The 57021-nt window shown below is 33.6% G+C and carries 65 protein-coding genes and 1 other RNA gene (2 of these 66 running past the window's edge); 23 read left to right on the top strand and 43 right to left on the bottom strand.

What is annotated here, in order from left to right:
- The 5 genes in view from KWG70_RS13230 to KWG70_RS13210 are tightly spaced (at most 12 nt apart) and all read right to left on the bottom strand, a layout consistent with a single transcriptional unit that may run on beyond the window.
- On the bottom strand, positions 1-689 hold the 5' portion of the coding sequence (locus tag KWG70_RS13230; protein WP_230936520.1) for a TPM domain-containing protein. The gene continues 151 nt to the left of window position 1, outside the view; 689 of the gene's 840 nt are visible here — the first part of the coding sequence; its start codon is at positions 687-689; its stop codon lies beyond the left edge, outside the window.
- Complete coding sequence (locus KWG70_RS13225; RefSeq protein WP_230936519.1) at positions 690-1127, bottom strand: TPM domain-containing protein; 438 nt, start codon at positions 1125-1127, stop codon at positions 690-692. It abuts the gene before it with no gap.
- A gap of 5 nt (positions 1128-1132) precedes the next feature.
- Complete coding sequence (locus KWG70_RS13220) at positions 1133-1726, bottom strand: LemA family protein (RefSeq protein ID WP_230936518.1); 594 nt, start codon at positions 1724-1726, stop codon at positions 1133-1135.
- A 12-nt stretch (positions 1727-1738) separates the two neighbouring features.
- Entirely contained in the window at positions 1739-2068 is a 330-nt protein-coding gene (locus KWG70_RS13215) for a MerR family transcriptional regulator (RefSeq protein WP_230936517.1), read from the bottom strand.
- 4 nt (positions 2069-2072) lie between these two features.
- A complete protein-coding gene (locus KWG70_RS13210; RefSeq protein WP_230936516.1) occupies positions 2073-3044 on the bottom strand; it encodes a M23 family metallopeptidase in 972 nt (323 codons plus the stop codon).
- 107 nt (positions 3045-3151) lie between these two features.
- Here KWG70_RS13210 and alaS point away from each other — a divergent pair, with 107 nt between their 5' ends.
- The gene (gene alaS / locus KWG70_RS13205; protein ID WP_230936515.1) at positions 3152-5767 is read left to right on the top strand and encodes an alanine--tRNA ligase; all 2616 of its coding nucleotides are present in this window, start codon (positions 3152-3154) and stop codon (positions 5765-5767) included.
- A gap of 5 nt (positions 5768-5772) precedes the next feature.
- Positions 5773-6723, top strand: coding sequence for a GSCFA domain-containing protein (locus KWG70_RS13200; protein WP_230936514.1), 951 nt, complete (start codon positions 5773-5775; stop codon positions 6721-6723).
- Positions 6724-7005: 282 nt separating this feature from the next.
- Here the strand turns inward: KWG70_RS13200 and coaD are convergent, their stop codons facing one another.
- Genes coaD through KWG70_RS13185 form a run of 3 tightly spaced genes read right to left on the bottom strand, consistent with a single transcriptional unit; the run spans position 7006 to position 8714 of the window.
- Positions 7006-7461 carry a pantetheine-phosphate adenylyltransferase gene (gene coaD, locus KWG70_RS13195; RefSeq protein ID WP_230936513.1) on the bottom strand — a complete coding sequence of 152 codons (456 nt, stop codon included), beginning with the start codon at positions 7459-7461 and terminating at the stop codon, positions 7006-7008.
- 42 nt (positions 7462-7503) lie between these two features.
- Positions 7504-7725, bottom strand: coding sequence for a hypothetical protein (locus tag KWG70_RS13190; RefSeq protein ID WP_230936512.1), 222 nt, complete (start codon positions 7723-7725; stop codon positions 7504-7506).
- A 14-nt stretch (positions 7726-7739) separates the two neighbouring features.
- Positions 7740-8714, bottom strand: coding sequence for a D-alanine--D-alanine ligase (locus tag KWG70_RS13185; protein ID WP_230936511.1), 975 nt, complete (start codon positions 8712-8714; stop codon positions 7740-7742).
- Between the two features lie 160 nt (positions 8715-8874).
- On the opposite strand from KWG70_RS13185, the gene KWG70_RS13180 reads away from it, so the two are divergent.
- The 6 genes from KWG70_RS13180 to yaaA all read left to right on the top strand — a co-directional run bounded on the left by KWG70_RS13180 (position 8875) and on the right by yaaA (position 14383).
- Entirely contained in the window at positions 8875-9435 is a 561-nt protein-coding gene (locus tag KWG70_RS13180; RefSeq protein ID WP_230936510.1) for a PASTA domain-containing protein, read from the top strand.
- 3 nt (positions 9436-9438) lie between these two features.
- Positions 9439-10479 carry an RluA family pseudouridine synthase gene (locus tag KWG70_RS13175; protein WP_230936509.1) on the top strand — a complete coding sequence of 347 codons (1041 nt, stop codon included), beginning with the start codon at positions 9439-9441 and terminating at the stop codon, positions 10477-10479.
- Positions 10480-10539: 60 nt separating this feature from the next.
- On the top strand, positions 10540-10785 hold the full coding sequence (locus KWG70_RS13170; RefSeq protein WP_230936508.1) for a hypothetical protein: 246 nt from the start codon (positions 10540-10542) through the stop codon (positions 10783-10785).
- A gap of 156 nt (positions 10786-10941) precedes the next feature.
- Positions 10942-12120 (top strand): glycosyltransferase family 9 protein, encoded by a 1179-nt coding sequence (locus tag KWG70_RS13165; protein ID WP_230936507.1) that lies wholly within the window; start codon positions 10942-10944, stop codon positions 12118-12120.
- Positions 12113-13492 carry a DUF5672 family protein gene (locus tag KWG70_RS13160; RefSeq protein ID WP_230936506.1) on the top strand — a complete coding sequence of 460 codons (1380 nt, stop codon included), beginning with the start codon at positions 12113-12115 and terminating at the stop codon, positions 13490-13492. The genes KWG70_RS13165 and KWG70_RS13160 overlap by 8 nt, the downstream gene beginning before the upstream one ends.
- Before the next feature lie 132 nt (positions 13493-13624).
- The gene (yaaA, locus tag KWG70_RS13155) at positions 13625-14383 is read left to right on the top strand and encodes a peroxide stress protein YaaA (RefSeq protein WP_230936505.1); all 759 of its coding nucleotides are present in this window, start codon (positions 13625-13627) and stop codon (positions 14381-14383) included.
- Here yaaA and KWG70_RS13150 read toward each other — a convergent pair whose 3' ends face one another.
- Positions 14384-14509 carry a 30S ribosomal protein THX gene (locus tag KWG70_RS13150; protein WP_230936504.1) on the bottom strand — a complete coding sequence of 42 codons (126 nt, stop codon included), beginning with the start codon at positions 14507-14509 and terminating at the stop codon, positions 14384-14386.
- Between the two features lie 60 nt (positions 14510-14569).
- On the opposite strand from KWG70_RS13150, the gene KWG70_RS13145 reads away from it, so the two are divergent.
- Complete coding sequence (locus KWG70_RS13145; protein ID WP_230936503.1) at positions 14570-15223, top strand: uracil-DNA glycosylase family protein; 654 nt, start codon at positions 14570-14572, stop codon at positions 15221-15223.
- An 8-nt stretch (positions 15224-15231) separates the two neighbouring features.
- Here the strand turns inward: KWG70_RS13145 and KWG70_RS13140 are convergent, their stop codons facing one another.
- Complete coding sequence (locus tag KWG70_RS13140) at positions 15232-16209, bottom strand: class I SAM-dependent methyltransferase (protein ID WP_230936502.1); 978 nt, start codon at positions 16207-16209, stop codon at positions 15232-15234.
- Positions 16210-16410: 201 nt separating this feature from the next.
- Between KWG70_RS13140 and KWG70_RS13135 the strand changes: the two genes are divergently transcribed.
- Genes KWG70_RS13135 through KWG70_RS13125 form a run of 3 tightly spaced genes read left to right on the top strand, consistent with a single transcriptional unit; the run spans position 16411 to position 18135 of the window.
- Positions 16411-17691, top strand: coding sequence for a DEAD/DEAH box helicase (locus KWG70_RS13135; RefSeq protein ID WP_230936501.1), 1281 nt, complete (start codon positions 16411-16413; stop codon positions 17689-17691).
- A gap of 1 nt (position 17692) precedes the next feature.
- Positions 17693-17908, top strand: coding sequence for a DUF6500 family protein (locus tag KWG70_RS13130; RefSeq protein WP_230936500.1), 216 nt, complete (start codon positions 17693-17695; stop codon positions 17906-17908).
- Positions 17908-18135, top strand: coding sequence for a VF530 family protein (locus tag KWG70_RS13125; RefSeq protein WP_230936499.1), 228 nt, complete (start codon positions 17908-17910; stop codon positions 18133-18135). Before KWG70_RS13130 ends, KWG70_RS13125 begins: the two co-directional genes overlap by 1 nt.
- Here KWG70_RS13125 and KWG70_RS13120 read toward each other — a convergent pair whose 3' ends face one another.
- The 14 genes from KWG70_RS13120 to KWG70_RS13055 all read right to left on the bottom strand — a co-directional run bounded on the left by KWG70_RS13120 (position 18136) and on the right by KWG70_RS13055 (position 28705).
- Positions 18136-18552 (bottom strand): hypothetical protein, encoded by a 417-nt coding sequence (locus KWG70_RS13120; protein ID WP_230936498.1) that lies wholly within the window; start codon positions 18550-18552, stop codon positions 18136-18138.
- A gap of 43 nt (positions 18553-18595) precedes the next feature.
- Positions 18596-18772: a hypothetical protein gene (locus KWG70_RS13115; RefSeq protein WP_230936497.1), complete on the bottom strand. Its 177-nt coding sequence runs from the start codon at positions 18770-18772 to the stop codon at positions 18596-18598.
- An 84-nt stretch (positions 18773-18856) separates the two neighbouring features.
- Positions 18857-19216 (bottom strand): hypothetical protein, encoded by a 360-nt coding sequence (locus KWG70_RS13110; protein WP_230936496.1) that lies wholly within the window; start codon positions 19214-19216, stop codon positions 18857-18859.
- 57 nt (positions 19217-19273) lie between these two features.
- Positions 19274-20179 (bottom strand): YitT family protein, encoded by a 906-nt coding sequence (locus tag KWG70_RS13105; protein WP_230936495.1) that lies wholly within the window; start codon positions 20177-20179, stop codon positions 19274-19276.
- Positions 20180-20186: 7 nt separating this feature from the next.
- Positions 20187-20639 (bottom strand): tRNA (cytidine(34)-2'-O)-methyltransferase, encoded by a 453-nt coding sequence (locus tag KWG70_RS13100; protein WP_230936494.1) that lies wholly within the window; start codon positions 20637-20639, stop codon positions 20187-20189.
- Positions 20640-21031: 392 nt separating this feature from the next.
- Positions 21032-21796 carry a tryptophan synthase subunit alpha gene (gene trpA, locus KWG70_RS13095; protein ID WP_230936493.1) on the bottom strand — a complete coding sequence of 255 codons (765 nt, stop codon included), beginning with the start codon at positions 21794-21796 and terminating at the stop codon, positions 21032-21034.
- Positions 21797-21843: 47 nt separating this feature from the next.
- Positions 21844-23025, bottom strand: a complete 1182-nt coding sequence (trpB, locus tag KWG70_RS13090; RefSeq protein WP_230936492.1) for a tryptophan synthase subunit beta — start codon at positions 23023-23025, stop codon at positions 21844-21846.
- Positions 23015-23650, bottom strand: a complete 636-nt coding sequence (locus tag KWG70_RS13085; protein WP_230936491.1) for a phosphoribosylanthranilate isomerase — start codon at positions 23648-23650, stop codon at positions 23015-23017. The genes trpB and KWG70_RS13085 overlap by 11 nt, the downstream gene beginning before the upstream one ends.
- Positions 23647-24432 carry an indole-3-glycerol phosphate synthase TrpC gene (trpC, locus tag KWG70_RS13080; RefSeq protein ID WP_230936490.1) on the bottom strand — a complete coding sequence of 262 codons (786 nt, stop codon included), beginning with the start codon at positions 24430-24432 and terminating at the stop codon, positions 23647-23649. Before trpC ends, KWG70_RS13085 begins: the two co-directional genes overlap by 4 nt.
- Positions 24432-25424, bottom strand: a complete 993-nt coding sequence (gene trpD / locus KWG70_RS13075; protein WP_230936489.1) for an anthranilate phosphoribosyltransferase — start codon at positions 25422-25424, stop codon at positions 24432-24434. Before trpD ends, trpC begins: the two co-directional genes overlap by 1 nt.
- A gap of 1 nt (position 25425) precedes the next feature.
- Positions 25426-25989, bottom strand: coding sequence for an anthranilate synthase component II (locus tag KWG70_RS13070; protein WP_230936488.1), 564 nt, complete (start codon positions 25987-25989; stop codon positions 25426-25428).
- A complete protein-coding gene (locus tag KWG70_RS13065; protein WP_230936487.1) occupies positions 25986-27386 on the bottom strand; it encodes an anthranilate synthase component I family protein in 1401 nt (466 codons plus the stop codon). Before KWG70_RS13065 ends, KWG70_RS13070 begins: the two co-directional genes overlap by 4 nt.
- A gap of 259 nt (positions 27387-27645) precedes the next feature.
- Positions 27646-28218, bottom strand: a complete 573-nt coding sequence (locus KWG70_RS13060) for a YceI family protein (protein ID WP_230936486.1) — start codon at positions 28216-28218, stop codon at positions 27646-27648.
- A 31-nt stretch (positions 28219-28249) separates the two neighbouring features.
- Complete coding sequence (locus KWG70_RS13055) at positions 28250-28705, bottom strand: MarR family winged helix-turn-helix transcriptional regulator (protein WP_230936485.1); 456 nt, start codon at positions 28703-28705, stop codon at positions 28250-28252.
- Between the two features lie 108 nt (positions 28706-28813).
- Here KWG70_RS13055 and KWG70_RS13050 point away from each other — a divergent pair, with 108 nt between their 5' ends.
- From KWG70_RS13050 to KWG70_RS13030, 5 genes are all read left to right on the top strand, one after another.
- Positions 28814-29338 (top strand): TlpA family protein disulfide reductase, encoded by a 525-nt coding sequence (locus tag KWG70_RS13050; RefSeq protein ID WP_230936484.1) that lies wholly within the window; start codon positions 28814-28816, stop codon positions 29336-29338.
- Positions 29339-29345: 7 nt separating this feature from the next.
- Positions 29346-29954: a thioredoxin family protein gene (locus KWG70_RS13045; protein ID WP_230936483.1), complete on the top strand. Its 609-nt coding sequence runs from the start codon at positions 29346-29348 to the stop codon at positions 29952-29954.
- Between the two features lie 111 nt (positions 29955-30065).
- Positions 30066-30380, top strand: coding sequence for a rhodanese-like domain-containing protein (locus tag KWG70_RS13040; protein ID WP_230936482.1), 315 nt, complete (start codon positions 30066-30068; stop codon positions 30378-30380).
- A 12-nt stretch (positions 30381-30392) separates the two neighbouring features.
- Entirely contained in the window at positions 30393-30791 is a 399-nt protein-coding gene (locus KWG70_RS13035) for a rhodanese-like domain-containing protein (protein WP_230936481.1), read from the top strand.
- A 132-nt stretch (positions 30792-30923) separates the two neighbouring features.
- Positions 30924-33314, top strand: coding sequence for a protein-disulfide reductase DsbD family protein (locus KWG70_RS13030; protein ID WP_230936480.1), 2391 nt, complete (start codon positions 30924-30926; stop codon positions 33312-33314).
- Here KWG70_RS13030 and KWG70_RS13025 read toward each other — a convergent pair whose 3' ends face one another.
- The 6 genes from KWG70_RS13025 to KWG70_RS13000 all read right to left on the bottom strand — a co-directional run bounded on the left by KWG70_RS13025 (position 33315) and on the right by KWG70_RS13000 (position 36617).
- On the bottom strand, positions 33315-34046 hold the full coding sequence (locus KWG70_RS13025) for a nitroreductase family protein (RefSeq protein WP_230936479.1): 732 nt from the start codon (positions 34044-34046) through the stop codon (positions 33315-33317).
- A gap of 40 nt (positions 34047-34086) precedes the next feature.
- The gene (locus tag KWG70_RS13020) at positions 34087-34941 is read right to left on the bottom strand and encodes an alpha/beta fold hydrolase (RefSeq protein ID WP_230936478.1); all 855 of its coding nucleotides are present in this window, start codon (positions 34939-34941) and stop codon (positions 34087-34089) included.
- A 13-nt stretch (positions 34942-34954) separates the two neighbouring features.
- Positions 34955-35227 (bottom strand): glutaredoxin family protein, encoded by a 273-nt coding sequence (locus KWG70_RS13015; RefSeq protein WP_230936477.1) that lies wholly within the window; start codon positions 35225-35227, stop codon positions 34955-34957.
- 12 nt (positions 35228-35239) lie between these two features.
- On the bottom strand, positions 35240-35791 hold the full coding sequence (gene msrA, locus KWG70_RS13010; protein WP_230936476.1) for a peptide-methionine (S)-S-oxide reductase MsrA: 552 nt from the start codon (positions 35789-35791) through the stop codon (positions 35240-35242).
- Entirely contained in the window at positions 35791-36252 is a 462-nt protein-coding gene (gene msrB, locus KWG70_RS13005) for a peptide-methionine (R)-S-oxide reductase MsrB (protein ID WP_230936475.1), read from the bottom strand. Before msrB ends, msrA begins: the two co-directional genes overlap by 1 nt.
- Before the next feature lie 134 nt (positions 36253-36386).
- The gene (locus KWG70_RS13000) at positions 36387-36617 is read right to left on the bottom strand and encodes a hypothetical protein (protein WP_230936474.1); all 231 of its coding nucleotides are present in this window, start codon (positions 36615-36617) and stop codon (positions 36387-36389) included.
- Positions 36618-36746: 129 nt separating this feature from the next.
- Between KWG70_RS13000 and KWG70_RS12995 the strand changes: the two genes are divergently transcribed.
- The 4 genes from KWG70_RS12995 to KWG70_RS12980 all read left to right on the top strand — a co-directional run bounded on the left by KWG70_RS12995 (position 36747) and on the right by KWG70_RS12980 (position 45566).
- Complete coding sequence (locus KWG70_RS12995; protein ID WP_230936473.1) at positions 36747-39068, top strand: transglycosylase domain-containing protein; 2322 nt, start codon at positions 36747-36749, stop codon at positions 39066-39068.
- Positions 39069-39224: 156 nt separating this feature from the next.
- Positions 39225-41135 carry a helix-turn-helix transcriptional regulator gene (locus tag KWG70_RS12990; RefSeq protein WP_230936472.1) on the top strand — a complete coding sequence of 637 codons (1911 nt, stop codon included), beginning with the start codon at positions 39225-39227 and terminating at the stop codon, positions 41133-41135.
- 226 nt (positions 41136-41361) lie between these two features.
- Positions 41362-44646: a CSLREA domain-containing protein gene (locus KWG70_RS12985; protein WP_230936471.1), complete on the top strand. Its 3285-nt coding sequence runs from the start codon at positions 41362-41364 to the stop codon at positions 44644-44646.
- A gap of 83 nt (positions 44647-44729) precedes the next feature.
- Positions 44730-45566, top strand: coding sequence for a T9SS type A sorting domain-containing protein (locus KWG70_RS12980; RefSeq protein WP_230936470.1), 837 nt, complete (start codon positions 44730-44732; stop codon positions 45564-45566).
- Between the two features lie 445 nt (positions 45567-46011).
- Here KWG70_RS12980 and KWG70_RS12975 read toward each other — a convergent pair whose 3' ends face one another.
- Both KWG70_RS12975 and KWG70_RS12970 read right to left on the bottom strand, forming a co-directional pair.
- Positions 46012-46452, bottom strand: coding sequence for a nucleoside deaminase (locus KWG70_RS12975; protein ID WP_230936469.1), 441 nt, complete (start codon positions 46450-46452; stop codon positions 46012-46014).
- Between the two features lie 47 nt (positions 46453-46499).
- Positions 46500-46652 (bottom strand): hypothetical protein, encoded by a 153-nt coding sequence (locus KWG70_RS12970; RefSeq protein ID WP_230936468.1) that lies wholly within the window; start codon positions 46650-46652, stop codon positions 46500-46502.
- 36 nt (positions 46653-46688) lie between these two features.
- Between KWG70_RS12970 and KWG70_RS12965 the strand changes: the two genes are divergently transcribed.
- The gene (locus tag KWG70_RS12965) at positions 46689-46910 is read left to right on the top strand and encodes a hypothetical protein (protein WP_230936467.1); all 222 of its coding nucleotides are present in this window, start codon (positions 46689-46691) and stop codon (positions 46908-46910) included.
- Between the two features lie 479 nt (positions 46911-47389).
- Here the strand turns inward: KWG70_RS12965 and KWG70_RS12960 are convergent, their stop codons facing one another.
- From KWG70_RS12960 to ssrA, 3 genes are all read right to left on the bottom strand, one after another.
- Positions 47390-47776, bottom strand: a complete 387-nt coding sequence (locus tag KWG70_RS12960) for a hypothetical protein (protein ID WP_230936466.1) — start codon at positions 47774-47776, stop codon at positions 47390-47392.
- Between the two features lie 4 nt (positions 47777-47780).
- Positions 47781-49280 (bottom strand): hypothetical protein, encoded by a 1500-nt coding sequence (locus KWG70_RS12955; RefSeq protein WP_230936465.1) that lies wholly within the window; start codon positions 49278-49280, stop codon positions 47781-47783.
- Between the two features lie 440 nt (positions 49281-49720).
- Positions 49721-50114: a transfer-messenger RNA gene (ssrA, locus tag KWG70_RS12950) on the bottom strand.
- A 490-nt stretch (positions 50115-50604) separates the two neighbouring features.
- Between ssrA and KWG70_RS12945 the strand changes: the two genes are divergently transcribed.
- Positions 50605-51810, top strand: a complete 1206-nt coding sequence (locus tag KWG70_RS12945; protein WP_230936464.1) for an NAD(P)-dependent oxidoreductase — start codon at positions 50605-50607, stop codon at positions 51808-51810.
- A 7-nt stretch (positions 51811-51817) separates the two neighbouring features.
- Here the strand turns inward: KWG70_RS12945 and KWG70_RS12940 are convergent, their stop codons facing one another.
- The 8 genes from KWG70_RS12940 to KWG70_RS12905 all read right to left on the bottom strand — a co-directional run.
- Positions 51818-52534, bottom strand: coding sequence for a hypothetical protein (locus KWG70_RS12940; protein WP_230936463.1), 717 nt, complete (start codon positions 52532-52534; stop codon positions 51818-51820).
- A 6-nt stretch (positions 52535-52540) separates the two neighbouring features.
- Positions 52541-53197, bottom strand: a complete 657-nt coding sequence (locus KWG70_RS12935; protein ID WP_230936462.1) for a DUF1361 domain-containing protein — start codon at positions 53195-53197, stop codon at positions 52541-52543.
- Positions 53194-53568, bottom strand: coding sequence for a ribosomal maturation YjgA family protein (locus KWG70_RS12930; RefSeq protein WP_230936461.1), 375 nt, complete (start codon positions 53566-53568; stop codon positions 53194-53196). Before KWG70_RS12930 ends, KWG70_RS12935 begins: the two co-directional genes overlap by 4 nt.
- Positions 53565-54194: a SanA/YdcF family protein gene (locus KWG70_RS12925; RefSeq protein WP_230936460.1), complete on the bottom strand. Its 630-nt coding sequence runs from the start codon at positions 54192-54194 to the stop codon at positions 53565-53567. The genes KWG70_RS12930 and KWG70_RS12925 overlap by 4 nt, the downstream gene beginning before the upstream one ends.
- A 6-nt stretch (positions 54195-54200) precedes the next feature.
- Positions 54201-54488: a hypothetical protein gene (locus KWG70_RS12920; protein ID WP_230936459.1), complete on the bottom strand. Its 288-nt coding sequence runs from the start codon at positions 54486-54488 to the stop codon at positions 54201-54203.
- Positions 54481-54981, bottom strand: coding sequence for a ubiquinone biosynthesis protein COQ4 (locus KWG70_RS12915; protein ID WP_230936458.1), 501 nt, complete (start codon positions 54979-54981; stop codon positions 54481-54483). Before KWG70_RS12915 ends, KWG70_RS12920 begins: the two co-directional genes overlap by 8 nt.
- 372 nt (positions 54982-55353) lie before the next feature.
- Positions 55354-56754, bottom strand: a complete 1401-nt coding sequence (locus KWG70_RS12910) for a DUF4153 domain-containing protein (protein ID WP_230936457.1) — start codon at positions 56752-56754, stop codon at positions 55354-55356.
- Between the two features lie 59 nt (positions 56755-56813).
- Positions 56814-57021, bottom strand: partial view of an oxygenase MpaB family protein gene (locus KWG70_RS12905; RefSeq protein ID WP_230936456.1) — the end only. Its footprint extends 557 nt past the window's final position; 208 of the gene's 765 nt are visible here — the last part of the coding sequence; its start codon lies beyond the right edge, outside the window; it ends in the stop codon at positions 56814-56816.

Below are 57021 nucleotides of genomic sequence, written 5' to 3'. Positions count from 1 at the left end.
ATGTTGCTCAATATAATGGCATCTAAAATGCTTGTGCCATTGGTACGTTGACCACCTCCATTATTACCACCATTGCGTCTATTCTTTGAAATGGCAATGACGAAAATGATAAAGATGAAAACCATAAATAAGAAAACTAATATTGGAAATACATCTCCAGAATTGTCTGATCGTCTTGTCGCTTGAAACTTACCTTCTAAAGCTTTAAAAATTGCATCGACTCCTTTATCTAACCCTTGATAATAATCATCGCGCTTAAATTCTGGAATAATAACATTTCTAATAATTTCCCCTGTGATTCCTGCTGTAAGCCTGTCTTCTACACCATAACCAGGAGAGATCCATATTTTTCTGTCATCTCGTGCAAGTAAAATAAAAACACCATTATCTTCTTTCGCTTGTCCAATTCCCCATTCATGAGCCCATTTTGGAGTTAGAAGTCCAATATTTTCACCTTTTGTTGTAGCAATAATGGCTACTACTATTTGTGTGGAAGTAGTATCAGAATAACGAATAAGTTTTTGTTCAAGGCTACTTTTTTCTGAATCTGATAATAGTTTATAATCGTCATAAACACTGGTTTGTTCTTCTGGAATAGGCGGAACATCATATTGTGCAAAAGCAGAATAGGATAAACTACTTATACAACTAAGAAGAACGATAATTACAGTATGTTTTAGTTTTAGCATTTATCCTTTTGAAATCTCGTTTGGTAATTCGTTTGTATCTCCATGAATCCAAGGAAAATGCTTTTCCAATTGTTCTCCAGCTTTAAGAACGCCTTCAATGAGGCCTTGCTTAAACCGATATGCTTTAAAATACGTTTGCATAATATCTTTTGTGCTATCCCAAAAGTTTACTGGGACTACATCATTAATACCTTTATCACCATAGATGACAAAGGTTTTGGCATCTACAGCAACATAGATCAATACACCATTTTGAAGTTTGGTATTGTCCATTTTAAGATAGTGAAAGACTTCCATGGCACGTTCAAACGCATCAAGCTCAGAGTTGCGTTCTATATGAATACGAATTTCGCCAGAAGTGTTTTTTTCGGCTTCTCGTATAGCTTCTATAATCTCCTGCTCTTCAATTGCAGTAAGAAAGTCTTCGATTTTTGACATAGTGTTTACTTTGAGAAATCTACTTCAACAGGTTTTTCAGCACCTGCATCTGCATCAAAGTATGGCTTTTCAGAGTATCCTATAATACCCGAGATTAAAGATTGCGGTGCCTTATTCACGTATTGATTATAGGGCTTAATCGCTTCATTGTATCTTGTCCTAGCGGTTTGAATAGTATTTTCGGTACTCGTGAGTTCATCTTGAAGCTTCAGAAAATTTTGATTAGTTTTTAAATCAGGATACTTTTCAACAACTAACAATAGTCTAGATAATGCGCTACTTAATCCGCTTTGAGCCTTATTGAGCTGTTCAAGTTTTTCAGGACTTAAATCGTCTGCATTATTTATATTGATTTCTGGTTTAGTCGCTTCAGCACGTGCTTTTACAACAGCTTCCAGAGTGCTTTTTTCAAAATCTGCTGCACCTTTTACCGTATTGACTAGATTTCCAATCAGGTCATTACGCCTTTGATAAGAGTTTTGAACATTTCCCCATGCTTCTTTTACATCTTCATTCAAATCTACTACTGAGTTATTAACTCTAAATCCCCAAATTGCAATGAGTACTAATATTAATATTGGAACAATCCACTTTTTCATAATGATATCGTTTTAAAGTTGTGATTTTATTTTAATGAGCTGTGCTTTTACACCTTCTAGTTTTTCTATAATTTCATAGGTGTTTAGCGATTGCTTTTTGCCTTCTTTGAGATGAATTTTTGCACCTTCAAGTGTGAAGCCGCGTTCTTTTACCAAATGATAAATAAACTTTAGGTTCTTAATGTCATCAGGCGTAAACTTTCGATTTCCTTTGGCATTTTTTTTGGGTTTTAAAACATCAAATTCCTTCTCCCAAAACCGTATTAATGACGTGTTAACATTGAAAGCTTTAGCGACTTCGCCAATGCCATAGTAACGTTTTTCAGGAAGTTCAATATGCATAGTCTTAGTCTAATGATTGATTTTCTAATGATGCTTTTTCCAGCAGTCGTGCGTATTCTTCAGCAGTCAAATTTCCATAGTAAAAATTTATAGGATTAATCCGTTCACCATCCTTAAAAACTTCATAGTGTAAATGTGGTGCTTCAGATCGCCCTGTACTTCCTACATAACCTATTAAATCGCCACGCTTTACTTTTTGATTGGCCTTAACATTGTATTTGTACAAATGTGCATATAATGATATATAACCGTAGCCGTGATCAATTCTAATGTGCTTCCCGTATCCAGAAGAATTACTATCGGCACGTTTTACAACGCCATCGCCCGAAGCGTAAACAGGAGTACCTCGAGGAGCCGTAAAATCCATACCAAAATGAAATTTACGAACCTTTGTAAACGGATCTGTTCTATAACCATAACCTGAGGCCATATGTTTTAAATCTTCATTTTTAACTGGCTGTATGGCTGGAATTGATGCCAAAAACTTCTCTTTGTCTTCAGCGAGAATTGCAATTTCATCTAAAGATCGAGACTGCACTACAATGGCTTTTTGAAGTTGATCAATTCGTTTATTACTTGTTATAATTAATTTAGAGTTATCAAACCCTTCATATTTATTATAGCGATTAACACCACCAAACCCAGCTCGTCGTTGTTCTTCAGGAATTGGATTAGCTTCAAAATATAAGCGATAAATATTATTATCACGTTCCTCTACACTTTCTAGGGCTGCAAAGGCATTATCGACTTGCTTATTTAATAAATCGTACTGTAATTGTAAATTGGTAAGTTCGTGTTTTAAAGCACGTTCTCTTGGAGATTCAATGAACTGACTCGCTACAAAAACAATAAGAAATCCAAAAAGTCCTGCAGCTAGTAAAAATATAAACCCATACTTAATAGTATTCCCTTTCTTACGCTCTATTTTGCGATAAGAGAGTGTTTCAGAATCGTAATAATATTTTACTTTAGACATATCTTAAAAAATTCTATTTTTGCAAGAATAATAGAACGTAACACAAATATATAAATTGTTTCTTATTTAAAGGAATTAAATAAGAACAAGGTACTTAACAACTGATTATGAAGTCTCAAGACATTCGACATACTTTTTTAAATTTCTTTGAAGAAAAAAAACACAGCATAGTGCCTTCAGCGCCAATGGTTTTAAAAGATGATCCAACCTTAATGTTTGTCAATTCTGGAATGGCACCTTTTAAAGAGTTTTTCCTCGGAAATGCACAACCTAAGAATAACCGTCTTACAGATTCACAAAAATGTCTTCGTGTGTCAGGGAAACATAATGATCTCGAAGAAGTTGGATATGATACCTATCACCATACACTTTTTGAAATGCTTGGAAACTGGAGTTTTGGAGATTATTTTAAAAAGGAAGCTATTGCTTGGGCATGGGAGTTATTAACTGAAAAGTACGGCATAGACAAAGACATGCTTTACGTCACTGTTTTTGAAGGGAGTAATGATGACGATAAGTTGCCAATGGATCAAGAGGCTTATGATATCTGGAAAGAATTTATTCCAGAAGATCGTATCCTGATGGGAAATAAGAAAGATAACTTCTGGGAAATGGGAGAGCAAGGGCCTTGTGGACCTTGCAGTGAGATTCATGTTGATATTCGTTCTGAAGAGGATAAAGCAAAAGTTGACGGGAAGTCACTAGTCAATATGGACCATCCGCAGGTGGTAGAAATTTGGAATTTGGTATTCATGCAATACAATCGCAAAGCAAATAAATCACTTGAAAATTTACCCGAAAAACATATTGATACAGGAATGGGGTTTGAACGCTTGTGTATGGTATTACAAGGTGTACAATCTAACTATGACACAGATGTATTTACACCAATTATTCGTGAAATTGAAACCATTACCGATAAAGATTATGGTAAAAATGATAAGATAGATGTTGCTGTTCGTGTTATTTCAGATCATGTACGTGCTGTAGCATTCTCTATAGCAGATGGTCAATTACCAAGTAATACTGGAGCAGGTTATGTGATTCGTAGAATTTTACGTCGTGCTGTACGTTACGGATTCACGTTTTTAGATAAAAAAGAACCTTTTATTTATAGACTGGTTGACGTCCTTGTTAAGAAAATGAGCAAGGCTTTTCCAGAATTAAAGGAACAGCGACAACTTATAGAAAATGTAATTAAAGAAGAAGAAACGTCTTTTTTAAGAACACTTGAGCAAGGTTTGATTCTTTTAGATCGTATCGTAGAAAATGCAAAGACTAAAGAAATTTCTGGGGCAAAGGTATTTGAACTTAAAGATACCTATGGATTTCCAGAGGATTTAACAGATCTTATCCTTCGTGAAAAAGGATTTACATACAATGCTGAGGATTTTGAGAAGAAGCTTAAAGAACAACAAGAACGGGGTAAACAGGCATCAGAGCTAAAATCTGATGATTGGACAGTCCTTATTGAAGATGAAGAGCAGGAGTTTATAGGTTACGATGCTTTAGAAGCAAAAGTAAAGATTACCAAATACCGAAAGGTGACCTCCAAGAAAGATGGAGAATTGTACCAGCTGGTATTTAATATGACACCGTTTTATGCAGAAGGTGGCGGACAAGTAGGTGATAAAGGCTATTTAGAAGATGCTCATGGTGATGTGGTCTACATTATCGATACCAAACGAGAAAATAATGTGGCGATTCATTTTGCTAAAAGTTTGCCTAACCATATCAATGAAACATTCAAAGCTTCGGTAGATGCTAAACAGCGCTATAGAACCGAATGTAATCACACGGCAACACATTTATTGCATCAAGCACTTCGTGAGGTTTTAGGAACGCATGTAGAGCAAAAAGGATCTGCTGTACATTCAAAATATTTGCGTTTTGATTTTTCTCATTTTTCTAAATTAACTGTTGAAGAACTTAGAGATGTAGAAAATTTTGTAAACAGACGTATTGAAGGGAAATTGCCATTACAAGAACAAAGAAACATTCCAATGCAACAAGCTATCGACGAAGGCGCCATGGCTTTATTTGGTGAGAAGTATGGTGATACTGTTCGTGCAGTACGTTTTGGACAATCGATTGAGCTGTGTGGTGGAACCCATGTGAAAAACACAGGTGATATCTGGCATTTTAAAATTGTATCAGAAGGTGCAGTTGCTGCTGGAATTCGTCGTATTGAAGCTATTACAAGTGATGCTGTAAAAGACTTCTACCATGAAAATAATAGAGCATATTTTGAAATGAGAGATATGCTTAACAATGCAAAAGAGCCTGTAAAAGCTTTACAAAGTCTTCAAGATGAAAATACAAGTTTAAAAAAGCAGATTGATACCTTGTTAAAAGAAAAAGCTAAGTCTATAAAAGGCGATTTAAAGAGTGAATTAACAGAGGTAAACGGCGTACAATTTTTAGCCAAGAGATTAGATTTAGACGCGGCAGGAATTAAAGATGTATGCTTCGAACTTGGAAGTCAGTTTAACGATTTATTCTTATTATTTGGTGCAGAACATAATGGTAAAGCTATTTTGTCCTGTTATATATCTAAAGAGTTAGTAGCTAGCAAAGACTTGAACGCAGGAACCATCGTTAGAGAACTTGGGAAACATATCCAAGGCGGAGGAGGTGGTCAGCCATTTTTTGCAACAGCAGGTGGTAAAAACCCACAAGGCATTGATGAAGCTCTAAAAGCAGCCAAGGATTATTTAAACTAAATGAATTGAATCTTCAAACCAAAATACCAATACAGCCACAATCGTTTAATCAAATCGATTACAACTCCAAAGTGTTGCTGTTAGGGTCGTGTTTTTCTGAGAATATAGGAGACAAGTTTGCGTATTTCAAATTTCAGAAACTACAAAATCCGTTTGGAATTTTGTTTCACCCTTTAGCTATAGAGACGTTGGTTGCCAATGTGATTAATGAAAAAAAATATACTAAAGACGATATCTTTTTCCATAATGAGCAATGGTGTTCTTTTGATGCACATTCTCGTTTGAGTCATAGTTCCGAAGCACACCTTCTTCAAGGTTTAAATGCTCATATTGAACAAACACATCAATTTTTAAAAGAAGCTACTCATGTGATCATTACGTTAGGAACCGCTTGGGCGTATCGTTATATAGAAACAGATACATATGTGGCGAATTGCCATAAAGTTCCGCAGAAAAAATTCTTAAAGGAACTGTTGTCAGTCGAACAAATATCAGCTTCATTAGATGCTATTATTTCCTTAATTAGGAATATCAACCCTAAAATTTCAATACTATTTACAGTGTCTCCTGTGCGACATACAAAAGATGGTTTTATTGAAAACACGCAAAGCAAGTCGCATTTGATTGCTGCAATTCATCAGGCAGTAGAACCTAGACATCACAACTACTACTTTCCGTCATATGAAATAATGATGGATGAACTTCGCGATTATAGATTCTATGGCGAAGATATGGTGCATCCAAGTTCATTAGCTGTAGATTATATATGGGAACGTTTTGAGACCACTTGGATTTCTGAGGACGCTCAAACCACAATGAATGCTGTAGAAGTTGTTCAAAAAGGAGTAACACATCGACCGTTTCATTCAGAATCTGATGCGCATCAAGCATTTATTGAACAGCTTGAGAAAAAAAAAGACTTACTAAAATCTAGGTTTCCTCATATCCGATTTTAGAATTGACTATTTGTAATTTCAACTCTACTTATACGAGGACAAAGGCAATCTTGAAAAAGGAATATTGTTATTAAAATTATAATTAGGCGTAATTTTTGTAAGATTACGCTTAATCTTTTTTAATTGCCTCTTGTCGAAAAAATCATACAGAACCTCGAAGTAAGTCATATATTCGTCTTGCTATTAATCAATTTTTATAAAAGAGCGTCAGTTAATTTTGTTGTCCCTAAAGGCCCATCAAATCTGATGCTTTTTTTATACCTAAAAGTGAACGGAAATTACTTATTTAATCCTAACACTTTTAGGAACCAACTTTGTATAATCGCCATCATTCCTTATTACATCTCTTACAATTGAAGAAGAAATATACGATGTGCTTGCAGCTGTTAATAAGAATACAGTTTCAATAGGCGCTAAATCCCTATTGGTATGTGCAATGGCTTTCTCAAACTCAAAATCGGCTGGATTTCGTAAGCCTCTTAAGATAAATTCAACATTGTTTTTTTTGCAAAAGTCTACAGTAAGTCCTTTATATGTTACAACCTTTACACTTGGTTCATCTTTAAAAGCGTCTTCAATGAACTGTTGTCGTTCTTCAAGAGAGAACATGTATTTTTTTTCGGCATTGATACCAATGGCAACAATAACTTCATCAAAAAGTTTTACACTACGTTTAATAATATCGTAGTGGCCAAGTGTAATAGGATCAAACGATCCAGGAAAGATTGCTCGTTTCATAGGATAAAGATACAATTCTGTTTTAATTTGTCGTATTTAGAGTTAATGTCGATCAACTTCGTAGATAAAGTTTTCAAGATATAAGTCTTTAATATCTTGTTTTGAAAATTGATCTTTTAAAATTTCCATATAGTTTTCGGCTTTATCAATACTATAAATTCTTGCTCGCCTAGGTGTGCTTTTTATATTATAAATCACAAAGATACTATCTTGAGTGACTTCAGTGATTTTTATGGTTGTGTAGCTCTTTTTGTTTTTTTCCAAAAAGAATCATGATGTTATTTTAGAGAAGATTCAATAGCGTTTTCAAACAACTCATTCAAGCTTATACCAGCTTCGGCTGCTTGTTGAGGCAAAATACTTGCAGCAGTTAAACCAGGAACCGTATTCACTTCTAATAGATGAGGTTCGCCATCTTTGAAAATATATTCGCTTCGGCTAAAACCTTCTAATTTTAAAACCTCGTAGACTTTTTTGGCAACAACTCTTACTTTTTCAGCTTTATCATTATCAATTCGTGCTGGTGTGATTTCTTGCGATTCGCCCAGATATTTGGCTTTGTAATCAAAAAAATCATTATCGGAGACAATTTCGGTAATAGGTAAAACTTTCGTTTCGCCTTTATAGTTTATAACACCTACAGAAACTTCTGTGCCATCCAGAAATGCTTCTATGATGACTTCATCATCCTCTTTAAAGGCTACATCAAGAGCATGTTGTAGTTCGTCTTTCTTATACACTTTAGTGATGCCAAAACTACTACCTGCTCTATTGGCTTTAACAAAACAAGGTAGCCCAACTTTAGCAACGATGGCGTCTTCATTAATTGTATCTCCTAAATTGACAAAAAAGGATTCGGCAGTTTTAATGCCGTAGGGTTTTAATGCGCTTAAACAATCTCTTTTATTAAAGGTTAAAGCTGCTTGATACATGCCACAACTAGTATGTGGAATTTGAAGTAATTCAAAATAACCTTGCATAAATCCGTCTTCTCCTGGAGACCCGTGAATGGCATTGAAGACACAATCAAAAGTAATTCGTGTTTCATTGACAAGTATTGAAAAGTCATTTTTATCTATTTGAAACTCTTCATTAAGATCATTAACAAAAACCCATTTTTCTTTAAAAATATGAATACGGTAAGCATTGTATTTTAACTTGTCTAAGGTATCATAAACGACTTGTCCGCTTTTAAGAGAAATTTCATATTCGCTGGAAAATCCTCCCATAATGATGGCAATATTTTTTTTCATAAGTCTAGTGCGCTGATGTGGAAATCTTTTTGTTTATATTCTAACGTATATCATATTTAACAATAATATGTCGTAAATCGAGTTAAGCTAAAATAGCATATTAAACCCACAAAAAAAACGCTTTCGTTTTTATATATTTGTCGCATAGCAATTTTTTCGCATGAGTTTTATACAGTTTCTTAAGAGTAAAACATTTTTCAAACAATTGGGATTAGCCTTTGTGGCCATTATTGTCATATTATTCTTGACAATGCAGTGGTTAAAAAGTACTACCAATCATGGAGAGTTTATTAAAGTTCCTGATTTAAAAGGTAAAACGCTTGAAACTGTTGAGATCGAACTCAATGATAACGATTTGGTAATGGAAATTCAGGATTCTGCTAATTATAATCCGAAGTATCCTAAATATTCTGTTATTGAACAGTACCCTAAAGCAGGAGCACAGGTGAAAGAGGATAGAAAGATATATCTAACCCTAAATCCCTCAGGGTATCGCAAAGTTGCGGTTCCTAATGTAGTGCGTCGAACCTTCCGTCAGGCCAAACCAACACTTGAAACACTAGGTTTTAAAGTTGGAAAAGTAACTTACGTTAACGACATAGGAAAAGACGAGGTCATTTCTATTAAATTTAAAGGAGAGACAATCGAAGCTGGGAAATTGCTTCCACTTACTTCAGAAATTGACGTTGTTTTAGGAAACGGAAAACGCGGATCTAATTAACTAATGACCACAGAAGATACATCAATAGAACAGAATGACGACGAGTTATTCGAACATCATGCTTTTACAGTAGATAAAGGTCAGGCACCACTTCGTATTGATAAATATTTGATGAATCGTATTGAGAATGCGACACGAAATAAAATTCAGACAGCCGCGAAAGGTGGAAGTATATATGTGAATGATACACCAGTAAAGCAAAATTACAAGGTGAAACCATTTGACCAGATTCGTGTGCTTTTCGAACATCCACCATATGAGTATTTATTGACACCAGAGAATATTCCGTTGGATATTGTCTATGAAGATGATGAGTTATTAGTGCTCAATAAACCTGCAGGAATGGTTGTTCATCCTGGTCATGGCAACTACTCTGGAACGTTGATCAATGCACTAGTCTATCATTTTGAAAATCTTCCAAATAACTCAAGCGAGCGACCAGGTCTAGTACATCGTATTGACAAAGATACAAGTGGTCTCTTAGTTGTTGCAAAAACAGAAGAGTCAATGACTCATTTATCTAAGCAATTTTTTGATAAAACTAGCGAGCGAGAATACATTGCCATAGTTTGGGGCAACGTTACTGAAGATGAAGGAACGATTGAAGGACATATTGGACGACATCCTAAAAATAGATTGCAAAACACTGTTTTTGAAGGTGATGATATAGATAAAGGTAAGGCAGCTATTACACATTATAAAGTCATTGAACGTCTAGGTTATGTTACTCTCGTATCTTGTAAGTTAGAAACAGGTCGTACACATCAAATACGCGTGCATATGAAACATATTGGTCATACACTTTTTAATGATGAACGTTATGGTGGTGACCGAATTTTAAAAGGGACTACTTTTTCTAAGTATAAGCAGTTTGTTGAAAACTGTTTTAGGGTGTTACCTAGACAAGCTCTCCATGCTAAAACTTTAGGATTTAAACATCCAAAGACTGGAAAGCAACTTAGTTTTGATTCACCAGTTCCAGATGATATGCAACAATGTATAGAGAAATGGAGGCATTATGCTAAGCACCAAGATGCGAAATAAAATTTAATTTTGTAATTAAAAAAAAATGCTATTTTTGTGTAAGAAATTTAGTTCAAACAAATGAAGAGAAGAGACTTTATAAAGAAATCAGGACAAACCTTAATGATAACCTCAGTAGCTAGTATAGTTGGATTGTCTGCAGTATCTTGTTCTACAGATTCAGACGACGATGACAATGGAATGTTTGATGATGGTTACTATGATGATGGATACTATGACGACGGTTACTATGATGATGGCTATTATGACGACGGTTATTACGACGATGGCTATTATGATGACGGTTACTACGACGGTGGTTACTAATACTCTTCAAAAGAATTTGATAAGATAATAGAATTTTAATTCTAGATATTTAGTGTTTTTTAAGTTATACAACGATGTGTAATTTAAAAAACACTTTTAGTTAATAAACATATTTGTTAATCTTCCCTTACTTTTAACAAATCAAAAATTTTAAAAATGAGCTCTCTTAAAAGCGCTACTAATACATCTATTCTAGTTTATAAAAGTTATGGAGGAATAGGCGATATTTTTTTTACTATTCCGTCACTTTATATGCTAAAACAGCAGTTTAGAGAGGTGACTTACGCCACGCAACCACGACTGGTTAATCTTTTTAAAACTCATTTGAAAGGTATCACTGTTATCGATGAGACTACAACAAATGAATCTGAATATGATACTGTTATTGAACTTGGTAATTATCCGAAATTTAATAATGATCTAGAGAAGCAACCGCAAATTGTTTATCATACACATAAAAAAGTAAAGCAACACTCTATCGAACATTATAAAGATGGGATTATTTCTGAGTTTCCAGATATCACTAAAACAAAAGACGCTTATCCTTATTTCGAAAGACGTAAAACTTCAGAGTTGTTTTATACTGTTCATCCTGGAGCTGGGTTTATTTTAAAAGCTTGGCCAATAGATTACTATGCACATCTGATCGAATTAATTCATAGCCATTATCCACAATTAAAAGCTAAAATTATTATTGGTCCTAATGATCCTAATCCAGAACCTTATTTTAAAAATACAGCACTGGATTATGAGCTCATTACCGGAGACATAGATGAGGTGGCACACGAGGTTTCTGGGGCTCAATTTCATATAGGAAATGATGCTGGAATTACACATTTAGCAGGTGCATTCAATATTCCAATACTTACTATTTATGGCCCAACTGGTCCTGGATCGTGGGGCGCCTTTTCTGAAAATGTTGAATTAATCTGGGGCAAGAGAGGGAACTGTAATTTGAAATGTAACTACGACGTTATTATAAATTGCAGTGACAAAGTGTGCTTAAATAAAGTACTTCCAAAAAAGATGTTCTTTCAGCTACTAAAATTACTTAATAAGATATTTAAGTCACCTACCCAGTTATACATATTAAATCCAGATTTTAAAGTTATAATAGAAGGGGAGAGTTATATATTTAAAAATAAAGACAACGAATATCTACTAGAAATTAAAGACTTTGAAAGCCGTAAATTCTTAGCCAATAACTTGACCGATAAGGATATTAACATTCGTACTATGCCAACGCAATTTAATGAGACCTTCAGGGCTCTAGAGCAATTGGATGTATTTTATCCGTATCCTAATATTAATCATAATATGAATGCCAATGCTTAATTTAGAAAAGGTTACATTATTAGGTGTTGATTGTATTGATATTAATAGGTTAATACTAGCCGCAGATATTTCACAAAAATTTGTCAATTTTAAATCAGTTAAACTATTAACGCATTTAGAATCTAATGATCCCAGGATCGTTCAAATTCCTCAAATTGATTCTATTGAAGCTTATAGTCAATTTATGATTAAGGATCTTAATAAGTATGTAGATACCGAATTCGTACTAGTGTTTCAATATGATGGGTTTATACTTAATCCCAATCGTTGGTCTGAAGACTTTTTAAATTACGATTATATTGGAGCGCCTGTTTTTTGGGGAATGGGAAATGGCGGCTTTAGTCTAAGGTCTAAGAAACTATTACAGGTTTTGAGTGCTGATAATCATATCAAAGCGTATCATCCCGAGGATTTAAAAATATGTAAAACATATCGGGCGCATTTAGAATCTGAAGGCATTCAATTTGCTCCTGTAGATATTGCTCAAAAGTTTAGCGTAGAAAATGACAGTTGGAATGGGCAATTTGGATATCACAATGCAGATATTTCACTTTGGGACAGCGCAAAGTTTTTAGATACCGAAGCACATAAAACATTTGTTGACAATATTCAAAATCAAGGGCATGATGCTAATGAAATTAAGCTAAGCTATGTTGTTCAGTTTTATTTAGAAGATAATGAATCTAACCCGTTACAAGAACTTATTAGTGTGTATAGTAGTTATAGTCGAGATATTTTAAATAAGATTCATTTTGTTTTTGTAGATGATCATTCAAAAACCCCAATTGAAATTCCAGAAGATATCGTATTAAATTATACGCTGTTAAGAGTGACATCAGATATTACCTGGAATCAGGGTGGTGCGCGAAATCTAGGTGTAAAATATGCTAAATCTGAACATATTATAGTAACAGATTTAGACATCTTATTTCCCGAAAACCTTTTAGGTAGACTTACAGATTACAAATTACCAAGTAATTCAGTATTTAAGTTTAATACCATTTCTAATTTACAAAAAGTTAGACCTCATGTTAATGTGTTTTTTATGACTAAGTCTATTTACATGAAAACTAATGGAGTTGACGAAGAGTTTTGTGGACATTATGGTTATGAAGATATATTTTTCTATCATCAACAAAAGGCTTTAGGAACTAAGTTCTATCTGTATACGTACTCAAATATTGTACATAAAGAACACAAAAACTCTAAAACGACCCAACACAATAGTTTAATAAGAGATGTAGAAACTAACGAAAAACTTATAGCAGATAAGTTAGAAATTATCAAAACCTCAAAAAACCCTTTAGATGCGAGAAGTGATTTATACCTTAATTTTGAGTGGGAGGTCGTTTCAGAAGAAATTCAAAAATAAGGGCTATAAATTTTAATTATTATTGTATTAGATTTAGCATTAATACGTCTAATCTTATATGAGTTTATCGTTGTATCTTTAATCTGAAAAATTAAAGAATTATTGTAATTTAGTTAACGAAAAATATAGTATATGAAACTCGTACTCTCTCCAGCAAAATCATTAGACTACGATAGTAAGTTGCCAACAACTAAAGCAACCGAAGCTTGCTTTTTAAATGAAGCTTTACGTTTAAATAAGTTGTTGAAGAAGAAATCTGCTAAGAGCTTATCTAAATTAATGAAGATCTCTGATAATTTAGGGCAGTTAAATTATGAACGTAATCAAGAATGGCACTTGCCTTTTACTCAAGACAATGCCAGACAAGCAATTTACGCCTTTAGTGGTGATGTTTATAGAGGTCTAGATGCTTACAATATAGATGCGAAAAAATTAGATAAGCTTCAAGATACGGTAAGAATCATTTCGGGATTATATGGCGTACTAAAACCTTTAGATTTAATTCAGCCATATCGTTTGGAAATGGGAACCAAGTTTCCTGTCGGAAAAAATAAAAACTTGTACGAATTCTGGAAAAAGAAAGTCACTCAAGCTTTAAATGAAGAACTTGAAGATGATGAAGTATTCCTTAACCTTGCTAGTAACGAGTATTTTAAAGCCATAGATACCAAAGCTCTAAAAGCACCTGTTATTACAGCAAATTTTAAGGATTTTAAAAATGGAGAATATAAAACAATTATGACCTTTGCTAAATTAGCACGTGGTTATATGACACGATATATTATTGATACAAATGCTAAAACCATTGATGATGTCAAAGGTTTTAATTATGAAAATTATCGTTTTTCAGAAGACCTGTCGAGTGAAACAGAACTCGTGTTTACAAGATAATTAGGCCTTTTTTCCTGGCTTAATTTTATCTTCGGTCTTTGGACGTTTTTTTATCCGTGGTCGTCTCACGCCAAAAGTGCCTCTGTGTATTTTTCCACGTTTGGTTTTTTTGTCACCTTTTCCCATGGTTTTAAGTTATTTGGTTTACTATAAAATACGAAAAATAAAATTTAATATCAAGTAAACGTGTTTCTACATAAACATCCTTATAAACCTTTTATCCAGGACAATACAACTAAACTTATTGTAGGTACGTTGCCTCCTCCACGTTTTAGCACAGGAGAATTACTTGAAAAGGATGTTGATTTTTGCTACGGAAGTTATTACAATTCATTGTGGTTATTTATTGATGAAATCCATCAGCTAGGTCTTAAATATGACAATTCTCAAGAAGCTATTGATGAGCGCAAAGCGTTTTTAATTGCCAATAAAATTGGTGTTTGTGATATTGTTGAAAGTGCTAAACGCGAGAAAATAGATGCTTCAGATTTAGGCATGAAAGATATTATACTGAGAGATGTTGTTAGATATTTAAAACAGTTCCCAAATATTAATACGCTTTTATTTACTGGTGGAAATAGTAAAAACGGACCAGAATACTTCTTCCGAAGACACCTTAAAACGTATGATAAAAAGTTAAATCTAGTCTCGAATGAAATTCCTAGAGTACATGAGTTTGATCTTGATGATAGACGTATAAAAACAGTATCGTTAACGTCTGGATCTGGTGCTGCAAATATTTCTATAAGTAGGCTGCCACTATACAAACAACTCAAGGCAAAGAATCCTAAATTTAATACGTTCGATTTTAGAGTGCTACAGTATCGGGAGTTTTTTTAAAACTTAAACTAATGATTTGGTTTTTTGTAAATGCCAAACATAAAATCGGAAGGATTGTTTTTTAAATAGCTGTCTTCAAATTCAAAAAGAACGTCTAAGGCATTTTTCTTTTCATCATTTAAATCAATAAAATGGTGAGAGATGTCTTTAAGAACATTCATTAAAATATTTCCACCATAGGGCTTCTCAATAACACTATCAAAATGCTTGTGAATTGAAGGGATTATACTTGCCGAATCTACACATTCTGAAGGATCAGCAATAACCATTCTTAAAAGCCCCGAACCAGAAAAACTATTTTTATAGGATGATGATTTGTAGCGTTTCCTGAACGTCTTTGGAATTAATCTAAGCCCTTCATTAATCTTTTGTATTTGCAGTCTTGAAAATTGCAGTCTATTAGGACCAACATATTCATTAATAACCAACAGTCCAGATGTATTTAAACAAGGTCTGATTTTTTTAGATAATAAAGCATCTACATTTTTAAAATGATGAAGTGATGCATTAAATAAAACAACATCATAATGATTGTCTTTAAAATTGAAATCATCAATATTAGAGCAAATAAATTCTATGTTGTCTAGCTGTTTCTGCTTTGCGGTTTTTTTAGCTTCAGCGATTCTATATTCCGATAGGTCGAGGCACGTTATTTTTTCAAAATTATCATATTGAGCCAATTCTATTTCATGATTACAAGTGCCACTTCCTAACGAGAGTAGTTTTAAGTTAGAAGCATCTTTGAGAACCTCTGCAACAAGATATTGTTTATAGTTTTGATGCTCGTCATTGGTTATCAATGTATTCCATCTTTTTTTTACATACGGAATTTCCCACCAATTGGCACTAATGCTAGCCGAACTATTGAATGCGCTTTTTGTACGTTCACTATTACGCACGTTGAATTTTGAAAGAATAAAATCCCAACCTCTTTGCTTTCCTTTAAAAAAAGTATCTCTAAAATCGTCTAGTGTAACTAATCTCATTAAGCCTAAAAATAACAGTAATGCTTTGCACAAAGTTAACCATTCAACATCTAGGCAAAACCATAAACAGATTATTTTTTTAACTAAATCAAATATATAGAGTTAACCATTAAATTAACAGTACCTTTGCTCAAAATAACAGAGGTGATATTTTAATTAAATGGTCATCTCAAATGCCTTTTACTGGCCCAAATAATTTTTATGTCATTTCAATCTTTAGGCTTATCTGATGCCTTGTTAAAAGCAATTAGCAAAAAAGGATATACATCACCTAGTCCAATACAAGAAAAAGCGATTCCGCCTGTTTTAGAAGGAAGAGATGTTTTAGCTTCGGCACAAACAGGAACAGGTAAAACTGCTGGTTTTACGTTACCATTATTACATTGTTTATCTGAAAACCCTAAGGCTAAGTTTAGACCTATACGTGCTTTGATTTTAACACCAACAAGAGAGCTAGCTGCTCAGGTTTATGAAAGTGTTAAAGACTATAGTGAATTTTTAAATATTAAAAGCGCTGTCATCTTTGGAGGTGTAAATCAAAAACCACAAGTTGCTACGCTACGACGAGGTGTTGATGTTTTGGTAGCCACACCTGGTCGATTATTAGACCTGCAAAATCAAAATTTACTGTCTATAAAACGTGTTGAGATATTTGTGCTCGACGAAGCCGATCGTATGTTAGATATGGGGTTTTTAAGAGACATTGAACGTGTGATGAAACTGATGCCAGATAAACGTCAGAATTTGATGTTTTCAGCGACGTTTTCAAAAGATATTAGAAAACTTGCTAATGGGATTTTGAATCATCCTGTTAAAGTTGAAGCTACTCCAGAGAATTCTACAGTAGATGCCATTTCGCAAAAAGTGTATCGCGTGGCTAAAAACAAAAAAACCGGACTTATTATTAAGCTTATTTCCGAAGGAAATTGGAAACAAGTATTAGTGTTTACAAGAACCAAGCATGGCGCCAATCGTTTAACAAAAAAAATGATCTCTGCTGGAATTAGTGCAGCAGCTATTCATGGGAATAAAAGTCAAGGTGCGAGAACTAAAGCTTTAGCAGGCTTTAAAAATGGGAGTGTTCGTGTATTGGTAGCGACAGATATTGCTGCACGCGGATTAGATATTCCGTTGTTACCACATGTGGTGAATTTCGAATTGCCTAATATTTCTGAAGATTACGTACATAGAATAGGTAGAACAGGAAGAGCAGGAGCAAACGGACAAGCTATTTCTTTGGTGAGTGCAGACGAAACCTCGTATTTAAAAAACATAGAGAAACTTATTGGAGAACGAATTGAAGTAGATATTGTTGAAGGCTTTGAACCAGATCCGAATGCTTCAACAGAGCCAATTAAACCAGGTCAAAATAGGCAACGTCGTAATTCTAGAAATTCCAATTCAAAGAACTCAGGGCAACATAGAAACCGTAGAAATAAAAGCAATAACAATTCGAGAAATCGCAAGGATAGGCGCAATTAGTATGACTGAGGTTTTAAAGCAGAAAATAATAGAAGTTTGCAATAAAAAGATGGCACAAAAAGGCGATAACGTGGGCGTTTCTTTTTATGCTTTTTTCAAGAATAAAAATGACAATCCAAAGTTGTTAATGGAAGCTGCAACCTGGTGGATTGAAACACATCAATTGGATCATTTTGAAAAAGCAGTTAAAATCAAAAATCTAGTAGAGAAATTGTAATGACTGCACAAAAAAACAATCCATTGCATGGTGTAAAGCTCGAACAAATTGTTACCGAGTTACAAGCCCATTATGGTTGGGAGTATATGGGTTTTCAGATCAATATTCGCTGTTTTACTCATGATCCATCACTAAAATCTAGTTTGAAGTTTTTAAGACGAACACCTTGGGCAAGAACCAAGGTTGAACAGATGTATTTAACAATGCTCAAAAATAAGCAGCGATAGCTACTCTTCTCTAAAGAAGTAAATGGAGTTCTTGTCATCAAACTCAGTTGGTCTTGCAGAACCACCAAACCCTACTGCCAAATGCATTTTGTTCTCATTTTCAAATTCTACAATGCCAAATATTTTATTAGATTCATTAGTGTCTAGAATGGTGATAATAAAATCGAGTTCCATAGGTTTGGTGCTGGTATTTAATTCATAAGTCATTTTAGCTTTTTGACCTTGCATGATGAATTCTTTTCCTCCTATTTTTTGGTCTCCTGTTTCAAATAGAGCATAGCCTTCTTTGTCAAAATGTACAAAGCCAATATCACCTTTGTCTTCACCTTTCCATTTTCCTATAATACTTACTTCAGTATCTACAGAATGAAACGCAAGAAAGGGAATTGTAAATAATAGTAGTATTAATTTTTTCATGTTAAGTTGTGTTTGTGAGTTATTAAATGTAGTCATAATTATTTTAAAATAATTCTTTAGATATATCGTCGTCGTCCTCTTCTTCTCTTTTTTCGACCTGTTCTATAAGGTCTTTGGGTAAATTATCTTTTTGGTTGAATTGCATCGGAAATGGAACAATACAAGCTAAAACGATTATAAAAATCAAGGCTATCAACCTTAATGTTTTTTTAATTTTCATAGTATAAGTGAATAAGGCATCTACAGAAATGTGATGCAGTTAAAAATAAGTGTGTCATCAACCAAAGCTTGATGATTACTGAAATTACACTATGAAATTATTATAGACTATTTTGTTGTTGTTGGGAGTGTACGACTCGGTATGAAGTTTTTCCAATCTTATAAAAAAAGCATTGTTCGTATAGCATTTATATAAGGTTTGGACGTTTAAATTCTGTGTGTATTTATAATTGGAAAATGAAAATTTGTAATAAATATCAAAGCTAAAACTCAGAATTTTTTTTGCCTTTTGAAATTGAATTGAAAAGCGTGTTTCTGGTTGATAGTCTTCAACAATTAAAGCGGTTCTTACCGATTCGTTTGGCGTATTATGAGCAACACTAGAGAACGTGACTAAACTCAGGACAAGTGTTAGTCCAAAAAACAATACGTTGATGTTTTTCAAGCGTCTCATATTCAAATGTAACAAATAACTTAGAATATTTTAAAGAAGTTATGTTAATTAGAGTTGTTGTTCAGATAGGAACGATGGGAGTTTTTTGTCTTTCTTTTTATTGAGATAACGTCGCAAAACACCACCTCGCACATTGTTGACGTCAAACTCTACTATGAATGCATCTTTGTCTATTTTAGACACTATTCGGTATATTTTTTTAATATCGATACGATTAATGATGGTATGAATAATATCAAAGTCTTGTATTTCACCAGTACTACCAAAGCCCTTTTTTCCTTTATATAAGGTCATACCAGCACCAAGCTCTTTAATGATGGCCACTTTAATTTGTTCGAATTCTTTTGAGACGATAGTGATACCTATAAAATCTTCAAAACCTTCAATGACCAAGTCGGTCACCTTGGCTGTAACAATATAAGTAAGAATCGAATACATGGCTACTTCTGTAGATATGATAAAAGCAGTTATAGAGAATAAAATCACATTAAAAAGGAGAATTACTTTTCCAATACTAACTCCAAAACGATCATTTATAAATACACCTAAAATTTCAGATCCATCTAAAACAGAACCATTTCTAATAGCAATTCCAATTCCAGATCCAAGAAATAAACCTCCAAAAATTGAGATAAGGAACTTATCGTCAGTTATGGTGTCAAAGTTTTCAAAATGGATGAAAAGTGCTAATCCCAAGATGCTAATAATAGATTTAACGACAATTCGTTTTGAAACAGTGTAATAACCCAGAATTAAAAATGGGATACTTAAAGCGATTAACAAATAAGACAAACTGATATCAACTTGAGTGCGAATTAAAAGTGCAACTCCTGTAACGCCACCATCCAAAAACCCGTTTGGAAGCAAAAAAGCCTTTAGACCAATACTGGCCAGAACTATACCTAATGCGATTTGAAAGTATTCGGAAAAAACCCTAAAATATTTGGATAACATGTGTTTGCTATTGTAGCTGTCTTAACCCTTCATAAATCACAATACTCACTGCATTTGCAAGGTTTAAACTCCTAATGTGCTTACTATATAAAGGTATTTTATAAAGCTGAGCCTTGTATTGTTCAATTATTGATTTTGGTAAACCAACCGATTCTTTTCCGAAGATAAGAAACAAATTGTTTTCAAACGGGATTTCCCAATGCGATGTCTCGCCATGGCTTGAAAAAAAAGCAAAGTTCCCATTGGCATTTACTTTAAAAAAGTCGTCAACAGATTCATAGATAGTCACATCTAGATGCTGCCAGTAATCTAAGCCAGCACGTTTAAGTCTGCTATCACTCAATTCGAAACCAAAAGGTTTTACTAAGTGTAATTTTGACCCAGATGCTAATGCTAATCGACCAATATTACCTGTATTGTTTGGGATTTCAGGTTCAAATAAAACAATATTAAGTGGCATGATGTCTTCTGTTTTGTGTTTTGACGAGTTCTGTTGTAATCAACGCAATTATATGTGAGGCGATACACATTGTAATATGTACAAAATGACTCTCTTCAAATATTGGAAAAATATTTTTTGGATCACCGTCTAAGTTTTTCCAGAGAATTAAAAAAACGGAGAATAGTATAATTGATAGGACGACATAAACATAAATTGAAATTGATTTTTTTTTGATGCGTTCAAAGACTAATAAAATTAAAACGCCAAACAGTGAAGGAGCACTTAAAACCATAAGAATTAGCATAAAAAAGACAAAGCCTCTCAAGTCATGATAGCTTAGCGCATAAATTAAAGGAAATACTAAAACGTAAACCAAGGTAAATAGTGCGATATGCCAATCCTTTTTCAAACTAATTCAAAATATTAGTTACAAATTCATCAATTTTCTCCAAGTTATTATTAGTTAAAAACTTAATAAACGCACTTCCAATAATAGCGCCTTTAGCATATTGAGTTGCCTGCGTGAACGTCTCATTATTTGAAATTCCAAAACCTACTATTTGAGGGTTTTTAAGTTTCATGTTAGCAATGCGTTTAAAATAAGCTGTTTGCTCATCTCCAAAGCCAGAGCTGCTACCTGTAACACTTGCCGAACTTACCATATATATAAATCCATTGGAAATTGAATCTATAAAATTAATACGTTCTACAGAGGTTTGCGGTGTGATGAGAAATACATTTATTAATCCGTAGGTTTCAAAAATAGCTTTGTATTGGTCATTGTATACATCAATAGGAAGGTCGGGAATAATCAATCCGTCAATTCCAATGTCCTGACATTTTTTGCAAAATGCTTCCACACCATATTGTAAGATAGGATTAAAATACCCCATAACAATCAACGGAATAGAAACCGTTTTGCGAATGTCCTTTAATTGATCAAAAAGCACATTGGTTGACATCCCATTTTTTAGAGCCTCAGTCGAACTAGCTTGTATCGTCGGTCCATCTGCTAAGGGATCACTAAAAGGCAACCCAATTTCAATCATATCAACACCGCTTTTTTCAAGATTTTCGATGATAGGTACAGTATCGTTTAAGCTAGGATATCCTGCGGAAAAGTATATTGATAATAACTTTTTATCTTCTTGTAGTTTTTGGTTTATTTTGTTCATGTTTTCTATCGTCACCCTGAATTTATTTCAGGGTCTCATTATTCATTTTATAATTTAAAATAATCAATATAGTTCTGTAAATCTTTATCACCACGACCAGACAAATTGATGACTACAACATCATCTGTTTTAAATGTCTTTTGATCTAGAACTGCAAATGCATGAGAGCTTTCAATAGCAGGTATGATACCTTCTAGTTTACTTAATTCTAAACCTGCGACCATAGCTTCATCATCTGTAATTGAGATAAATTCGGCGCGACCAGAGGCATACAAATGTGCATGCATTGGTCCAACACCTGGATAGTCTAATCCAGCTGAAATAGAATAAGGCTCGGTAATTTGTCCATCATTTGTTTGCATTAACAAGGTTTTGCTGCCATGAATAATACCTTCTCGACCTAGAGCAGAAGTTGCGGCACTTTCACCAGAATGCACGCCTTTTCCAGCAGCTTCAACAGCGATAAGCTTAACATCAGTATCATCTAAATAATGATAAAACGCTCCAGCTGCATTACTACCTCCTCCAACACAAGCCACTACATAATCGGGTTTTGATGTTCCTTCTTTTTCTTTTAGTTGCCATTGAATTTCTTCGGAAACAATAGCTTGAAAGCGAGCTACCATATCTGGATAGGGATGAGGTCCGACGACACTTCCAATGATATAATGCGTGTCTACTGGATTATTAATCCAGTCGCGAATGGCTTCATTGGTAGCATCTTTAAGTGTTCTACTTCCCGATAATGCTGGTCTCACTTGGGCGCCGAGCATTTTCATTCTTGCTACATTGGGCGCTTGTCGAGCAATATCAATTTCACCCATATACACGATGCATTCCATACCCATTAGCGCACAAACAGTAGCTGTGGCTACGCCATGTTGTCCTGCGCCAGTTTCAGCAATAATTCTAGATTTTCCTAAACGCTGTGCCATTAAAATCTGCCCAATCGTATTGTTGACTTTATGCGCACCTGTGTGATTAAGGTCTTCGCGTTTGAGATAGATTCTCGTATTGTATTTGTCACTTAATCGTTTAGCAAAATAGAGTGGTGACGGACGGCCTACATAATCTTTGAGTAATTGGTCGAATTCTTCTTTGAATGAAGGTTTGGCCATAATCTTAAGATAATTTTGTCGAAGCTCTTCAACATTGGGATAGAGCATTTCTGGAATGTATGCACCTCCAAATTCTCCGTAATAGCCTTTGTCGTTAATATTATAACTCATGTTTAAATGTTTCTAACTCATTTGTATTTTTTAATCCAGGATCGATTTCAAATTTACTGTTCACATCAATTGCATAGCAGTATTTTGAAACTTTAGTGTGCTTAAAAGCGTTTAGTTTTTCAATTTCATGTATACCAATACCACCACTTAAAAAGAAAGGTTTGGTTGATGGATATGATTTTAAAATATCCCAATTGAAGGTATATCCATTTCCGCCAGGCAGCTTGCCTTTGGTATCAAATAAAAAATAATCACAGATGTTTTCATAAGTAGTCAAGACCGAAAAGTCAAAATCATTTTTAATACTAAAAACTTTAATGATTTCCATGACATTACGACCTGAGTCTATTAGTGCCTTTCTAAGATTTTTAATATACTCAGATGACTCTTGACCATGTAATTGAATCGCTTGTAAATTATGGGTATTTATGTTTTCTATCACGAATTTCAAAGGAGCATTAACAAACACTCCAACTTTTTTGACGGTTTTTGGTAATTCTGGAATCGTACCATTAAAAAACCGACTTGATTTCTCATAAAATATAAAGCCCAAATAATCGGGTTGCAATTGAGCAACCGCTTTAATATTGTCTTTATATTTCATTCCGCAAACTTTCAGTTTCATTGCTTCAAGTCGTTTATAAATTGCGCTGCACTTTCTCCTGCATTATCAGTTTTCATAAAATTTTCACCAATTAGAAAACCTTTATAGCCATAGGGTTGTAATATTTTAATGGCATCAATACTACTAATACCGCTTTCGGAAACTTTTACAAAATCGTTAGGAATCGACTCACTTAATCGTTTACTGGTTTCTAAGCTTACCTCAAAGGTTTTAAGGTTTCTATTATTTACGCCTAACATATCCAGACTAGGCATAATTGATTTATCAAGTTCCTCTTGGTTATGCACCTCGAGCAATACATCTAAGTTGAGCTGTTTTGCCAATTCTGAAAATTGTTTGATTTCAGCTTTAGATAGAATAGCAGCAATTAATAATATTACATCGGCACCATGAGCCTTAGCTTCTACAATTTGGTATTCATCGATAATAAATTCTTTGCGAAGTAGGGGTAGGTTACAGCTGGAACGTGCTGTTAATAGATCATCTAAGCTTCCGCCAAAATATTTCCCGTCGGTTAGAACAGACATACCACAAACGCCAGCTTTCTCATAACCTTTAGCAACATCAAATACATTTAAATTATGATTAATGACTTGCTTAGAAGGCGAACGTCGTTTGTGTTCAGCAATGATTCCTGTATGACTTTCTTTAAGTCGTTTTGCTAATGAAATGGTCTCATGGTCAAACAAGATAGATTCTTCTAGTTGTTTGATTGGAATTAATTGTTTCCGCAAATCAACCTCGACACGTTTGTCCTTTACTATTTTGGTTAGAATATCCATTAATTGCTTAATTCTATTAATTTTTCAAGGCTTGCTTTTGCTTTTCCATGATCTAAGCTTGCTTTGGCAAGTTTAAATCCTTCTTTATATGAAGTTTGATTGACAGTTGCTATAGCCACACCAGCATTAGCACAAACCACATTATTTTGCGCTGTAGTTCCTTTTCCATTAATAATGTTCTTAAAGATTTTTGCTGCTTCTCTTACTGTAGCGCCACCAAATATATCAGATTGCTCAATTTGTTCAAGTCCTAAATCTGAAGGACTGAGCATGGTTTCAGTATTGTTAGAAATGATTTTTGTATTTCCTGTAAGAGAAATTTCATCGTAACCATCTAAGGCATGAACAATACTATATTTTTTATCTGTGTTCTGGTATAGATATCCATAGATGCGTTGCAATTCTAAATTAAACACACCTACCATTTGATTTTTTGGAAATGCAGGATTCACCATTGGACCTAACATGTTAAAAAAGGTCTTTACACCAAGTTCTCGTCTAATTGGTGCTACATTTTTCATTGCTGGATGAAATAATGGTGCATGCATAACACAGATTCCAGCTTGATCAATAGTGCGTTTTAATGTGTCGACATTATTAGTAAATTTAACACCTAATGCTTCTAGGACATTAGAGGATCCTGAAGCCGATAACACGCCATAATTTCCATGCTTAGCTACTTTTACTCCTGCGCCTGCTGTTATGAAAGATGCTAATGTCGAGATATTAAACGTATCTTTACCATCACCACCAGTTCCGCAAAGATCAATCGCATTAAAATCTGATAAATCTACAGGAATACAAAGTTCTAATAGCGCATCTCGGAAACCCTGAAGTTCTTCAAGAGTAATGCTTCGCATCATGTATATGGTTAGAAAAGAAGCGATTTGACTTTGGTTGTATTGCCCTTCGGAAATATTAACCAAGACGCGTTTTGCTTCGTCGCTAGAGATGCTTTCTTGATTGATTAATCTGTTCAGTATGTGTTTCATGTTAGCTCTTTATCCAGTTTTCCAAAATTTGCTTTCCGTTAGGTGTTAATACCGATTCTGGATGATATTGAACACCTTTTACATCATAGACTCTATGTCGCAAAGACATGACTTGCCCATTACTATCGAAAGATGTGGCTTCTAATACTTCAGGTAAATTAGCATCAACAACCCAAGAATGATAACGCCCCACTTCTATGGTTTTATTCATATTGTTAAAAAGGGATTCATCATCAACACAAATGTCTACTTGAGTAGCAACGCCATGGTACACATCTTCTAAGTTAATAAGGGAACCACCAAAAACTTCACCAATAGCTTGTTGTCCTAAACATACACCCAAAATACTTTTAGTAGGTGCATAGGTTTTTATAATATCTTTTAATAATCCGGCTTCGTTTGGAATACCTGGTCCAGGCGAAAGGACTATTTTTTGAAATGAATCAACCTCTTCAAGAGAAAGTTTGTCGTTTCTTTTTACGGTGACTTCACAATTTAAATCTTCCAAATAGTGGACGAGATTGTAGGTAAAACTGTCGTAGTTATCTATTACTAATACTTTCATATGGTTTCTGCTAATTCGATAGCTTTTGTTAAAGCACCTAATTTGTTATATACTTCTTGTAACTCATGTTCTGGGTTTGATTTAGAAACCAATCCCGCTCCAGCTTGCCAATGGAGTTTATGGTTTTTACTCATAAAGGTTCTGATCATAATAGCGTGATTGTAATTTCCATTAAAATCCATAAAACCAATAGCGCCTCCATAGAATGCTCTGCTTGTTTTTTCGTATTGCTCAATAAGTTGCATCGCACGATGTTTTGGTGCTCCACTTAATGTGCCTGCAGGAAATGTATCTGCTACAACTTGCATGGTTGCTGTCTTCTTATGAATTCTGCCTGTGACTTTACTCACTAAGTGAATTACATGAGAGAAAAATTGTGCCTCTCTATAGGTTTCTACTTTTACATCACTTCCGTGACGACTTAAGTCGTTACGTGCTAAATCAACTAACATTACATGCTCAGCATTTTCTTTATCATCAGCAGCGAGCTGTTTTGCTAATTTCTGATCTTCTTCGTCATTTCCTGTTCTTCTAAATGTCCCAGCAATAGGATGAATTTCGGCTCTTTCGTTTTTTACAACTAATTGGGCTTCAGGTGAACTTCCAAAAATTTTAAAATTTCCGTAGTCAAAATAAAAAAGATAAGGTGATGGGTTGATACTTCGCAACGCGCGATATACATTAAATTCGTCACCCTTAAAAGCTTGTGAGAATTTTTTGGATAATACTAATTGAAATACATCGCCTCGAGCACAGTGTTTTTTAGCCAATTCTACATGACTTTTATACTCTTCATCAGTAAGATTTGATGTGATATCAGAATCTTTTTTAAAGTTATAAGATGCAAAATTTTTAGAACTAATGAGCTGTAAAACTTCATCAATATTATTTTCGGCTTCAAAACAATGTGCAAAAATATAGGCCTCATTTTTAAAGTGATTGATGGCAATTATATTTTGATAGACGGCATAATAAATGTCTGGTATATCTAAAGAGTTAGGTTTTTTTCTAATGTCAATATCTTCAAAATACTTTACAGCATCATAAGCCGTATAACCAAAAATTCCGTTGTTAATAAACTTGAACTCTTCATCAGAATTTACTTTAAAACGTTTTGTGAACTTATGGATCTCTTCGGTTACAGAGATGTTTTTTGCCTTATTGATTTTTGTACTTCCATCTGGATAGTGTTGTTCAATACGATAATTTTTAACTTTTATAGAGGCAATCGGATTAAAACAGATATAAGAAAAGCTATTATCGTTAGCGTGATAATCACTACTCTCCAATAAAATGCTATTTGGAAACTTGTCTCTAATCTTTAAATAAATACTTACAGGTGTGATGGTGTCTGCTAATATTTTTTTGTAATGCGTGTATAGACTAAATGTTTTCATTTTTTATTATTAAAAAAGGCTTGTCGTGAATGACAAGCCTTTTTGATATGTTAGTTTAAATATACCTATAGGGTTAGTTCACGAAGTTTCGTTTCGAGACATCCACCACCAAGTATGATTTAAATTTGTGTTCATTGTTGTAATAAAGTTCAAATATAGAAATCAAATTTTAGTTTTCAAATTTAATTCTATAAAAAAGGAAAGATTCCCATAAACATGGGAATCTTAATCACTAAATGTTGCTATTAATCAAAATTATTTAAAACTTCAATGTGACATTTAGATCAAACTCGTCAGAAATAGCTTTGTCTTTTAGTCCGTCAAAAAAACTTGAAGAACCATACTTAATGCCATATTTAGTTCTATCAATTTTTAGATTAGCAGTAGCAGCGTCTTTTGTCACATTCATATTGAATGTCGACTTATGTGTTTTTCCTTTGATAGTCAAATCTCCAGTTACTTTGTAATTGCCGTCGTTACCGCTAACATTTGTGATTTTAAATGTGGCTTTAGGGTAGCTGCGTGTGCCAAAAAAATCATCAGAGTTAAGGTGTCCTTCTAACTTTTCTTTTCCTTTTCCAGCTTTTAAATCTGTTACAGTAATACTTGTCATATCAATGGTAAAGTTCCCACCTGTAAGCTTTTTATTTTCAAATGTAAGTGTGCCATCACTTAATGTTATAGTACCTTCGTGCGAACCTGTTATTTTATGGCCTTTCCATGTAATTGTTGACTCTTTAACTTTTATTTCTTTTTTCAAAATAGTGGTAAAGGATACAAATGATAAAGCTAATACGACTAAAGTTGCTGATTTTAAAATGGTGTTTTTCATTGTTTTATAATTTAAATTTGTATTTGGGTTATTATGGTGTTCTTAATTTATCTAGAAGTTTGTTTAGTTGAGATAATTCAGAGCTATTTAAACTTTTGGTAATTTCTATGTTGATTGTTTTTACTTTTTGATCTAATTCTGTTAATAGATTGAGTCCCTTTTTGGTAATGAAAATTTCTATTTTTCTTCTATTTGATGCGCACATTTGACGAGTTACAAATTCCTTTTTAAGAAGCTTGTCAATTAAGCGTGTTGTATTACTCATCTTATTAAGCATGCGATCTTGAATGGTGCTTAAATTAGCCGGATGTCCTTTTTGGCCTCTTAAAATTCTTAGAACATTATATTGTTCTTGAGATAAATCATACGCTTTAAAAAACACATGCATTTTTTCTTTTAACCAATTATTGGTGTAAATTAAATTGATAACAGTTTTGTCTTTTTCATCAAGTTTAACTGTGCTTTTTATTTCTTTTTCTATTGACATTTGTATATACAATTGTTGTGTGTACAAATGTAATATAAAAAATGATTCAATTTTCTAATGTTTTGTTAAATTTATTCATGTCCGTAATTTGATTCCTAAATTTATAACATGAAACATATGGCTCTTATAATTACTATTGTTTTAATGTCCTTTGGAAATGGGGCATCACAGATAAATTCTTTTGAAGAAACACATCTTGATCGTCCCGATAATAGTTTGAAAGTTTTCAATTTTGAAGAGCTTCAATCGTATTTAAGCGCAAAAGATGCCAAAAAAACCTATGTGATAAATTTTTGGGCAACATGGTGTGCGCCATGTGTAAAGGAACTTCCATACTTTGAGCAGTTGAATACTAAGTATTCTAATCATAATGTTGAAGTTATTTTAGTAAGTTTAGACTTTCCGAAGCAAATTGAAACAAAGCTCAAACCTTTTCTAAAGAAGAACGCACTTAAAAGTGAAGTCGTTGTTTTGGATGATGTCGACTCCAATACGTGGATACCAAAAGTAAATAAAAACTGGTCTGGAGCTATTCCAGCAACCTTGATTTATAATAAAGATAAAAAAGCGTTTTATGAACGCTCTTTCAATTACAAAGAATTAGAAACCGAAGTAAAACAATTCATTAAATAGAATCATCATGAAGAACACATTTAAAACACTATTAGCCATAGTTGCATTTATTGCAACTACAGCGTTTACACCTGTAGGAACAGGTTATGATATTGGAGATATTGCCACCGATTTCGAATTAGAAAATATTGACGGAACAATGGTCTCAATGGCAGACTTTAAAGACGCTAAAGGATTTATTGTAGTATTCACTTGTAATACTTGTCCTTATGCAGTAGCCTATGAAGATCGCGTTGAAGCCTTAAATAAAAAATATGCTGATAAAGGGTATCCTGTTATTGCGATTATGCCAAATAATACCGATGTAAAACCTGGAGATAATATGGCTGCTATGAAAGCAAGAGCAAAAGCAAAAGGATTTACATTTCCATATTTAATGGATAAAGGCCAAAAGATTTATCCTCAATATGGTGCTACCAAAACACCTCATGTTTATGTATTAGAAAAAACAAAAAAAGGACCTCAAGTAAAGTACATTGGAGCCATTGACGATAATTATAAAGACGCAAGCGCTGTAACTAAAACTTATGTTGAAGATGCTGTAGATGCATTGTTAGTTGGGAAGGAAGTTCCAGAAGCCAAAACAAGAGCAATAGGCTGCTCAATTAAAGTATAATAACAATTTAATTTTTAAATTTTAAGAATCCGAAGTGTAACACTTCGGATTTTTTTTCGTCTTTATCATAAGGAAACGTTAAATTTGCATGATTATTGATGTATAAAAAATATGGCTGATTTAACTCAACAAGAATGGACCTCTAAATTAAACGCAGATGAAAATGCGGTAATATTAGATGTTAGAACACCAGAAGAAGTAGCACTTGGGATTATACCAAATGCTATTGCTATTGATATTTATAAGGGTCAAGGATTTATCTACGAGCTTGAAGAACTCGATAAATCTAAAAACTATTATGTGTATTGTAAAGCAGGTGGGCGAAGTGCTCAGGCTTGTAGTGTAATGAATCAGTTAGGATTTAAAAACACATATAATCTCATTGGAGGCTTCAACGAATGGAAAGGTGAAGTGGCTTCAATCTAAAAATCAATCAAAATGAAAAACAAGGTACTTATCTACTGTTTTGCACTTTTTGCTCTCGCATTTAGTTGCAAGGAAGAACCACAAAGCGAAATTAAAATGATTTCTGCTGAAGAGATGCAATCACGTTTGGAGCTGGAAGATATTCAGTTAGTTGATGTAAGAACTCCCGAAGAATACAAAGAAGGCTTTATAGAACAGTCTCAAAATATAGATTTTAGATCGCCAACCTTTGATGAGGACATTGCCAAGCTTGATAAAACCAAACCTGTCATTGTATATTGTAAGTCAGGTGGAAGGAGTTCCAGATGCTCAAAAGAACTTAAAGAGAAAGGTTTTGTGAAAATTTATGATTTAGAAGGTGGCTTCGAAAAATGGAAATTTGGTGGGAACCCCATCGAAACCTATCAATAAATAGTATCAACCGAACATTAAGTTCGGTTTTTTTTATGCTTTTAATTCTCGTTTTATAATCAAATCTTAAAGCTAGCGATTAATCTTTTAGTTTTTCATAAATTAGCGTCTTTCAAAACCTAATTATTTCTAATGAAGAATTTAATTATTACCCTACTTAGTGTATTGGTTTTTACAATAGCTTCAAAAGCCCAAGTATTAGAACCTGTAGAATGGGAAACGTCTGTTGAGAAAATTTCAGATACCGAATATGATCTAATTTCAACGGCAACTATAGATAGTGGCTGGCACTTGTATTCTCAAAATGTGCCTGATGGTGGTCCAATACCAACAACATTTGTTTACAAGGCTAATGATGCTTATGAATTAAGCGGAAAGACGAGTGAAGAAGAAGGGCATACTGTTGACGATCCTGTGTTTGACATGGTTATCAAATTCTTTGAAGATAAAGCCGAATTCAGACAACGTATCAAGGTGTTAAATCAAGAATTATCACTAGTTGAAGGTGAGGTGGAGTTTATGGTGTGTGATGATGAAAAGTGTTTACCACCAACCTATATTGATCTTCAATTTAATTTAAAAAAAAATGATGAGTCACAAGGCGGTTTAAGTTTATCACCTTTTGATTCGCCAGATGATACTTCACAAATTCTAGAGCCTGTAAAATGGGAGTCATCGGTTGAGAAAACTTCAGATAACGACTATATTTTAGTCTCAAAAGCTAGTATTGATAAGAACTGGCATTTGTATTCTCAAATACCTCCAAAAGATGCAGGTCCTATACCAACTACTTTTGAATATGATCTTGGAGAAAATGTTGAACTTGTTGGTAAAACTTCTGAAGGCAAAGGAAAAACTGTAGAAGATAAAGTCTTTGGGATTGAGGTGAAATACTTTGAAGATATTGCAGAGTTCAGACAAAAAATAAAAGTTTCCAATGCAGAGGATGTCAAAACCGTGAAGGCTGAAATAGGATTCATGGCTTGTGACGACAAGCAATGTTTAACACCTACTTTTATAGATTTAGATTATGATTTAACTAAAGCGGTTAAAGTTGAAGATAAAGGAACAGAAGAGGAAGAAGGCGAAACTAGAGGGTTATGGTCTATTTTTTTAGTAGCTTTTCTTTCTGGTTTTGTTGCATTACTTACACCATGTGTATTCCCAATGATTCCAATGACTGTAAGTTTCTTTATCAAACAAAGTCAATCGAAAGCTAAAGGGATTAGAAATGCCATTATTTATGGGTTGTCGATTATCGTAATCTATGTATTACTAGGTACGATTATAACAGCTATTTTTGGTGCAGATGCATTAAATGCATTAGCTACTAATGTGTGGTTTAATCTCATATTCTTTGCATTACTGGTTGTATTCGCTATCTCCTTTTTAGGTGCTTTTGAAATTGTATTACCTAACTCATGGGCAAACAAAGCAGATCGACAAGCTGATAGAGGAGGGCTTATTGGAATTTTCTTTATGGCATTAGCATTAGCTATTGTTTCTTTTTCATGTACAGGCCCAATAGTAGGAACCATTTTAGTTGAAGCAGCATCAAAAGGAGGGATTGCTCCTGTTATAGGAATGCTAGGTTTTTCTTCTGCTATTGCATTACCTTTTGCTTTATTTGCTGCATTTCCAGGTTGGTTAAATTCATTGCCTAAATCTGGAGGATGGCTTAACACTGTAAAAGTGGTTTTAGGGTTTTTAGAACTCGCATTAGCGTTTAAATTTTTATCACAAGCCGACTTGGTGTTACAATTACATTTATTAGAAAGAGAAGTGTTTATCGCGATATGGATTGCCATTTTTGGAGCACTGTCTTTATATCTACTCGGAAAAATAAAATTACCACATGATTCACCCTTGGAGCATATTTCAGTTGGGCGATTAATGCTTGGGCTATTAACTTTATCATTTACCATTTATATGATTCCCGGACTTTGGGGCGCACCATTAAATTTAATTAGCGCGTTCCCTCCACCATTGGATTATAGTGAATCGCCTTATGGTGTAGGTAATTCGAGAGGTGGCGGAAGTTCTGCAAGTCATTCTGGTTTGCCAGATGGTGCCCATTTATTAGCACCTCATGATATTCTGGCTTTTAACGATTATGATAAAGGACTAGCATATGCGAAACAAGTAGGAAAACCAGTCATGATTGATTTTACGGGTTGGGCATGCGTGAATTGCCGTAAAATGGAGCAAAATGTTTGGGTTGAGCCCAAGGTATTATCTAAGCTAAAAAACGATATCGTTTTAATCTCCTTGTATGTTGATGATAAACGGAAACTTACTGATGAAGATGTTTCAGATTCTAAACTAAGACCAGGTAAAAAACTTAAGTATATTGGTCAAAAATGGAGTGAAATGCAAACCCTAAAATACAAGACCAATACGCAACCTTATTATGTGTTGATGGATCATAATGAGGCGAATCTTATCAAACCGGTAGGTTATACTCCAGATGCAGATGAATATTATGATTGGTTAACTAATGGGATTAAGAATTTTGAGAACTAACTACCTCTCAAAATAAACCTCGTCAAAAGGCACTCTAAAACGAGGGCCATAAATGCCTTTATCTTTATGACGTATACCACAACCAATCACCATATTGATTTCGGCACCTCGAGGTAAGGATAGGATTTGCTTTACTCTAAGTGTGTCACTGCCTTCCATTGGGCAGGTGTCATAACCAATAGCAGACATACTGAGCATAAAATTTTCGGCAGCTAACGCAGCACTTTTATGAGCAACAATTCGCATATCACTCAAACGTATTTGACGATAAATGGGTCTAAAGAGTCCAACAACCTGAAAAACTAGATATTTAATAAAACCCAGAATTCCGAAGAGATCTGTATAAATCGTAGGAATGAGTTTATTATAATAACTGATCGCCATTTTTTTGCGTTTTAACCATTGTTCTTCTAAGTCAGGTTTATCGTAAATCTTATTTATAAATTCAATATTAGCTTTGGCACGCTTACGCCATAAATCTTTTCTTGTGACCACAACAACGAGCTGTTTAGCAGTTTTTGCTGCATTTTGACCAAGACAGGCTACTGTTAGTTTTTCGAGAGTGCTTTCATTAGTAACGTGATAGAACTCCCATAATTGAAGATTACTACTAGTAGGCGCCAAAGAAGCATTATAGAGACATTGTTTTACCTTTTCGGTGTCGATAGGGTCCTCTTTGTAAATTCTAGTTGATCTTCTGTATTGTATCGCTTCTGAAACAGTTTTTTCCATAGGAATTCTTTAGTTTATCAGTGTTAGAGTGCAACCTTTCTTAATTTGATGCTTGAATGAATTGATGTGTCAAGTTAATTATTTTTTCAGGGATTTCCTCCTGTATAAAATGTTTTCCTTCGATGACATGAATGTTCTTTGTTTTGATGTTCAAAGCTCGCTTTATCTGATCTTGTTGAGGTTCCCATTTTAAAAACTCATCATGCTTACCCCAAATAACTAGAACTTGTTGTTCTAATGTTGGAAGTAAACTAGAGTAATCAGGTAAATTATGACAGGTTTTAGAGAAGAAGTAATACATGCCTTTAATTTTTCCTTGTAGCAGAGGCATCTTATAACCTTCAATATCATCTTTGGAGAGATTGTTTTCTAATAAGCCAGATTTGAAAAGTCCTTTCATCAACATAGTATTAGTGAGCCTGTAACTGTATAGATTCATAACAAACTTAGTTAGGAAATTATTTCCAAAACGCATTGGAGGAGTAAAGCCAGGTTTTAAAATGATTGTATTTAAAATAATAAGTTGTTTAATAGATTTTGGCTGCTGTTTTAAAAGTTCCCAGGTCCACAAGCCACCAGCATCATGAAACATATGTGTCCATTTGTTGATGCTTAAATGTTCCATCAGTTTTGAAAGCCGTTCAGCTTGGAACTTTTCGTGATATTTTTCATAACCCTTTGGTGAATCACTAGATCCATAACCAAACATGTCAGGCACAATAACACGATACCCTTTTTGTACTAATTCTGGAAATATATGTCGATATAACCAACCAGAGGTTGGTACACCATGAAGCAATAGTATGGGTGCGCCATGACCTTCATCAATATAAGCGATGCGACCTTCTGGTAATTCTAAAAATTGCTGTTTAGCTTTAAATTCAGTATAGGTCATAATCGTTTTTGGTTTAGTCTTTCAGAATTAATTTGTTAAGCCATTTTTCAAGATCTTCTTTACGAGGATTACGTAGTTTTTTAGAACCAATTGTTAGTGTTGGAAAGTTAAGTTTTCTGTTTAAATAAAGACCACGCAATTCTTCTGCGTGGTCTTTATTGGTTTCTACATCCAAAAAATCATATGGGAGGCCAGTTTCGTTAAGGAAACTTAAATAAAACTGTGTTTTATGGCATCGTTTTGCACCATAGAGTTTTATGGATGGAATAGACTCTTTCGTGTTCAATATAGTTTCAATTTATGTCACACGTGTTTTTAGCTTATCTGCATGTAATTGTCTCAATTTTGCCAACTTAGGTGTAATAACAAAACTACAGTAACCTTGTGTTTGGTTGTTTGCATAGTAATTTTGATGTACAGCTTCTGCTTCAAAGAATTCACCTAAAGGGCTAATCTCAGTAACAATAGGCATTTCATAGTAAGGTGTCATTTCCTTGATGACAACTTCTGCAATTTCTTTTTGTTTATCGTTATGATAGAAAATTACAGAACGATATTGTGATCCAACATCTGCGCCTTGACGGTTTAAGGTTGTTGGGTCATGGCTTGTCATGAAAATCACTAGTAAATCCTCATATGAAATTATATTTGGGTCAAAAGTGACTTGAACAACTTCGGCATGACCTGTTAAACCTGAGCATACCTCTCTGTAAGTTGGTTTCCCAGGAACAGTTCCGCCACTATAACCAGACACCACTTTTTCGATACCTTTTACTTCGTTGTAAACAGCTTCAATACACCAAAAGCATCCTGCTCCAACAGTAAGTTTTTCTAAGTTTTTATTTGCCATTAGTTTGTCTCCTCTACTTTGGAATCTAATTGCATAGATTCAGAATTAATACAATAACGCAATCCGCTTGGTTCTGGTCCATCAGGAAATACATGTCCTAAATGTCCATCGCAAGTATTACACATCACTTCTACGCGAACCATACCAAAAGAGGCATCTTTTTCATACTTGATTGCATTTGGCTTGATAGGTTGTGTAAAACTAGGCCATCCCGAACCAGATTCGAATTTAATAGTCGAATCAAACAAAGGTGTGTCACAACATATACAATTGTACTGACCTTCATCATAAATGCTACATAACGCTCCGCTATGAGGTCGTTCGGTACCTTTTTGACGTGTAATTCTAAATTGTTCTGGAGTTAATTGTTGACGCCATTCGGCATCTGTTTTTTCCACTCTTCGGTCAGGCGTTGGATTTCCTTTTACAGCGAAGTTGATGACTTCTTTCCAAGTTAACATAACTATTTGTCCTTTCTGTTTTTAATTAATATGATATAATTAACTTATTGTGTTAGTCGAAATTTAAATGGGTTTCTTACAAATTTAAGCTTAATTCAATGAGTTAAAGAATCTAATTTGGTTTGAGGCTTGAATTAGAAAAAATCTTTATAAATGGCTGCAATTATTGTCATCACAAATGGGAGTATTATAATAAGTAATAACCAAATTAATTTTGCAGTATTTTTTCTTATGATGATAAGATTTTCATTTTGCATTTTTTGATGGAACAATAATTCCTTTAAAGTTTCAGTTTTATTAAGTTCTGAATAAGATTCTTCAAATTGTTTCCTTTTAAAGGCTAATGTTGAATTAGGATCGTACATGTGTTGAATATTTTGAGTAATGATTAAAAATAAAGAATTAAACTGACTAGAATAAATAATTCATTTTTAAAACATCGATTCCATTATTTCGTTCGTATATAGTACATAACCTTATATAAAACTCTATTTATGAAATTTACTTTAAAGTCTGTGTGGCTTAAACGACTTTTTAAAGCAGTAGTCACAGGCTTTTCGTTACTAGTGTTGTTTTGGCTTTCGATTTACGTTGGACTATGGGGAAAACTACCAACTAAAGATGACTTAAAGGGTATTAAGCAAGCTGAGGCATCTCTGCTTTTGGATGCCGAAAGCGAGCTACTAGGTAAGTATTTCATTTTTGATAGACAAGTTGTGCCTTATGAGGACCTACCCAAGCATTTGGTTGATGCTTTAGTTGCTACTGAAGATGCACGTTTTTATGAACACGATGGTGTTGATTATACAAGCCTGATGCGTGTGTTTTTTAAGTCTATTTTGATGCAAAATAATTCGTCTGGAGGCGGAAGTACTATTAGTCAGCAGTTGGTTAAAAATATCTATGGAAGACAAGATCATGGTTGGTTTTCAATGCCAGTGAATAAGGTTAAGGAAATGATTGTTGCTAAGCGTTTTGAAGACTTATATTCGAAACAGGAGATTATCGCCTTGTATTTAAATACAGTACCATTTAGTGAGAATGTCTTTGGAATAGAAAGTGCATCTCAACGGTTTTTTAATACCAAAACAAAAGATCTTAATTTGGCCCAATCTGCTACACTCATAGGCGCACTTAAGGCAACACATAGCTTTAATCCAAGATTGTTTCCAGAACGAAGCCAGTTGCGACGTGATGTCGTATTACAGCAAATGGAAAAATATGGTTTTATCGATGAGGTCACTCAAAAGGAGACCAGTGATATGCCCTTAAAAACAGATTACAGAAAGTTTGATCATACAGACGGAGTAGCTCCATACTTTCGAGAAAAAATACGGTTAGAGGTAAAGAGCCTATTAGATAGTGTAAACAAGGCTGATGATACTAAATATGATTTGTATAAAGATGGCTTAAAAATTCACACGACGCTAGATATTGATATGCAACGCTATGCAGAAACCGCGATGCAACAGCATATGAAAGCCTTACAGTCTCAATTTGAAAAGGCATATGGCAAGAATGCGCCATGGCTTAAAAACAAATCATTAGTTAACAAACGTATTAAAGACTTAGACCTTTATAAAGCCTTAAAGAAGAAAAAGTGGAGCGACAAAGCCATCATGGACAGTTTAAATGCTAAAGGCAAATTTAGTTTGTTTTCATGGGAAGGAGATATAGTAAGAGAAGCTTCGGTAATTGATAGCTTGACCCATACCATGAAATTTTTAAATACAGGTTTTGTAGCTGTCGATCCAAGTTCGGGAGCAATAAAAGCTTATGTAGGAGGAATAGATTTTGAGCATTTTAAATTTGACCATGTCTCAGCTTCAAAGCGACAAGTAGGTTCAACATTTAAACCCATTGTTTACACCACGGCTTTAGAGAAAGGGATAGAGCCATGTAGTTATTATTCAGTTAAAGAGGTGACCTATACCAATCAAAAAGGATGGACGCCTACTAATGGAGGTAAAGAAGAAAATGACAGACATCTTAATTATTCCCTAGAAAAGGCAATGAGTCAATCTATTAATACAATTGCTGTAAAGGTATTGGAAGATGTTGGTATAGTCCCAGTGATTGAGCAAGCTCAAAAAATGGGGATTACTTCTGCGCTTCCAGAAGTGCCATCATTAGCTTTAGGTACTGCCCAATTATCGATGCTAGAACTTATAGGTGCTTATACAAGCTATGTTAATCAAGGGAAGGTGTCCAAACCATTTTATATTACTAAAATCACTGATAGATCTGGAACTGTTATTTATGAGCGTTCTAAAGCAAAAGTAATGCCCGAAGCATTTTCAAAAGAGACAAGGCAAACCATGATAGAGATGATGAAATCTACCATCAATACAGGTACGGCAAAGCGAATGCGCTCTCAATACGGACTCAAGAATGATCTCGCAGGAAAAACAGGGACAACACAAAACAATAAAGACGGTTGGTTTGTTGGTATAAGTCCTAAATTAGTCATGTTATCCTGGGTTGGGAATGATGATCATCGTATTGGTTTTAGTCATACATCTGTTGGTCAAGGAGCCAATTCTGCTTTGCCAATTACAGCTTTGTTTTTAAAGCAAATGAATAAAGACAAACAATTTAATTATATCACTCAAGCTAAATTTGAAGCACCATCTCAAGACGTTAAAGATGCATTGGCATGTGAAGAAGAAAAACGAGATGGCTTTTTAAAACGCCTCTTTAAGAAAGACAGAAAAGAGCGTGAATTTGAAATCGATTCTGAAGACGAAAAGACGAAAAAAAAGAAAGGTTTATTTGGGTTTTTGAGGAAAAAAGACAAAAAAGAAACCAATCAATAGGTGTGTATATTTAATTTTAAAAACCTTTATAAGTGTTGTCTTTATTGATGTAATTTACTGCAGTGTCTTTTTTGTAACCCTTTTGTAACCCTGTGCAATTAATTAAACAAAAACTGTTTTTATACATTTATACTATAAATGTATACCCCCTTTAAAATGAAACGTTTTTTCATAGGCTTCTTTTTTGTGCTATTATGCCAATCTTTTTTTGCTCAAACAAATAGCAATGATCTTACCAAAGAATCTTTAGACCAAAAGGTTAAAGAACTAAAGCAAAAAATTGAATCCTCTACAGAAGGAAAACGACTTAAATTGTTAGATAGTCTTTCAAGGCTTGTCAATAATAAAACAAAATATAGTTTCGATTCTATTGCTAAAATAACTATAGATTATGCTTACCAGTTGGATTCAATCAATATGGCATTGAGACACACTTCCAGCCTTATGTTTTATTATGCTAATAGAGCTTCTAATGCACAAGCTGGAGTGAAAGTTTTTGAGGATTTTAAAGCAAGAAAAACAAACAGTAAAGATTATGATCTTTTAGGGCGGCTTTATACAAATGCTGCAGATAGTTATTATTTTTCAGGAAAAACAAATGAGTCTCTGGATTTATATAATGCAGCCGAAAAATTTTCTCTTAAAGCCAATGATTCTATATCCTACGCTTTAGCACGATCGTACAAATCTGGAGTTTACGACGTGACCGGAGATTACGCTACAGCATCTAAACTACTTTTAGAAACATCACAAATATTTGTTAGAGCTAAGGATACGTCTAATTTATTATGGACTAGAAATCAATTAGCGACTTTATACACTAAAATAGGTTTTACAGAAGAAGCGAAAAAGGAAAGAGACAAAACTATTGCTATTGCTCGTCATAGACATGACCACTTATCATTGATTCCAAATCTATTTAATGCAGCTTTAGAGCAAAACTTTCAAGGGAATCAAATCGCGAGAATTAGTTATTTAAAGGAAGCCTATGAACATGTTACAGAGCCTGATTATGATTTGCCAAATAAACCAATCATATTTTACGGACTTTTAAATGCTTATGCTGTAACTGATAGTCTAAGTAAAGCCACGTATTTTTTTGATAAAATACAAAACAGTTTTGCAAAACAAGACCCAATACCTAATGAATCTCATTACAGAACAGCTTTGTCAGACTATTACATTGCAACTAAAGAATTTAATAAGGCGCTAGACGAAGGATATTGGGTGTTGAATTATCACAAAAGAATAGGAAATGTTTGGGGTAAATACCATATGGATGAAAGGTTGTCAAAAATTTATAAGGCTTTAGGCAATATTGAAAAATCTCATACGCACTATGTAGATTTTGTTACGGTAAGAGACTCTATCAATAGTGTTAAAAGAGCGAATGCCTTATCGTATTACCAAACGCTTTATGAAACTGAACGACAAGAATCTGAAATTCAACAACAACAGGCCGAAATAGCTCAACAAGAATCTGAAATTGAAATCTTAGATGAGCAAAACAAAATCAAACAACAATGGATGCTTTTTGGTGGAATTAGCATTTTAGTGGTATTCATCTTTTTTTATGTGCGTTATAAGCAAAGATTAAAACTAAAAGTTTTAGAGAATGAACTGTTGAGTTCTGAAATAGAACATAAGCAAAAAGATCTAAAGCATTTGGCATTAGATATAACAAATAATAAAGAATGGGCATTAACCTTATCAGAACAATTGGAAAGAGTTAAAGCCTCTACGGGGAAAAAAAGATCAAAAGAGTTGATTAATCTGGAAACAGAAATTAAAAATAAAATCTGGGTAGACGAGAGTACAGAAGATTTTCATAATAAGATAGAAACTTTAAGTAGTTCGTTTTATGAAAAATTAAGAAGTAATTATCCCGATCTAACAAAAACCGAAATTAGATTGTGTTCATTAATCAGGATGAAAATGGACACAAAACAAATAGCTATTCTTCAAAATATCAATCCGTCATCAGTTAAAATGAGTCGTAATCGATTACGTAAAAAGCTAAACCTTACACCAGGAGAGGATTTATATGCATTTTTATTGTCCTATTAAAATATGTCAAAAAACTCAGTATTTATAAGGGTTAGGTCTTTTTTTACGAAGCTTTTGTAACCCTTTTGTAACCCTGTACTTCTTTCATGTAACCCTTTTGTAAGCCTTTAATTTTCGTTTAAAGGAGGTGTCTTCATATAATTTTATCAAAAAATTAAACACCCCTTTAATTATGAAAAACCTTACTCTAATTTATTCATTGAATAACACATTAAAATCTAAGATTATGAATTCCCTTTTTACCAATCGACTAATAATCGTTGGCGTCACTTTTATGCTTTCATTCTATCAGGTACAAGCACAAACAACATTTACAGTTACCAAAGTAGAAGACACTAATGACGGTGTTTGTGATAGCGATTGTTCTTTAAGAGAAGCATTACAAGTAGCTTATCAAACTAACGGTGACAATATTATAGCATTTTCATCCTTATTTGATTCACCACAAACCATAACATTAACACTTGGCCAACTAGAAATAGGTCCACCATCTGGAGGCCAAGGAGGAGATTACATCATTAATGGTCCAGGTCAAGATTTGCTTACTATTGATGGCAACAATGCATCAAGAGTATTCTATGCTGGTTTTGGTCATATAGATGTTGAGATTAATAATTTAACTATTGCTAATGGAAAACCTGATCAGCCAGGAACTGAAAATGACAGCCAACCTTATCCACAATGGGGTGGTGGTATCATGAAATTAGGTGGAGATCCGGGGTCTTATTGTCGATTGGTTAATGTCACCATTGAAAATTGCCAGGCCCTTAGAGGAGGAGCGATCTCTTCTTATGGAGGTAATATGTATCTCGATGGTGTAACTCTTAGAAATAATCATTCTGATGGATACGGTTCGGCAATCGAAGAGGAAGGAAGGGTTTTCGAGATCAAGAATTCTGCAATCTATGGCAATACAGGAAGTTCGCCCATACGCATGCATGCTAATATTGCAGATGTTGATTTTAAAATGGAAAATTCGACCATTAGTGGAAATACTACACCAAGTGGCGCTTCGGCGATTGAATTTATTACCAACGGAGGGCGAACGCAAATACATAATATAAACAGTAATACGATTACCAACAATACATCAGATAGTGATGGTCTAGCTGGTGCTGCAATTACTTTTGGAGGAACAGGTGCAATCGACGGAACTATAAATAATTCTATTGTTTCAGGGAACTTGGCAAACGGCTCACCTTCAGATATTGGTTCAGATTTGTTTGATGCTGATAGTGATTATAATCTTATTGGAACAGGTGCTACTCAAATTAGCGGACCAAATAATATTCTAAATATCAATGACCCATTGTTGGCTCCTTTAGCCGATAATGGAGGCAATACACTTAGCCATACACCTTATGGGAACAGTCCCGTATTAAATGAAGGATTTACGAGTCTCACTATCGATCAAATAGGTAATGCCAGAGGTGTTTTTGGCACGTCCGATATTGGTTCTATTGAGCTCCAATCTGTAGGGAGTTATGTAGTGACTAAAACTGAAGATACCAACGATGGCGTTTGTGATGGAGACTGTTCGTTAAGAGAAGCATTTATAGCGGCTAATAACGATCCAGGAACAGATGTTATTGAATTTTCATCATTATTTAATTCGCCTCAAACCATTACAGTAAGAGCACCAGAATATCAAGATCCAAATAATACATCGTCTCCCGTGCTTTTTGGTCAGATGGAAGTTGGCGCAGCTGGTGGATTTGGAGGATCCTTGATTATTCAAGGACCTGGGCAGGATCTATTGACCATTGATGGAAACAATGCCTCGAGAGTATTCTACAATGGCTTTGCGCATCTGAATTTAAGTATAAGCGATTTGACCATCGCCAATGGTGATTCTGCAACTATCCAAGGTCCGTATACTACCTATGGTGGTGGTATCCTGTTATTGGGAACTAATACAACGACTTTGAACAACGTGACAATTGCGTCTTGTACTTCAGCTAATGGTGGCGCTATTTCCTCATGGACAGGAACTATAAACTTAGATGGTGTTACGCTAAGAGATAATACAGCCAGTTATGGCGCTGCTGTAGAGAGCGAAGCAGGAACATTAAATATCAATAATTCAGCAGTCTATAACAATTCAGGAGCAGAGGCACTTAAGGTATGGGCTTCAAATTCATCCTCAGGTCAAACCTTTATCATAAATAACTCAACTATTAGTGGAAATACCGCCCCAAGTGGAGGCTCTGCTATAGAAACAAGAACTAATACAGGGCGTACTACCACGATGACTATCACGAATAGTACCATAACTAATAATACAAGCGAAGGAGCAGGAAATTCAGCAGCAATAAGTCACCAAGGAACTCTCAATTCTACAACGTGGACAGTTCATAATTCTATTATTTCCGGGAATACAGGCAGTGGTGTGGCAGCAGATATTGCAGTTAATGATCTTGAAACAGGGAGTAGCTATAATATTATAGGTGCCGGAACTGGTATAACAGATGACACAGATAATAACATAATAGGAGTAAACGACCCATTATTGTTGCCATTGGCAGATAATGGCGGAAATACCATGAGCCATTTGTTTTATAATACTAGTCCAGCTTATAATAATGGAAACTCTTCAGAGTCTACAGACCAAATAGGAAATCTAAGAAATCAGGATGGTGCCTATGATATTGGAGCTATAGAATTTACGGCACCTCTTTTTCGAGGTCGTGTGTTTTTGCAAGGTGCTGCTCTTGATCGAAGAACAAATCAAGATGAAGAGAACTTGATGCGTGATGATTTGAGAGCATCCGATTTAATTCCAACAACTAGCCCTTATTCAGATGGTCTAACTTGTGATAGTAGTGTTTTTGCAGCTGTTGATGATGAGAGCATTGTCGATTGGATTTGGGTAGAGTTTAGAGATAAAGATGATAACACGATCCAAGTTCATGGGCAATCTGCATTACTAAACCGCAGTGGTTTTATCTTAGGTGTTGATGGACAAAATAATTTGAGACCTTCGGTGTTGAGTGGAGATTATTACATCGTAATAAAACATCGAAATCATTTAGGGATAATGACGGCTTCTCCTGTCACAATAAACGATAATACGACTTTGGTTGATTTTGCAGATGCCAATAATGACATTACCTACGGTACAAATGCTCAGTCTACATTTGGTATGCCTGAAGATATTGCAAGTATGTGGGCTGGCGATGCTAATAATGATGGTATCGTTCAATATTCTGGAGGTATTCCAGATAACCCTAGCATATTATCTTTTGCATTGAATGATTCTGGCAACTTTTTGAATTTACCTACACATTCGGTTAATGAATATTCAAAGAACGATATCAATATGAATGGAATCATTCAATATGCAGGAAGTGATTCAGAATTACCATTCATTTTACAAAATGTAATTGGTTTTCCAGGAAACTTTCTAGGATTGAGTACCTGGCCAATTGTCGAACAATTACCAGAAAATTTTGCTAGTGAATTGGGACGCTACCTGGAACAACGAAATGAATTTGAAGCCTCTAAAAATTAAACCCAATGATACCTGATTCAATATATAAACAAGGAAAAATAAAAATAGTTATAAGTAAGATGAACCTTTTTAAATCAATTATTATGAAAATATCTACCCCTTTAAGCATCATGACCACTTTTATAATTTGTCTTTTGTCATACAATGGCAATACACAAAACTATAATTTCACTTTAATTCAGAACAGTAATTATAATTTTACCGTTGCCGCAGTATCTCAATTCGATTCTGGAAGTTTTCAACCAATAACACAATCTTATGGTTTTGTATTAGTTGTACCAGATGGCGTTACTATAACAATAGATCAAGTGATGCCTTCTGGTACTAATGAAACTATAACTGCTATACCAGGAGCTAATGTAACTCCATTGGATTCGAGCATGTCAGACAAAGATTTGTTTTTAATTACAGCAGATACTGCTGGTGCTACCTTTAATGCGCATTCTAATTTTGTAGTCATTCCGTTAGTAACATTGACGGTTAATGGAAGTCCCACCTCAGGAGAGATTAGAATTTTAAGTAACAGTTCAGATTTAGCAAGTCATCCCGCTATTAATGGTTCATTAGATGCCTTTTTACAAGTTGATATTACTGATGATAGTATTGTAAATTTTAGTAATGAATTTGATACACTTACGGGTATTGAGGCTTATAGTTTTGACACACTTTCAGTAGAAACTGTAACAGAAGATTTAAATATTTCGTTATATCCAAATCCTGCAAGAAATGAAATAAAAATTATAACAAATGACATTGTTATTGATCAAGTAGAAATCTATAATGTCAACGGACAAAGGATTATGTTAATTGAAAATCAATTCGAAAAGGTAGATATAAGTCAGTTACGATCAGCATTGTATTTTGTAAAGTTGCGCAGTATGGAAGGGAACTACAAAACGATTAAACTTTTAAAACAATAAAAATTTAACACAAGTACAAATGTTTAAGTCCCCAAATTCCCCTTTAAGAAGTAGAATTAATTAATAGCCAAAGTAGCTTTTTTGATTAAAAGGGGCAAAAGGTTACTTAGTAAAGCCTCCTTATTTTAATGTAGGGAGGTTTTAATCATACTTTTAATGTTAGCGTCATTATGAAAAAACTTAACCTCAAACATTACAAAATAGAAATATTCTTAGTCTTTTTTTATGGATCAATTGTATTAGGCATATACATGTCTAATTAAAACTAGATTACTATTTAGTTAGTTGTATGTCCTTATATTTCTTCGAAGGATTTTTACAATGAACCCATAGCAGAGGGAAGACTATGGGTTCTTTTTTGTATAGTGAGGTTTAATTAATTATAAATCTTTCATTCTAAACTTGAAAGTTAAGTATGTAGACTTAGAATACATCTATATAGAAGTTAAACACCAATATCTTCATTCCAGAGTTCTGGACGATTTTCGATGAAGTCAGTCATCATTGCAATACATTCTTCATCGTTTAGTACAACAACCTCGACGCCATTGGCTTTTAAATGGTCTTCAGCGCCTAAAAAGGTTGTATTCTCGCCAATAATTACTTTTGGGATACCATAGAGTAAAATGGCACCAGTACACATAGGGCACGGAGAAAGTGTCGTGTACAGCACCGATTCTCTATAGACTGATGCTGGTTGCCGACCTGCATTTTCTAAAGCATCCATTTCACCATGTAACACAACACTACCATCTTGAACCCTTTTATTATGTCCTTGCCCTAAAATGTTGCCATTATGAATGAGGACACTTCCAATAGGTATACCACCTTCTTGTAATCCTTTTTTTGCTTCGGAAATAGCTATTTTTAAAAATTCGTCTTGCATACACACACGTTTAATAGGTTTAGAATTGAAGGGATAAGATAGTAAATTTAGAGTTCAAACATCATAAAATCCTGGACTGTTAAGTCAATATCGCTTCGTATTAGAAAAACTTTTGCGGCTTCATGATGTTGGTCATTTTTTAAAGCATAATCATAAGCTAAATTTGTGACTGAGTTTATAAATGCAGCTATAATTGACATATCGACATTTTAAAACTAAAAAAATATATGTTAAATATGAAAAGCGAGCATCCAAATATTACACTATTAAAACGATTTAATCCAGCAAATCCAAATACTTTAACCGAAGTGTTAGACGACAATTTCGTTTGGCATTATATAAACCCAGAGCTGAAGGAGTTAGAGGGCGATTATTATGGTCTTTCTGGTTTGACAGAGTTTTTTAATACATTGGCTGGTCGTACAAATAGATCTTCTGAAGAAATATTTAGAAATTGAAAAAGATAGGCATGAAAATCAATTACACGTTAAATGGAAATTATTGGGTTTAGATGAAGAATTTCAAACACCAGCTATGATTTTACAACTAGTGGTTGAGAATAGTCTAAAACATGGCTTTAAAAACTTAAATCGTGTGTTAAATATTGAGATTGAAGTCAATTTTCAAAAAAAACAGTGACGATCAAAAAAGATGGAAATCCATTGGGTGAAAAAGTGAATAAAGGCATTGGTTTAAAAATAATTACACAACGACTAAAGTATTATTTTCCAAACACTAGTTGTTTTAGTATTTATCAAGACAATGAATGGGTTGTTAATAGGCTAAGCTTTAAATAGAGCTCTATTTATAGCACTTCCAAGATTAACGGTATATTAATTCTGGATATTTAAATTATATTCTTAAATCTTACATCAATTTTAAAGTTAGACATTATTTTTTTATACAAAAAAGATGAATCTTATAAAATTTTAGTTAATCAGTAATTATCATTAAGTAAATTTTCTTTGATAATGACCTTTATTGCTTCTTCTAAATCTTCATCCGATAAAATATTGTCTTTATGTAATTCTAACTTATTCTCAAGGTTCGCAATAATTTGGCTGAAATCTCCATCTTTATTTTCTAACTTGTTGATGACTCCTCTTCCAAGCCGCTGTAACTGTCTACCATCAAAATTGAACAATTCCTCTACAAACATTTTCAAGGTTACTCCTAATAATCCTGATGCAGGTCCAGAGACAGTTGGTTCAAGTAAAGGAATTATATCAAGTGTTACATCTAGATAAAAAGAACTTATCGCAGCAAATAAAAAAGTAATGATATTTCTTTTAGTGTTAGGAACACCGTCAGGCAATTTAAACATAAAATCAAATTTCTAATTGGATGATTCCGCCAGGATTATTGGCGAGGGTATTACTCAAGCTAACAGATAAGAACCTGAACTGTTTACTATATTCTTCGATTAGAAAAACATTTAATTTGTCCATAAAATCCTCAGGTAATTCAATCTCTTCGTGAATAACTATAGAGAAGGGGTAAAATCCGTTTATGACATAAATTTGATCAATTTCATATTCATGGTATATATATTTTTTCAGGTTATTACTGTCAAAAACCTTAACCATTATGTCGTTAATATTATTTATGAGTTTTGATCTGTGATATACACCGCTTATATAACATACTGCGGATAACGAATTATTGAAATTCTTTACTTGATAACTAGGTGTAGTAGTTTCATGATTATATAAATCTCTACTTGCTATCATGATATCAACATCTTCAATATTGTTTTCTATCCAATCATCTATAAAATCTGAAAAATTATCATTAACGAATTCGGGATTGTCATAATCTGAAATTAAGAAAGAGATTAAATTTTTATAAAAAATAATTTGTTTGGTTTTTTTTGCAAACTCAGTATTAAATTTTAATAATTTCGAAAATTGATACGCAGTCTTTGTGGCATGAATGGTCAATTCAATAAACCTTCTTCTATTTGATGTGAAATAGTACATTCTTGAAACAATTTCTGGATGTTTTTGAGCAATTGAATAAACAAGGGAGTTTGATTTTAATTCTTCAAGAGCGTAATCAATTCTTTCTTTTCTTTTCTCAATAAATTTTGATTTAGTCAAATCATTAACAGCCTCAATTGGGTTATTAGACTTATTTAGTATTTCCTCAGCGATAATTTTTTGAATAGTTCTAATATTGACTATATTTTTTGATTTAATTTGTATTTTATTAAATGCTAGAAAAGTTATTTTAGTCCCAGTCAAATCTTCTATTTTGTTCAAACCTTCAGTGTTAATGATAAATTTATGGTAATTAATCAAATCAATATCATAGAGATATATATCCGAAGATGGATCAAAATCAACGTTATTTATTCTTTGAAATCTTTTAGAAATAAATCCATTATCCCAATTCGAATATATCGAGACCGAAATTTTGTTTTCAGTAAAAGTTTTGAATGATTCAGAAAGATTTTTGCTAAGATTAATATTAGACTTTGTTAAATTTTCAAATCTCTCATTAAATTTATCTAAAATAATTTTTGATTCAGTAGTTAAGAAATTTTGAGTAGAATATAGTAAGTCTTGATGTTCATTAACAACAAGTTCGTTTTCCTTTAGATTATACAAATCTGATTTATCGGTTTTTTTTCTAGAAAAAGGAAAAATCACCCATAACGTTACAATGTACAAAGCAAGAATTATGAACCAAGAAACATAGCTTTCACTTGTATGATCAAGTTGAGTATTGTATATGAGAATAGTAATATAAAAAACAGAGATTAATATCAAGTAAAATAAATTTACAGATAAAAATTTTTGATTTTTTTCTTTAGATTTTGAAAACATAAGCATCTAAGTTAAATATTTTCAGTTAATTACCAAATACTTACATTAGGTTTATATATGAGTTTTATAAAATTTTCAACTAATCAAAGAGCATAAACAGAATGGTAGTGAAGACATGTGAAACTAATTTGCATATTTTAATCACTTGCTAGGAGAATTTTCAAAAGTAGAAATATCTAAACCAGAATTTAGAAAATTACTAATAAGTATTTTAAGTATTAATGGCTAAATAATTGCTAATAAAAGTCTCAAAAAATTGAATAAAAATAAGTTAAAATTATAAAAAGTGGAGTCGGAGAGATTGGCTTCACCTTGCTCACCTTTCCGTTACTGCAAATGCAATTTATTGCCTTTGCAAGGCAAACGCTTTGAAACAAAAAAATCTGATCAAGTAAACTTGTCAGATTTTTTAATTCCAAATCGCAATTAAATTGCGCTTGTTGTGGAGTCGGAGAGAATCGAACTCTCGTCCAAACAAGCTATTAAAGAGCTTTCTACACGTTTATTCTATTATTAGATTTTCGATTGCAAGCTGGCAAAAGACAACCCACTTACAACTTAGCTTCTTAATCTCGACAATACATCAAAGCGCTACACTGTCTTAGTTAATATTTACGATGCCTCTAAATAGAACGCCATTAACCAAGGCTTTCTGGAGACATTTAGCTTTCCCGCCTTGCGGGACTAGGCCAATCCTACTATAATTCAGATTATGCAGCTAAAGCGTAGTTATTCTCGCCGTTTAAAATTTGGTCTAGCCTTTAACGTGTTTCAATGCCATTACACGACGTGCTTACCGTTTAATGAGTCTCGCTGTCAAAACCAGTCGACCCCATTTTAATGAGATAGCAAATTTTAATTTGATATCTCTTTCAGTAGTTTAGCGTTACCTTTCAGGTCAGGCTCTCACTACTCGCTCTCTACGAGGAGCTCAAACAAACCGTTCCATCCTTAACGCGGGACGCAAAGTTATCAAAAAGTTTGTATAACCCTACATTTCCTAGTATTTTCGTGCAAATTTTGTACCAAACACATAAGATTTTTAGCAAAATGTTATAGGTTAAAAAAAACAGAATGCCATTTGTAATCTAAATTTTGGTAAGACATGTTCAGAACCAAGAAACAACGTTTAACTTTTGCTTCCGTCAATCTGTAGAAATGATGAGAGAAAAACGTAATTGCAAAGCGTAGCTTTAAGCATGAAGTTTTGAAGCGAATGTTCCGTAGGAATTTCCTCAGATTGAATTGATTTTTTTGGTTCGTTTTTGTATCAATACAAAAATGAACAAAAGTAACATAGATATTAAACTATTAAAACCACATTATGAAATTCGCTATCATAAAAGAACGTAAAAATCCACCAGATCGTCGCGTCGTATTTTCACCAGAAAAACTTGCCGAAGCAAGGTCCCAATTTCCACAAGCAGAATTTGTTGTGGAATCGTCCGATATTCGCGTGTTTTCAGACGAAGCTTATAGATCTCAGGGATTTACAGTGACAGATGATGTGTCAGATTGTGATGTGATGATTGGCGTAAAGGAAGTTCCTCTCGATGCCTTGATTCCAAATAAAAAGTATTTCTATTTTTCGCATACCATAAAAAAACAACCTTACAATCGTAAGTTATTGCAAGCCATGCTTCAAAAGAATATTGAAATGTTTGATCATGAAACGATTGTAAAACAAAGTGGCGCCAGACTTATTGGTTTTGGTCGCTATGCTGGATTAGTTGGCGCTTATAACGGATTTAGAGCTTTAGGACTTAGAGATAGATTATTTAATTTACCAAAGGTCGAACACCTTGCCGATCTCAATGAGGTAAAAGCCGAACTCGATAAAATTACCTTACCTAATATCAAGATTGTACTTACTGGAACAGGTAAAGTAGCCTTAGGAGCTAAGGAGATCTTAGATCATTTAAAGATAAAACAAGTAAGTGATGCATTGTATTTGACCTCTCAATTTACAGAGCCTGTTTATGTGATGGCAGATGTTATGGAATATGCCAAACGTCTAGATGGAAAGGTTGGTGATAAGTACGAATTCTATAAAGATCCTAGTGGTTATGAAAGCAATTTTATGCCGTATGCTAAAGAGTCTGATATGTTCATTGCTGGCCATTTTTATGGAGATGGAGCGCCTTTTATTTTTACCAGAGAGGATGCAAAGGATCCAGATTTTAGAATCAATTTAGTGTCTGATGTATCTTGTGATATAGATGGTCCAGTGGCTAGTACAATAAGACCTTCAACAATTGCAGATCCATTTTATGGTTACGATCCACATACCGAAAGCGAGGTTGCATTTGATGCCGATGAAGCCATAACGGTTATGGCTGTCGATAACTTACCTTGTGAATTGCCAAAAGATGCTAGTGAGGGATTTGGAGAGATGTTTTTAGAACATGTTATTCCTGCATTCTTTAATGGGGATCAACGTGGTGTATTAAAACGTGCACAGATGACCACAGCCGATGGAAAATTGACCCAGCGTTTTAGTTATTTACAAGATTATGTAGATGGTTTTTAGTTACTAATTAAATAGGATAGTACTCTACAGCTTTAGCGTTTTCATTATTAAGATCTAAATAAAAGTAATGCATTTTGTCTTTTTTATTGAATTCTCCATTACGATCAGTATCTTCAATACTTTTAAAGAATAGTTTATTGGCTTCTAATATCACCTTCCATGTTACTAAATCTTGAAGGTGAGGTGATAATTTTCTAAATGCTGTACCATTCAAATTACTAATATAAATTGATTTTAAATCATTGAAATCAAGGTCGCCATCGGCATTAGTGTCTTTGTCAATAACTTCATAGAGGAAATAACCTTTGCCATTCTTTTTGAAAACCTTACGTAAAAATAAGATTGACCTTATGCTAACGGTGTTTTCTGTTAGAGATTTTAATTCATTAGAATTGACATTTTGAAATTTTAAGTTAGAGATGTCACCAGTAATTCTATCACCACTGTTGCTCGTAACATCAAAGGTGTTTGAATAGGAATCAGACCTATAACTGCCATATTCTGAATAGTCGGATTTGTTTCTACTGAACACATAATTTCCTATAGGATGAATCAAGTAGCTTGTACTATCGATGTGAATAGGCAGATCTGCCATAACAACAGTCTTACGTTCGTTTTTTTCTTTTGTAATACCATCTATCTGTTCAACCACTTTTCTATTGTCTGTTTTAGTGCATGCCGACAATGAAATAATAATGATAAATACTGTGATACAATTTTTCATAATAGTTTAAGTTTTAGAGTTTGAAAAGGCTTTTAACATCCAATAGCTTATGGCTAGAAATGACGCAAAAGTTAAAGTGAATATCCATGCTTCAAGGTTAGGCTCAAATAGGAGCCAAAACATGTCCGAAAGAATATCGATAGGGTTATTTACTATTTCCCATGAATTATACCTAAGGAATCGACCTAGATAAATACCAAAGGCCGTCAGTCCAAAAATGGAGAGCATTATAGGAAAGACAAGTTTGGGGTTTATATACTGCTTTAATAATTTTTCCATATCGGAAAGCGATAGAAAAAATAAGATCAATCCATTAAATGCAAATGATACAATAACCAATATGTCTAACCACATCAAATGGAATTTTGAATTGATTAAATGCAAGAAATCGGTTACGATATAAGGCGCATTAGGTAAAAAAAGCAGCCAGACACCAAACCAAAGTAAAAACAAGAATTTATTGATTTTTGATGTACTGGTAAGTCCTGTGCTAATGGCATATGGAATAATGGCTAAGAATAGATTCCAAACTAGAAACAATAAGTAAAAAGAATGGTGCAACTTCATACGTATCATGAGTAAGACGATGCTTAAGACTATAGAAATGGTCAATAAGGATAAAATTTTGAATCTAGTAAAGATGAGTGTTTTTATGGTGTTCATGAGCTACTTGTTTTTTTGTCAATTAATAAAATGGTTATAATACCCAAGGTGTAGGCAATAAGATCGGTGACTTCGAAAGTGCTTCCTAAAATAATGGTAGCCATTTTGTTATGTCTTAGATTCAAATAATCTAAAAGGTTAAACAGTTGCAGAAATTCTATAACAAAAGCAATGATAAAAACAACAATGGCAATGTAAATAGGTTTGGTTTGAATAAAACTTCGCAAAAAGCAATAGATCAAAATGACCACCAAAAAATCGCCAAAGGTATGTCTAATGAAACCTTCAGATAAAAATGCTGCGATACCCACTTCTGTGAGTAACAGCAGCAGACTTGATGCAAAAAAGGGTTTGTTGAATTTGATGGTCATTTGATTTCTATTTTTTCTCCTAAAAATTTAGGTTCTACGTTAAATAATACATCCATAGATGCTTTTGCTCTAGCAAGATATTCGCGAAGTTGTACTTTAAGTCCGTAACGCCCTTGAACATCTTTGGCATTATAAGCGATAGCATTGATGTTGTTATGCTTTGCTAGGTAAATAGCACGTTCATTATGAAATTGCTGTGATATAATAGTTACTGAATCTTGACTAAATATTTTTTTAGAGCGTATCACAGAATCTAATGTTCGAAATCCTGCATAGTCTAAAAAGATCTTGTCTTCAGGAATGCCTTGTGCGATCAAATCGGTTTTGAATGTGGTGGGTTCATCATAACTCTTACTTCCATTATCACCACTTATGAGTACAAATTCTATTTTATTGGCATTATAAAGTGCTACAGTTGCATTAATTCTATAGGTATAATACAAGTTGATGTTTCCGTTAGATAAGAATTTTGAAGTTCCTAAAAGTAAACCAACTTTGTTTTTTGGAATGTCTGTTACTGAGTTATAGACATAGTCTTTTGCTTGATAACTGACCATATAATTGGTGATAATCAAGGCAAATAAAATAAATACAGTCAGTAATACTAGGAGTCTCAGTTTCTTCATAATTTTTTAAAATATATAGTCGATTACAATAGAAGTATACACTATTGCAATTGGGATGTTAATGATTAAGATACCAATAGATTTTAACGTTTTAATAGGGTTGTTTTTAAGAATCAAAGTGCCTAATAAATACAACACCATTAGGCTATTGACGATTATAGCAAATAACAGATAATAGTAGCCAAATAGTGCAATTGCAAACTCATTTTGAAAACAAAACTGTAGGACTAAAAGAATAGTACCTGTTGTAAAAGAAATTAGTGCTGTTTTTTTTGCCAGTATTAGTCTATCCATTTGCGTTTGGTATTAATATATTACGTTGTTGCTTCGAAAAAATTGCATGTCTTAGGTCTTCAATATTTACATATAGTAAGTTCTTATAATTAAAATGATGAAACGGATTTGCGTTTTTCCCAATATGATATGAACGGTAGTAATACTTATAATAATCTGGTAAAATAAGGATGCCTAAAATCATAGCGCCATATAAATATAAACTTCGTTTTCCGTTTCCAAAACAAAGACATTGCAAAGCAATTTCATCTTCAACTCGAGTTCCATATCCTGTTAGTGTATGGTAGGCATCATGTCGTTCTACTTTGGCGATAAGTTCAAAATCATTGTTATCCAAAAACTCGCCTAGAGATCTACCAAATGATGCTTTGGGATAGGTGAGGAGCTCTTGTTTGTAAATTCCCCAAGGCTCATGGTTTTTAAATAGCCTAGTATACACCTTTTGAGAGTGTTCAAATAACCATTCTATAAATTGCTTTCGTATATGCTTCATCTTTGTTTTTCTTTAGCGAACCAAATCCAGGACTGACTCGTGGTTATAAAAGCGGAAGTAAAAAAAGCAATGATATAGATGTCAAAACCGGAACTAATAATTCCAAATACGGCGATTCCAAAAGCAGTAATAGCATAATACGGATAAAAGGTTTTATAGACTTGCCTCTTGCTAAAACCGTTCTTTACCCTTAGCCAAAAAATAACATATATAGAACCTAAAATTACTATAGTGGCTATAAAAAATATCGGTATAAAAGACAGAAAAATAACAAGGATCATATCTATGTCCATATAGTCTGTGCCTGCAATTATCCAGAAAATAACTGTAGCTAAAAGGCAGGATTTTGCGAGATTACTTACAACATGCATGCTATTCAGAATTAGAGTTGTCATCTTCAATTAAAAAATTCTCATAACTCCACTCTTGCCAATCGCGTTGTCTTAGTGTGATCATATAGGTTCGGTATTTTGCGCTAATTCGGTTTTTGTCGCTTTCAGAAATATTTAAAACGTCCTTTTTATCATTAAGCAAAATGGCATTTCTATTTGAGAGGTTAATCAAATAATTGACATCAAAACCATTAGCATGTTTAAGATTGTATACTGTTATGGTTTGGTCCCAATTGATGGCACTCATTAGTATGAGTACGATAAAAGCAATTTGGGTATTTCTTCTAAAGAGAAAGGCCATGTTTTTTATATTCAACACTTTTAAGAAAGTGGTAATGAGACCGACCAAAGTCAATAAAATATAAATGTGAACACCAATACGCTTATAGGTTAAACCAAAAGAAGTAATGTAGTTTTGATTTTTAATAGCGATTAAAGCAATGAGTATGATATTGAGAAAGATCCATAAAAATGTCAAGTTTTTTAAGGTTCTATTTTCACTATAAAAGTTAAGGTTACCTCTAAAAAAGTAGAGAATAATAACAATGGCAATAACTATTGAAGCAATAAGCGTGTAGATCCCATTGTGTACCAAACTAGAAAGGGTTGGAGCACTAGTGTCCTCTCCAATGATGAGTGATGCAATATCGGTGATTATGTAGAGAACGATTAACAGGTTGAGTAAGCCTAGCAGCGTTGTTCCTAATTGTTTTTCTTTTTTTAATTTTTCTTCGGAAACGTCATCAGGTTTGACCAATTCATTTTTAGTATTCAAATCTGCTGAGGTTGCAGATTCTACTATGATTGGTTTTGAGATATTACTGAATAAGTAATAACCTAAAACACAAAATAAAACCCACTGCATGTTGATGAACTCAAAGCTTATTTTAGAAACCAAGTTGTTGAACATTGGATTCCCATTTTTATACAAAAGAATAAATACGACAATAAAAACTAATGGGATACCGATAAGTTTTGTAAGATGAATGACGTCTATATCTTTTTTCAAACTTACTTTTTCGACATCATCATCCACTTCAAAATTTCTATGAAAGAAACCAGCAATAGACGTATAAAGACCATTAAGCCAACACACATAAATTGAGGTTTTATCCTCAGATACTGCACCAACTAAAGTAAAAAACGCTACACAATTTGCTATGATCGAAAGATAGGAGTGTTGCATAAATACAACTATTGCCGTAGCGATATATAGTATGGCGTGTACGATAGTGTATCTGTTTTTAAATGCTTTCGGATTGTAAAAAACTAATATAGCTATGGTGGCTAATGAAAAAATTGAAAGATTCAATCCAATGTGCTGTTCGTAAAAAAGAACGCTAAATAGGATTGCCGCAATACCAATTAAAATATGTTTCATAATATGTGTTTTAAAGTACTTTGAATTTCAAAGTTTGATAATAAAAAAATAGTTAATTTCTATGAGTTTAAATGATTTAAGGATTTTATATCTTCTTTATAATTTGATGGTAATATCATCGCTTTTAATAAACGGTCTAAATGTATAAGTCTACTAAACTTGTAAAGTGAAATTAACGGACTTATAAGCGATACGTTTCTTAGTTCTAAAAGTTGACATACTGCTTTTGGTACAATTAGAATTTGTGATTCTAGTAACAATCGGTAT

The organism is Psychroserpens luteolus (assembly GCF_021032705.1).
In the GTDB taxonomy this organism is placed as follows: Bacteria; Bacteroidota; Bacteroidia; order Flavobacteriales; family Flavobacteriaceae; genus Psychroserpens; species Psychroserpens luteolus.
The sequence above is the reverse complement of the archived record's forward strand: the minus strand, read 5'-3'. Positions and strand labels throughout refer to the sequence as shown.

Bases quoted from the DNA above. Each gene is read 5' to 3' on its own strand.
- KWG70_RS13115 (WP_230936497.1), bottom strand. From the start codon at position 18,772: ATGAAAATTAAAAAAACATTAAGGTTGATAGCCTTGATTTTTATAATC.
- KWG70_RS12960 (WP_230936466.1), bottom strand. From the start codon at position 47,776: ATGTTTAAATTGCCTGACGGTGTTCCTAACACTAAAAGAAATATCATT.
- KWG70_RS12990 (WP_230936472.1), top strand. From the start codon at position 39,225: ATGAAACGTTTTTTCATAGGCTTCTTTTTTGTGCTATTATGCCAATCT.
- trpC (WP_230936490.1), bottom strand. From the start codon at position 24,432: ATGGATATTCTAACCAAAATAGTAAAGGACAAACGTGTCGAGGTTGAT.
- KWG70_RS13000 (WP_230936474.1), bottom strand. From the start codon at position 36,617: ATGTACGATCCTAATTCAACATTAGCCTTTAAAAGGAAACAATTTGAA.
- KWG70_RS12970 (WP_230936468.1), bottom strand. From the start codon at position 46,652: ATGTCAATTATAGCTGCATTTATAAACTCAGTCACAAATTTAGCTTAT.
- KWG70_RS13020 (WP_230936478.1), bottom strand. From the start codon at position 34,941: ATGACCTATACTGAATTTAAAGCTAAACAGCAATTTTTAGAATTACCA.
- trpB (WP_230936492.1), bottom strand. From the start codon at position 23,025: ATGAGTTATAATATTAACGACAAAGGCTATTACGGAGAATTTGGAGGT.
- alaS (WP_230936515.1), top strand. From the start codon at position 3,152: ATGAAGTCTCAAGACATTCGACATACTTTTTTAAATTTCTTTGAAGAA.
- msrB (WP_230936475.1), bottom strand. From the start codon at position 36,252: ATGTTAACTTGGAAAGAAGTCATCAACTTCGCTGTAAAAGGAAATCCA.
- KWG70_RS12980 (WP_230936470.1), top strand. From the start codon at position 44,730: ATGAAAATATCTACCCCTTTAAGCATCATGACCACTTTTATAATTTGT.
- KWG70_RS13140 (WP_230936502.1), bottom strand. From the start codon at position 16,209: ATGAGATTAGTTACACTAGACGATTTTAGAGATACTTTTTTTAAAGGA.
- KWG70_RS12935 (WP_230936462.1), bottom strand. From the start codon at position 53,197: ATGAACACCATAAAAACACTCATCTTTACTAGATTCAAAATTTTATCC.
- KWG70_RS12945 (WP_230936464.1), top strand. From the start codon at position 50,605: ATGAAATTCGCTATCATAAAAGAACGTAAAAATCCACCAGATCGTCGC.
- KWG70_RS13185 (WP_230936511.1), bottom strand. From the start codon at position 8,714: ATGAAAAAAAATATTGCCATCATTATGGGAGGATTTTCCAGCGAATAT.
- msrA (WP_230936476.1), bottom strand. From the start codon at position 35,791: ATGGCAAATAAAAACTTAGAAAAACTTACTGTTGGAGCAGGATGCTTT.
- trpA (WP_230936493.1), bottom strand. From the start codon at position 21,796: ATGAACAAAATAAACCAAAAACTACAAGAAGATAAAAAGTTATTATCA.
- KWG70_RS13100 (WP_230936494.1), bottom strand. From the start codon at position 20,639: ATGCCACTTAATATTGTTTTATTTGAACCTGAAATCCCAAACAATACA.
- KWG70_RS13070 (WP_230936488.1), bottom strand. From the start codon at position 25,989: ATGAAAGTATTAGTAATAGATAACTACGACAGTTTTACCTACAATCTC.
- KWG70_RS12940 (WP_230936463.1), bottom strand. From the start codon at position 52,534: ATGAAAAATTGTATCACAGTATTTATCATTATTATTTCATTGTCGGCA.
- KWG70_RS12915 (WP_230936458.1), bottom strand. From the start codon at position 54,981: ATGAAGCATATACGAAAGCAATTTATAGAATGGTTATTTGAACACTCT.
- KWG70_RS13225 (WP_230936519.1), bottom strand. From the start codon at position 1,127: ATGTCAAAAATCGAAGACTTTCTTACTGCAATTGAAGAGCAGGAGATT.
- KWG70_RS12920 (WP_230936459.1), bottom strand. From the start codon at position 54,488: ATGGATAGACTAATACTGGCAAAAAAAACAGCACTAATTTCTTTTACA.
- KWG70_RS13065 (WP_230936487.1), bottom strand. From the start codon at position 27,386: ATGAAAACATTTAGTCTATACACGCATTACAAAAAAATATTAGCAGAC.
- KWG70_RS12955 (WP_230936465.1), bottom strand. From the start codon at position 49,280: ATGTTTTCAAAATCTAAAGAAAAAAATCAAAAATTTTTATCTGTAAAT.
- KWG70_RS13150 (WP_230936504.1), bottom strand. From the start codon at position 14,509: ATGGGAAAAGGTGACAAAAAAACCAAACGTGGAAAAATACACAGAGGC.
- KWG70_RS13085 (WP_230936491.1), bottom strand. From the start codon at position 23,650: ATGAAACTGAAAGTTTGCGGAATGAAATATAAAGACAATATTAAAGCG.
- KWG70_RS12985 (WP_230936471.1), top strand. From the start codon at position 41,362: ATGAATTCCCTTTTTACCAATCGACTAATAATCGTTGGCGTCACTTTT.
- KWG70_RS12910 (WP_230936457.1), bottom strand. From the start codon at position 56,754: ATGAAACATATTTTAATTGGTATTGCGGCAATCCTATTTAGCGTTCTT.
- KWG70_RS13160 (WP_230936506.1), top strand. From the start codon at position 12,113: ATGCTTAATTTAGAAAAGGTTACATTATTAGGTGTTGATTGTATTGAT.
- KWG70_RS13130 (WP_230936500.1), top strand. From the start codon at position 17,693: ATGACTGAGGTTTTAAAGCAGAAAATAATAGAAGTTTGCAATAAAAAG.
- KWG70_RS13040 (WP_230936482.1), top strand. From the start codon at position 30,066: ATGGCTGATTTAACTCAACAAGAATGGACCTCTAAATTAAACGCAGAT.
- KWG70_RS12965 (WP_230936467.1), top strand. From the start codon at position 46,689: ATGAAAAGCGAGCATCCAAATATTACACTATTAAAACGATTTAATCCA.
- KWG70_RS13165 (WP_230936507.1), top strand. From the start codon at position 10,942: ATGAGCTCTCTTAAAAGCGCTACTAATACATCTATTCTAGTTTATAAA.
- KWG70_RS13060 (WP_230936486.1), bottom strand. From the start codon at position 28,218: ATGAAAAACACCATTTTAAAATCAGCAACTTTAGTCGTATTAGCTTTA.
- KWG70_RS13055 (WP_230936485.1), bottom strand. From the start codon at position 28,705: ATGTCAATAGAAAAAGAAATAAAAAGCACAGTTAAACTTGATGAAAAA.
- KWG70_RS13120 (WP_230936498.1), bottom strand. From the start codon at position 18,552: ATGAAAAAATTAATACTACTATTATTTACAATTCCCTTTCTTGCGTTT.
- KWG70_RS13050 (WP_230936484.1), top strand. From the start codon at position 28,814: ATGAAACATATGGCTCTTATAATTACTATTGTTTTAATGTCCTTTGGA.
- KWG70_RS12925 (WP_230936460.1), bottom strand. From the start codon at position 54,194: ATGAAGAAACTGAGACTCCTAGTATTACTGACTGTATTTATTTTATTT.
- KWG70_RS13030 (WP_230936480.1), top strand. From the start codon at position 30,924: ATGAAGAATTTAATTATTACCCTACTTAGTGTATTGGTTTTTACAATA.
- KWG70_RS13125 (WP_230936499.1), top strand. From the start codon at position 17,908: ATGACTGCACAAAAAAACAATCCATTGCATGGTGTAAAGCTCGAACAA.
- yaaA (WP_230936505.1), top strand. From the start codon at position 13,625: ATGAAACTCGTACTCTCTCCAGCAAAATCATTAGACTACGATAGTAAG.
- KWG70_RS13105 (WP_230936495.1), bottom strand. From the start codon at position 20,179: ATGTTATCCAAATATTTTAGGGTTTTTTCCGAATACTTTCAAATCGCA.
- KWG70_RS12995 (WP_230936473.1), top strand. From the start codon at position 36,747: ATGAAATTTACTTTAAAGTCTGTGTGGCTTAAACGACTTTTTAAAGCA.
- KWG70_RS13210 (WP_230936516.1), bottom strand. From the start codon at position 3,044: ATGTCTAAAGTAAAATATTATTACGATTCTGAAACACTCTCTTATCGC.
- KWG70_RS13220 (WP_230936518.1), bottom strand. From the start codon at position 1,726: ATGAAAAAGTGGATTGTTCCAATATTAATATTAGTACTCATTGCAATT.
- KWG70_RS13025 (WP_230936479.1), bottom strand. From the start codon at position 34,046: ATGGAAAAAACTGTTTCAGAAGCGATACAATACAGAAGATCAACTAGA.
- KWG70_RS12975 (WP_230936469.1), bottom strand. From the start codon at position 46,452: ATGCAAGACGAATTTTTAAAAATAGCTATTTCCGAAGCAAAAAAAGGA.
- KWG70_RS13175 (WP_230936509.1), top strand. From the start codon at position 9,439: ATGACCACAGAAGATACATCAATAGAACAGAATGACGACGAGTTATTC.
- KWG70_RS13180 (WP_230936510.1), top strand. From the start codon at position 8,875: ATGAGTTTTATACAGTTTCTTAAGAGTAAAACATTTTTCAAACAATTG.
- coaD (WP_230936513.1), bottom strand. From the start codon at position 7,461: ATGAAACGAGCAATCTTTCCTGGATCGTTTGATCCTATTACACTTGGC.
- KWG70_RS13135 (WP_230936501.1), top strand. From the start codon at position 16,411: ATGTCATTTCAATCTTTAGGCTTATCTGATGCCTTGTTAAAAGCAATT.
- KWG70_RS13170 (WP_230936508.1), top strand. From the start codon at position 10,540: ATGAAGAGAAGAGACTTTATAAAGAAATCAGGACAAACCTTAATGATA.
- KWG70_RS13215 (WP_230936517.1), bottom strand. From the start codon at position 2,068: ATGCATATTGAACTTCCTGAAAAACGTTACTATGGCATTGGCGAAGTC.
- KWG70_RS13045 (WP_230936483.1), top strand. From the start codon at position 29,346: ATGAAGAACACATTTAAAACACTATTAGCCATAGTTGCATTTATTGCA.
- KWG70_RS12930 (WP_230936461.1), bottom strand. From the start codon at position 53,568: ATGACCATCAAATTCAACAAACCCTTTTTTGCATCAAGTCTGCTGCTG.
- trpD (WP_230936489.1), bottom strand. From the start codon at position 25,424: ATGAAACACATACTGAACAGATTAATCAATCAAGAAAGCATCTCTAGC.
- KWG70_RS13035 (WP_230936481.1), top strand. From the start codon at position 30,393: ATGAAAAACAAGGTACTTATCTACTGTTTTGCACTTTTTGCTCTCGCA.